Below are 46,088 nucleotides of genomic sequence, written 5' to 3' on the forward strand. Positions count from 1 at the left end.
ATTTGCTTTTTTGATAGTGTGTGCTCACTTAAAATTTAACGTTGGCGCTTTGTTTTGTTCAGTTTTCAAAGAGCAATCTCCACAATCGTTCTTTCGAACGGCTGTTTATTCATCATAACATCTTATTGATTAGTTGTCAACTTCTACGAAGTTTTTAACTTATTTTAAATCGCTGTGTTTTTCAGCGACCATTTCATCTTATCATTTTCATAGTAAGAAGTCAATAGTTATTATTTCTTTCAGCAAGCTGCCAAAAGCGATGAAGTTTTTTGCATGTCTTAGTTGGTGCTTATTTATATTAATCCCATTTCACTTTAAAGTCAATGCTTTTTCTCCATTTCTTACATTTATATATTACCGGTGATTAGCATCTTCAGTTTATCAACAATTCCAAGACAGCACTTATATAATAGAAAGACGAAAATGACCTGATAATTATCTTTATATCCTTTTGATGCTCCTTAATAATAGTGAAGTTTTGGAACATAACCAAGTTGACTTCATAATTTTCATTATGCTATTATATAACCAAGTAAAATAATCGGAATAGTTAATTTTATTAAAACCTTCTATTAACAAAACTTAGCTAAATCAAAGGAGATGGGAATATGACAGCAGCAATGGTAATACCAGGTGCGGAATCTTTTTTCTTACCCGGCAATTCTATCGGCATCCTTATTTGCCATGGTTTTAACGGAACGCCACAAAGCGTAAGGTATTTAGGTGAAAAATTTGCCGCCAAAGGCTTTACTGTCTTCGCTCCTCGACTGGCAGGCCACGGAACGGATGAATATGAAATGGAAACAAGTCATTATCAGGAATGGATACAAGATGTTGAAATGGCTTATGCAAAATTAAAGCGAACCTGCACCCATGTTTTCGCCATCGGACAATCAATGGGAGGCGCCCTTGTTCTCGATTTAGCGACAAAATTGGCTTGTGATGGAATTCTTACTATCAACGCCGCTCTCCAAGTTCCTGAATATGAAAGATATCGTAACCAATCGGTTCCACGCTTCATTCCCGAAGGCAAGCCTGACATAAAAGACGATATACCTAAAGAAATCACATATGACCAAGTTCCGTCAAAAGCGATTAATCAATTGCTTGATATAATGGAACATACCAGCCAAAAACTAATAGACGTTTCGTGCCCGATTCTTATCTTCCATTCACCAGAAGACCACGTTGTACCGGACTCGTGTTCCTATCAGATTTACGATACTGTCATGTCTGGTGATAAAGAGATGGTGCGCCTTGAAAATTCATATCATGTGGCGTCGTTGGATCATGACAAAGATCATATCATTGAACATTCCTATCAGTTCATTCAAAGGTTAAGTAAAAGGGAAATAATCGCTTCTTAAAACTCCTTTCTCCATAAATCAGGTTTACCCATACACCTCATGGGTAAATACAGTATATAAAGAAAAAGGAGGTAACATAATGAGCGGTTTATCAGACAAAGTAAAGAGTGCTGTAAATAAAGTTAAAGGTGAAACGAAAGACCAAGTCGGAAACGCGAAAAATGATCCTCACTTACAAGCAGAAGGTAAAGCCGATAAATTAAAAGGCAATCTCCAAGATGGCATTAGTAAATTGAAAAATGACCGTTAATTGCAAATAGCCGAATACAGGAATCACTCTCTTAACGAACATTCTCATTTCATATAAAAGTGCCCCCCCCCCTTTTATAGAGAAGAGGCGGCAGATGATCTGCCGCCTCTTCCTTCTTCAATTCGCTTGAATAACCACAACACACATATCATCAGGCTGATCTTGCTGCATTTCAGGTGACATCAAAAAATCGATAGGGGGAGATTCTTTACAATCAAACCATCTTGTCGAGACCGCTTCTTTTATTTGGTCGAGCCCTTCCGTCCCTTCTCGATCTATTGCTTCCATGACTCCATCCGTAAATAGCATAAGCTGAATCTTCTCTTCATAATGAATGACGGATTTCTCTATTTTCATCTCGGTGAAGAAACCAACAGGACATGTCCCTTTTGAAAGGGAGATCACTTTTCCATCGTCCATTAAAGCAAATCCAGGAGGATGTCCGGCATTTACATATTCCACTGTCTTTTGCTCTGTATCAATGATCATATAAATAGCGGTAAAATAATAATGCACTGGATTATCATCTTTATTAAGGGTACTCATCCAGCGATTCATTTCATTTATTACTGACACTGGGTCCGAATGGGTCCTGATGGCATCCCTCAATACGGAGGATATGAACATACACACAAGTGAGGCGGATATGCCATGCCCCATCATATCCAACAGGATGATCCCATACCGATTTTCATCAATGCGGTGCCAATAATACATATCCCCTGCTAATTTATTCGCAGGTAAGTATGATGCCCTTATAGTTAAGTGGTCATTTATAATGGGTTCACTTAATAAGCTGCTTTGAACCTGCATGGAAAGATCCAATTCATTGCGGATTTTTTCATCCTGCATTTTATGCCAATCTTTTTCATATTTAAGTCTTAACCCCACGCGAATCCTCGCAAGTAAATCTATTTTATTGATGGGCTTCATTATATAATCAATTCCGCCAACATCAAGTGCCTCGGCCACCTTGTTTGAATCTTCAAGGGCGGTCACAAAAATGACGGGAATATCTCTAAGGTGAGGAATACTTTGAAGTCTCCTGCACGCCTCTATCCCATCGATCTCCGGCATCATGATATCAAGCAGAATGATATCAACTGAAGTCTCTTTAGGTTGCGGACTATCCACCTGTAAATATTCAAACATCTCAACAGCTGAAGTTAATGATAGAAAATCCGTATAGCCAGCTCGTTTTAGAATTTTCTCTATAACGAAAAGGTTAACCTGGTTATCATCTACGATTAAAATCGTCATTCTTTCATTCCCCTTTTGGCTTATATCGAGCGGCAACATTTATCTTTTTTATATGGAACAGTACTTATATAAAGCTCCCTTAACAGGGATTTTTCCATTATATTATAACGAAGTTCAGTCTCTTTTAATAATAATAAACTGCAGTCGAGATTCTGCATGGAGACCAACTCATTATATATACCCCTTCTTATGATGCCTTAAACATAGTGAAGCAAAAAAAATAAAAAATAATTTAATCAAAAAAGAAAGAGTCCGCATAAATGCGGACTCTTTCTTTTTTACAGTTTCCGATAAATCCGTTCCTTTGAATCAAAGTCCTCATAATCCTCCGAAAAGGATGATGTACGAAGAGTTTCCTTGCTGCCGACTGCAAGGAAGCCATCTTTACAAAGACTGTCATAAAACAACTGATTAACATAGGTCTGTAATTCACCGGTAAAATAAATCATCACATTCCGGCACATGATGATATGGAACTCATTGAACGAACCATCAGTAACTAAATTATGCTGGAAAAACACAATGTTTTTAAGGAGACCCGAATCAAGATAAGCATTTTGATAATCGGTTGTATAATACTCCGAAAATTCCTGGTTACCTCCAGCTTGCAGATAGTTTTTCGTATAAGACTGCATTCTATTTAAAGGTAATATCCCTTTTTCCGCATGACGGAGGACTTCATCATTCATATCAGTGGCATAAATTCTCGCCTTATCATAAAGTCCCTCCTCCTTGAGGATGATCGCCATGGAAAAGGCTTCTTCACCGGTTGAACATCCCGCATGCCAAATTCTGATTTCAGGAAGTTTTTTCAGGAGCGGTACAATATTTAAACGAAAGGCTTTAAAGAAATCCGGATCGCGAAACATTTCAGTGACATTTATTGAAAAATCTCTCAATAGCTTCTCGACATACCCTTTTTCATATAAAACCATTTCAATCATTCCGCTGATCCTGCGAACATGGTCCAGCCTCATTCTATTTTCAACTCTTCTTTTTATTGAAGAACGCATATATTTACGAAAGTCATAGCCAGAAACGGAATAAATGGCCTCTAGCAATAATTCGATTTCTAAATCTTCTCTTTCTTCAATCGTTAAAGTATCCTTCATGAAAATCCTTCCTCACCCATACTATCAATCAATTAGTCAGCCATACTCTTAGGACTGATAGCAGCTGATCCAATTTTAATGGTTTGCTGACATAATCGGAAGCGCCAGCCTTCAGGCATTTTTCCCTATCGCCTTTCATCGCTTTTGCAGTTAACGCGATGATTGGAAGATCCTCGAATTTACTTTGCTCGCGAATTCTGGTCATCGTTTCGTAACCGTCCATACCCGGCATCATGATATCCATCAATATAACATCTATATTGTTACCTTTTTCAAGGAGTTCCAAACATTCAAAGCCGTTTTCAGCTGTAAGGATTTCCATCCCCTCATGCTTCAGCGCATTTTTCAGGGCAAATATATTGCGGTGATCATCATCGACGACCAGTACTGTTTTATTGCAGAAAGGTTTGACCTTATCCCGATCTTCTTCATCCATCATACCTGCATCCGGTTCTCCCTGCTCGCCAAAAGGCGCGGCAGAATCATCGTGGTTAGCTGCTGCCACTTCCGGAGAAGCAGCTATTGCTTCGTCGACATTTTTGAAGCCCTCTGGCATGCTTGGAATAAAGAAAGTAAAGGTACTGCCTTGCCCTTCTTCACTATCTACAATGACCCAGCCTCCCAGAAGTTTGGCAAACTCCCGGCAAATCGATAGCCCAAGTCCTGTACCGCCATATTTTCTCATTGTAGCTCCGTCACCTTGCTGGAATGCTTCAAAGATAAGCTTTTGCTTCTCTTTTGATATTCCGATGCCAGTATCCGTCACCTTAATTTCAACCCAATTGCTCGCTCCTTTTGTCTGTATCCATTGTGCTACATTTTCTTCATCAGCTTTTTTGATTTGGACAGACACAGAACCTTTTTCCGTGAATTTAAATGCATTGGATAGCAGGTTTTTCAAAATTTGCTGGAAGCGCTGTTCATCCGTAAAGAAAATATCCGGAACGTTTTTACTTTTTTCGATTATAAAGTCAATGTTCTTTTTCTTCGCTACATGATCGAAGTTACGGTGCAATAACTCAGGAAGCTCACTCAGATTCATTTCATCAAAGACCACTTCAAGCTTTCCGACTTCAACTTTTGATAAATCCAAAATGTCATTGATCAACGTTAATAAGTCTTGACCTGATGAATTAATGACACGAGCGAACTCCTGTTGCTCTTCATTTAATTTACTATCATTAGGATCTGAAAGCATTTCCGATAAAATCAGGATACTATTGAGCGGTGTCCGCAATTCATGGGACATATTTGCCATGAATTCCGATTTATATTTTGAACTTAACTTCAATTCTTCCGCTTGTTTTTCAAGATTCAGTTTAGCGACTTGAAGCTCTTTAGATTTTTCTTCCGTTTCACGATTTCTCTCTTCCAATTGTTCATTGATCATTCGCAACTCTTCAGCCTGTGTTTGCAGTTCCTCTGATTGGGCTTGCATCTCCTCTGACTGTGATTGCAATTCTTCCGATTGAGCCTGTAACTCTTCAGTCTGTGCCTGTGATTCTTTCAATAAACGCTCTATTTCCATCCGGCCCTCAACATTATTGATCGTGATGCCCAGAGTATCAAGAACCTGGTTCAGGAACGTTTTTTGCAGCTTCGTAAAGGCCTCCAGACTCGCCAGTTCAACCATTGCCACCACTTCATCCTCAAAAATGACTGGCGCAATGACAATGCTTTTCGGGTTGACTTCCCCCAATCCTGTCGTAACCAATTGGAAATCCTCAGGGATATCTTCGATGACTTTGGATTTCTTTTCAAGGGCGCATTGACCGATCAAACCTTCGCCAAGACGGAATTCCCGCCTGCCCGAATCTTCGCCATCTCCAGCAAAGCTGGCAAGCTTCACAAAGCGCATATCCACACCCTCACCCCGTTTGACGTAAAAAGCTCCAATTGAAGCTCCCATCATCGGTGCAAGTCTTGTAATGAACCGGTCAGCTAGGACTTCCACATCAACAATGCGCTGATACATGGTAGCTATATCTGCAACACGGGTCTGAATCCAGTTCTGTTCACTGATCTTTTCAGTGAAATCTTTTTCTTTTTGGTTATAGATTTCAAGCGATTCCGCCATATCATTGAACGATTTCGCTATATCCCCAATTTCATCAGTGGTCCGAACCGGAATTCTTGGTATGACCGACAAATTTTTAAAATCGATATTTTTGATGACCTTCGTAATCGATTGCAGATCTTTCGATGTGCTCCGAATCATCCAAACAACCGTTACGGAAATGACCAAAATGCTGAGAATAACCGCAAAAATTACAAAACCGATCATATCTTCATAGGTTTGTTTCGAATTACTTAAGGTATCTTTCATGACACCTTCTTGGTAATCCTTAAATTCATCCATCGTACTGATGACTTTCGTTCGTTTTTCCCTTTGGTCATCCATCAGGCTTGAAAGATTATCAGAAGAGTTTCCCGATTTTATCTTTTGGATGATCTCAGCCTCCGTTATGGAGTAAGAAGCATATTGGGTCTCGAACTCCTTCAATAGCTGCTTCGCTTTCGCCTTATTTAACGAACCTGATAACCCGGCAATTTTTGATTCAATCAAACTATGATTTTCATGGATGATTTCGAGGCTCTCTGCTCTTTCTTCTTTATTTGCATCATTAGCTGCAAACAAAATCTCACGGTCCGATCTAGAAAAAAGCTGACGGATTTCCATCGAAGCTTGAACCTTATCATAGCGATTCTCAACTATTTCAGTCATGCTGCTCTTTAAATTGTTTAGCGTAAACATCATGAATGAAAGTAAAATAGCCAAGAAAAGCAAGATCAAACCAAATCCCAACATTTGCTTTTTCTTAAAACCCATTTTCCCGCCCACCTTCAATACTTATTTATACCAGCCCGAAATAGCGGCATTGCAAAATACTAGAACTCACCTTATATTCTTTGAAATGATATATAGATTGTTTCATTGCTCAAAATCAATTTTAACATTTTCCAAGCTAGAATGGTTACCTACACTATCATTTTACATGAATTCCTTTTCCAATTAAGTAACAGTCTGCCTTACCATTGTCATATATGGTTCGTACATAATAAAAGCCGAAAGTTTTCACTTTCGGCTTTTGGTGTGATCCTGTTTATTTAATCTTCTTCACTTCAACATATAAAACATGGTGGCCGTCCATTTCCTTTACAGTAAATTCATATCCGGCGTATTCAATTCTATCTCCGACAGCAATTTCAAATCTGCCTGTCAGGAACCATCCACCCAATGTATCAATATCTTCCTCCGGCAAATCGATCGCAAGGGTATCATTGACATCTTCAACCAATGTTTTAGCATCGAATACATAATGCCCTTCATCAATTTTTTGAATGAGCGGACGTTCATCCTGATCAAATTCATCACGGATTTCCCCGACGATTTCTTCAAGGATGTCTTCAACCGTTACAAGACCAGCCGTTCCGCCATATTCATCGGTCAAAACTGCCATATGGATCCTTTCCTTCTGCATTTTTAGCAGCAGATCATGAATGGCGATCGTTTCAAGAACACGGATGATGGGTGTTACAAAGGAATCCACCGTTAAAGCCGTTACATTATCTTCTGTAATCGTCGCTGTATAAAGGCGTTTGATATTGACCATTCCCACGACATTATCTTTATCTCCGTCTATGACCGGATACCTTGTGTACTGTTCTTCCTGAATCAGTTCAACAACTTCCAATAACGGCATGCCTTTTTCGATAACGGTCATTTCCGTACGGGGAACCATGATTTCATTGGCAATGCGCTCATCAAATTCAAATATCTGATTGACATATTTGTATTCCGATTGGTTGATCTCACCGCTTTTATAGCTTTCCGATAAAATGATGCGCAGCTCTTCTTCGGAATGGGCCATTTCGGACTCGGAAGCAGGCTTTAATCCGAACATGCCCGTCAGGAGACGTGCAGAACCATTCAGTACCCAAATGAATGGGTACAAAATGCGGTAAAAGAGAATTAATGGCTTTGCAAATAGCAAGGTCACCTCTTCTGCCTTTTGAATCGCAACTGTTTTCGGTGCGAGTTCGCCGACTACAACATGAAGGAATGTCACGGAACCGAACGCGATCAGGAACGAGATGATGTGACTTACAGATTCCTCTAATCCCCATTTAGTGAACAATGGTTTTAAGATTGCCTCGACCGTCGGTTCACCCAACACCCCTAAACCTAAGGCTGTTACTGTAATCCCCAATTGACAGGCAGATAAGTACTCATCGATATGCGATGTCACTTTCTTGGCTGCGAGGGCATTTCTATGCCCTTCTTCAATTAATTGATTGATCCGGGAACTTCTGACTTTCACGATTGCAAATTCCGATGCAACGAAAAATGCGGTTAATGCTATTAATGCAGCTACTGCCAATAATTTTATAAAAATCTCCAATATGTGCGGGTTCTCCATATAGTTCCAATCCTACTGTTCTTCGGATTAGACATATATGGCTTAATCCCAAGCACCTCCTGTATAAATGGTTATTTTCGTTTAATAAGCATTTTTGCCTTATAAGATGAACCAAAACCATTTAGCCTATATCGTTACTATGCACCTTTGTGCATAAAACTATAGAGATAAATTTTAATCATACGAGCAACACTAGTAATGATTGGATCAAGGCCATGCTTTCACGGGATATCTGTTTTTTTAGAAGAAGCTCACTTTTTCCGTCCTTTTCAATCAAGCTGATGAATTCCTGAAGTTCTTCGTTCAGGCCATCCATTTTATTCTTGAGCTGAAGACCTTTTGCCTCAATTGCTGATGCGGCTTCCTTATCCTTTTTAAGTATTTCTTTAATATCTTCCAATGAAAGGTTTTCTCTTTTGTATCCTTCGATACGGCGGAGCCTTTCAAGTTCACCGACTGAATAATAACGGTAATTAGAGGCGGAACGTTCTGCTTTAAGCAAGCCAAGATTCGTATAATAATCTACGGTTCGTTTCGTAACATTCGCCATTTCCGCCAACTCGCCAATTTTTAAAGTCTCGTTCCCAACATAGCCCCTCCTAACCGTCACGTTATGGTTTAGACAAATCTTCATGACATTTTATTCTATTCTATAATCGTACATTATTTTAATTGAAATGAAAAATATTTATTATGCTCTTTACCCCTTATTGGAAAAATAAAAACCGATTAATTGAATAATCGGTTCATTTTTTGAGAGTGTATAAAATATGAACGCTGATTGGAACGTAAGGCACTCGTTTTCCGCGGTCGGTCCGGGAGCCTCGAACAACCGCTTCAATCAACTTTGTTTAAAAATTAAGATGGAACCCTTTTTATCTACAAACTCAAACCGATTAATGGTTTAGTTTATGATCTATTCCAGTGGTGTTTATTTTTTTGTTTTATCTGAGAGTTGATTGCTCAGTATCTTAGGACCGCACTGGCATAGGGAAGAATGCTTTAGCTTTTTTATTGGTGTTCCACATGTTTCACAAACTTTTGCTACCATTTATACTGTCCTCCTAACTTTTGTTTCATGATAAATATATTATACTACTTTTATAATGATAATCAATACTAAATTAAAATAATTATAAATAAGATTACCTTTTGTTTTATTAACCTTTCTCTTCACAAGTGATTAAAATAAGGATAAAATATAATAAAACGCATAAGGAAGGTTGGTATTATATGACGAGTGAAATTCGTTCCATTCCCCGTCCCTTAGTCCGTACGAATCAATGGGTCATTTTGTTAAGCGTAGCTACCGCCTTATTGACGGGACAAATATGGATATTAGCCATTCCTTTAACAGCGGGGCTTTTGGGTCTTCTCTTTAATTTCAATCCAGTGATACGTCTGGCAAAGCTCTTTCTTAAAAAGAAACCGTCCGATTATATTCCTGAAGATCATTCACAGCAACAATTCAACCAGGCAATAGCAGTCGTTTGCTTAGGACTTGGATTCACTTCTTTTTTGCTTGGTTGGAATGTTACCGGTTATATATTTACCTTGATGGTCGGAGTGGCTTCACTCATAGCCATTCTTGGATTCTGCATCGGCTGCTTCATCCTTTATCAATGGAAGCAATATTCCTATCGCCGATCACTACGCTAATAGCACACATAAATGGGACTGACATTCGTCAGTCCCATTTTATTATTCGGTTGCACGTAAGGAATTACTCTTTTTGACCCAAATGGCGGCCAATGCAATCAGCAATAATAATACAGCTTGCGGCACCAGCGTTTCCATTGTTGGATAAAGACCTATCGTTTCTGCAAAAGGGAAGGAGCTGATCGTATTTGTCTGTATCACTTGAGAAACCTGAAGTGAGTGGATGGAGACTCCAAGAATCTTGAAAGCCAAGGCATATATGAGTATCGTTGCCACTTTAAAGAATAGGGTCATCGGTAATTTCACACTGTACCGCAGCATGATGAAACCAATTACCACTAAAATGAGGAAGGCAAGGAAAATCCCGCTCAGCAGCTGCTTTAATTCCATATAAGGAGCCATTCCAGCATAAAAGATAATCGTCTCGGCACCTTCACGGAAGATGGATAGAAAACTGATTAAAGCGAAAGAGATGATGCTCCCCGTCGCAATGGCTTGGTTCATTTGCTTGCTGATATATCGGTTCCATGCATGGACGTTCGATTTACTATGAAGCCAAAGACCAATTGTCAACATCATCAATACGGCTATTATCCCAGTGATTCCCTCAATATATTCCCGGCTTGAAGCAGCCGTGATCTGAGAGAAAACGATATTGATTATGACCGCCAATATGGAACTGGCAACTAACCCCGCACCAACTCCTGTCCAAATCCATTTTTGTTTGTCCGCTTGCCCGATTTTCTTTAGGAAAGACAGCAATGTAGCTACAATCAAGAGTGCTTCCAATCCTTCCCGTAAAAGGATCAGAGCTGCATCCCATGTTGTATAACCCGTATCCTCAATTAAAGGGAGTAACCTTGTGTTTAAATCGGTTACGATTCCCTTTGCTTCATCCGCCTTTACGTTTTTCGATTGCAATAGGCTGATTGCGGTCGGGACCTTCGTTTCCATATCGCTGTAAAGTTTGCTGTCCCTTGTGGAAACCTCCCCTTCTACATTAGGCCAAATTGTTAAGATTTCATTTAGCTTATCAACGGCAGAATCGATTTCATCCTTTTCAATATCCGTTGCACTTCCTTGTAAAAGTTGTGTTACATCCCCAAGTGAATAGGTGTTTTTCTGGCTTCCTACTTCAACTTTACCAGCAAGGAAATCCTCGATTAAACCCTTCAATTCAGTTAGATTTTTTTGGGCTTTTTCCGGATCAGGTGGATCTTGGGTAATCGCTATCCGCACAAAGGCCATTTTCGTTTCGAACTCACCATATGTAGCAACACTTTTCTCCCTGACAATGACCTCTGCATCGGTCCATTGATTCAAGAGATTGGTATATTGAACTTTAGCTTGATCAAAGTCGCCTTCAGTTATCAAAGCCTCCAACTTATCTATTAATGGAAGTATCGCTTGTAACCGTTCTTTATAGTCAGTCTTGTCAACAGGGTTTTCGTTTGTATCATAAATAACAAGCGTACTTGATAATGCCGATAATCGCTTTTTGATTTCATCTGTGGAGGCTCGGTCGCTCACAGCACGTTTTACTGCGGATAGCTTCTCGTCGACTTTCCTCGCACTTTCGCTGTCCGTTTTTATCGTTTTCCAATCTTGCTCGAATCGCTCGATATTTTTCGATACTTCCTCAAGGTCGCCTGATTTCACCTTCATTAAACTATCGCCAATATAAACAAAGAGCTGATCATGATTTTCACCCGCCGAAACCATCTTAATATCAGTCGAAAGAAATAAAAGACTGACGACTAAAACAAATATTCCACTCTTCCATCTAGAAACGGTCATAGTGGTCCCTCCTTATTCATGAACTAAAATCGCCAACTGGATAATATCCATGCTGGCGATTTTCACAGCCTCATTTGAAATGATATTTATCCAAAAAGGGAATCCCCGATATAGCCACCCTTTTTCACACCTGGTAAACAAGCGAACATGGCACTGCCCCTGTGAACGATATATTCGTTGAGCTTATCATTCTTTGCCAGTCGCTCTTGTATCGGTATGAATTGTTTACTTGGGTTTCGCTGAAAACAAATGAATAGCAAGCCTGCATTGAAGCTCCCTGTTTTGGGATCCATTCCATCTGCATATGAATATGGACGCCGCAATATCTTTGCTTTTCCGTCCCCTCTGGAGAGACTTACATGTGAATCTTCTGGAATGATCCGGTTTCCATTTGGGTCTTTAGCTTCGAGATCCACGGTATCGAACTCATTTTTCATTCCTAGTGGAGCTCCACTGTCGCGATGACGGCCAAACGTATTTTCTTGTTCTTTCAAAATAGTCCGGTCCCAAACTTCAATGTACATCTGGATTCGCCGCACCACCATATAACTGCCTCCAACAAGCCAGTCAGGACCGTCCTCGCCCTTCACCCAAACATGCTCATTCATTTCATTATTATCATTCGTATCCGGATTGACGGTCCCATCCTTAAACCCGAAAAGGTTACGCGGTGTCGTTTTTTGTGAATCGGCTTGCTTAGTCCGTTGAAAACCTGTTTGTGCCCAATGAATGATCGCTTTCCCTCTGCCGATCCTCACTAAGTTCCGGACGGCATGGAAAGCCACTTGAAGATCATCTGCACATGCTTGAATACAAATATCCCCACCGCTCCATTCTTCTTCTAAAGCATCTAAAGGGAATTGAGGCAGGTCCTTTAATTCAGCAGGTCTTTTTGATTTCAAACCAAATCGATCTTTGCCATCCTTCGAAAACAGGGTCGGACCCACTCCAAAAGTGATCGTTAAATTGGAAGGTGATAATTCTTTCGCTTCCCCCGTATCCTTTGGGGGCATATTCGTATTAAGTGATGTATCACCAATCAAATTCCCCGCTGTCATCTGAGCCGCAGCCTCTGTCCAATCCTTGAATAACTGGATTAAGTCCGATCTTTTATCCGTGGTTACTTCCAATGACGCGAAGTAAAGGTTATCTTGCGCTTCAGTGGTGATACCAGCTTGATGTGCTCCATAAAAAGGTACAATATCCTTAGTTTGTCCCTTCGCCTTTTGTTCAGAAAGTGTCAGCAGCCCGCCAAATCCGGATGCTCCTATCACTACTCCAATTCCACCCACTCCTGCCGTTTTCAGCATGTTACGACGACTCACCTTTTTTGTAAAAAGTCCGGTTTCATCTTTCGGCGTATGTTCTTTCAATTAAGATTCCTCCGTTACAATCCCTATTTGCGAAAGTGGCTCAGCCAATGCATCAATTGCTTGACTTAACTCTTTGACTTCAGATTCCTTTAAATCCGTATATGAGATGTATCCATCCCCTTCTTTATGCTTTTCAAGCAAGTCGTATACATCGTCAAAACGTTGTTGGATTTCCGCAGCAAGCTTCGCATCCTTTTCTTTCAGCGCTGGAGTAAGCAGTTCATAGATCTTCTCTGCACCTTCAACATTAGCCACGAAATCATATAAATCAGTATGGGAGTATCGATCCTCTTCTCCTGTCACTTTACTTGTTGAAACTTCATTCAATAAATCCACCGCACCCGTGATCAACAAATCGGGTGTAACCTCAACCGTTTCAACTTTGGCCCGAAGCAAATTGACATCACTCATTAATTGATCTGCAAACTTTTCGTATCCTTTCGTTGTATTTTCTTGCCATAACCCCATTTCAATCCTATGGTAACCGCCCCATTCTTCATCTTTGACATCCCCTTTGCGCGCATCTATTTTGGGATCAAGATCGCCAAAAACTTCAGCGATGGGTTCCGCTCTTTCATAATGCATCCGTGCTGATGCGTATAATTCCTTCGCCTTTTCAATATCACCGGCAGTTACGGCCGTGGTGAATTCTTCCGTTGCGTTTACGAACTCTTCTATTTCACCGATGGCATATTCCCGGTACTCGCTAGATACACCATCAAGCTTACTCGCACTCACTTCTTTGGCATTATCATCTGCCGGCTTGGCTTCTTCCTTTTCCTGCGCACAGCCAAATAATAGACTGGTTGATAATAAGACTGCTAATGACGCCTTTGCTTTCTTCATATTGTATTCTCCCTTTGAAATGATTTGTAGATTCATATTAGCAGATAATGAAATTCATTATCAATATATATTTTTATGGAAACAGACATTGTTCATTCTCTTCCAAAATATTCAACTCTATCCCTTTTCCTTACGCAGGATAAGTAGCTCCCAGCTGGCAAAAATAAAAAAGGCAGCCTGCATATCAGCTACCTTTCACGCTCACTCATTAACCTGTCATTTTCTTTATCCACGATTTTTGTGATTTCCTCAACAAATTGATTGATCAATATCAGCTCTTGCTCATTATAAGCTGAGCATAATTCTTTTGTGGCCATAGAGAGCTTTTGATAGTGCGATTTGATCTGTTCCTGCCTTTCCGGAATCGGCACAATCATTACCTTTCTTCCGTCCAATTGATTTTGCTCCCTTCTAACATAGCCCGATTTCTCAAGGCGATTGATCAGTGCCGTAACCGAACCCGTGCTCAATCCTGTAATTTTGGATAATTCACCAGCGGTAATCGGTCCTGTTTCATTCAATATTTCAGCACTCTTTAAGTCTGTATGGGACACCCCTATTTTCTGGGCCATATTTTGTTGAAATAAAACGGATCTCATTCCATACCGCTGCAATCTGTGTGTTAAACTCTCTAACAGAGCTGAATTCAACCTATTATCGCTTGACATAAAATGCCACCCCTTTTACACTTGAATTTATCTTGATTATCAAGATAAATATTTTGTTTCATCTTAACGTTTACCCTTCAACCATGTAAAGGAAAATTCATGAGCTGGTTGATATGAAGGAGGAAAATAAATGAACGTTCAAAAAAAACAAAAATTCATTGTTGCCGGTTTACTACTGGGTATCCTGATGTCAGCAATGGATAATACGATTGTTGCGACTGCAATGGGGACGATCGTTTCTGATTTAGGCGGATTTGATAAGTTTGTATGGGTGACATCTGCCTATATGGTCGCCACGATGGCAAGTATGCCGATATTCGGTAAGCTTTCGGACATGTATGGAAGAAAGCGGTTTTTTATTTTTGGACTTATAGTCTTTTTGATTGGTTCCGCATTATGCGGCATGGCTCAGAGCATAGTGCAGTTAAGTATCTTCCGTGCAATCCAAGGGATCGGCGGAGGCGCCTTGATGCCTATAGCCTTTACGATTATTTTTGATATTTTCCCACCTGAAAAACGGGGAAAATTAACTGGCCTTTTCGGTGCTGTATTTGGGGCATCAAGCGTATTGGGACCACTTTTAGGTGCTTATATTACTGAATACTCCAGCTGGCACTGGATTTTCTACGTCAATGTTCCGATTGGAATCATTTCTTTATTTTTCATCTGGAATTATTACAAGGAGTCACCCAACACCCAGGAGCAAAAAATTGATTGGGGTGGCGCAGCAACTCTCGTCATAGCCGTTATTAGCTTAATGTTCGCTCTTGAACTAGGCGGGGAGTATGGTTGGAGTTCCTCTCCCATCATAGGCCTTTTTGCCAGTTTTGTGGTTTTCTTCGTTTCATTTTTCTTTTTCGAAAAAAGAGCAAAAGATCCCATCATTTCATTATGGCTGTTTAAAAGGCGATTATTTGCCACTTCTCAGATTTTAGCCATTCTTTATGGCGGCACATTCATTATTTTAACCGTCTATATCCCGATTTTCGTGCAGGCAGTTTACGGTGGTTCCGCAACAAATGCCGGACTGATCCTAACTCCCATGATGCTTGGTTCTGTATTCGGCAGTGCAATTGGCGGGATATTCAATACAAAGACAAGCTTTCGCAACTTAATGACGATTTCTGTCATCTGTTATTTTGCAGGTATGCTTCTATTAGGGACCATCACCCCTGATACCAGCAGGACTTTATTAACTTTGTACATGATTCTGACTGGATTTGGCATGGGCTTTTCTTTCTCCCTTTTGCCTATTGCGTCCATTCACAACTTGGAACCTAGATTCAGGGGGTCGGCCAATTCAACAAACTCCTTCCTCCGGTCATTTGGGATGACACTCGGTGTAACGATTTATGGAGCGATTCAGACCAATGTATTCCAAAGTAAAATGACGGATGCATTTAAAGGAATGCAAGGAAGTCCGGATACAGCCGGATTGATGGAGGACCCACGTCAGCTCTTCCAATCGGAAGCACGTGCGGAGATTCCGGATTTTATCCTGGATAAAATCGTTCATGCGATGTCCGATTCGATTTCATTCATCTTCACCTTGGCACTCATTCCGATCGGTCTTGCAGCCATCACTGTGTTCTTCATGGGAAAAACAAGGGTGGAAACACCTTCAAAAAAGGAATCCTTACAATAAACAAAAAGCGCTGCACTCCCAGCGCTTTTTGTATTTTCATCTCCCTTCTATAAAGGAGGTGAAGATTGCCGAAATATCATTCCACTACTAAAATATAAGTAACACATTCACATACCGAGGTGAGAAGTTTGAAGATCGTATGTTTTGGAGACAGTTTAACCAGAGGCATTTCTTATGTTAGGGGGCGCCTTCGCATCATTAAAGAAAATTATCCAAACTCTTTAGCTAAGCTAACAGAATCTTTGCCATTCGTCGAAGTTTTGAATAAAGGGGTTTTCAATGATAACTCCGACCTGTTGGTTAGCCGGATCGAGAAAGACGTCATGTCGGAAAATCCCGATATCGTATTAATAGAGGTAGGTGGAAATGACTGTAACTTCCATTGGGACGAAGTAGCCAAGAATCCAGAAGGTGACCATGAGCCCATCGTTCCAATCGAACGCTACCTGGAAAATGTCACACAACTTGTCAAGCAGGTTCAGGACAAGCATATAACCCCTTTCCTTTTAACTCTTCCGCCACTGGATCCTGCCAGATATTACAGATCCATCGCCGATAAGTTCGGTCATTCAATCGGCCATTTCGTTTCCCATGTCGGCGGTATTGAACATTGGCATGGGATGTATAATCGCCAATTGAAAAGCCTTGCAGAGGAACTAAAGGTGCCTTTGATAGACGTCCGTTCCCATATTAAATCCTCCGGTGACTTGGGTCCCTTGATTAGCGATGATGGCATCCACCTCACTTCAGAAGGATACCAGCAAATGAGCCTGGCCATTTTCAGTGATTTGCTGAAGCATATGGAAGAAGATATGTTTCCTAAAGCCATAAAACGGTAAAAAGGCAAAGCATGGCGCTTTGCCTTTTTGGGTTTTACAGACTTTTCACTTCCACGTTTTCCGGAAGCTTGAAAGGGTTTTCGGTATTGATCCGGTCATAAAACATCATCCCGTTCAAATGATCTAGCTCATGTTGAAACACGATTGCAGCAAAGCCCTTCAGCCGCATCTCTATTTCCTCACCATTACCGTCAAAAGCTTTGATTTTAACCCGTTCATAACGAGGTACATATCCTTTAATATCACGGTCGACAGAAAGGCAGCCTTCACTTTGCGGTAAATAGATCATTGTGGCCGAGTGGCTGATGATTTTCGGATTCACAAGGGCATATTCAAACAGCTTCCCCTTTTCGTCTGGGAAATACATGACGAACATGCGTTTATTCAAGCCTATCTGATTGGCAGACAACCCAACTCCTTCACGCAAGTTGAACTTCTTTTGGAGTTTTGGATCCTGACTGTTTTTCAGGTATTGCATCATGCATTCCAGCGTTTCACGATCTTCATCCGAAATCGGCAGGCTAACTTCATCCGTTACCTGACGCAGAATGGGATCCCCTTCTCTAACGATATCCTTCATCGTAATCATATAGTCTTTTATAAATTTACTCATAGAACTTCACACTCTTCTACCATTTTATTTTTTCATGACTTAGACCATTTCACTTTAGCATTTCGCATTTAAAAAGTCTAATATCCCGGATAGATTAAATATTTCTAAATTCCGGACTCTTTAAACTCTCATACATAAGTGTTACTTCTTTCCTTTAACATTATTTACCTTTAATTTAAGGTACAAAGACCTATAGATTACATGTTTAAAAATTTTATACTGAATATATATACTTAAAGGAGATGAAAAATTGAACTCGAACTCTAAATTAGTTTCGAAATTGCTGCCGTTCCTTACGGCTCTCATTGTGATAATTGCTGGAATCAGTTGGTATGCTGTTACTCAGTCAAAGGATATGGTCATTCCTTTTTCATCGGTGGAAAAAACGATTAAAGCCCAAAATGGAGCTCCTGTCACCATTGAAGAAAAAAGAAATGGCACTCTTCACATTTCCACACCAGATGGAGAATACGTTTCAAGTATTCCTCCCAACAGTCAAATGATCAATAAACTTGTCGAAACTTATAACGTTCAATATTCTTTTTCATCAACTAATAAATCAGCATTATGGATTTTAGGCGGGTTAATGGCGGCCCTCGTCACAACCGGTGTCATTATACAGAAAAAATCAAAGGGCGGATTGCGGATCGGCAGCAAAAAACAAAGCCTTTCCACCCCAAAACCCCTGCCAGAGATAACTTTGGATGATGTAGGCGGTTTGCAATCCGAAATCAAACAGGAGATCCTTCAGACACTTACTACACTAAAGGAACCTGAACGTTCAGCTAAAATTGGAATTAAGCCGCCTCAAGGCATTTTATTATACGGCCCTCCTGGAACGGGGAAAACGCTGCTTGCACAGGCAATTGCAAAAGAGCTTGGTGCAAACTTCTTCTCAACGAGCGGTTCAGCCTTCAACGAAATGTTTGTTGGAGTCGGTGCAGCCCGTGTCCGCAGCCTTTTCCAAAATGCACGTAAACAATCGCCAGCTGTCATTTTCATCGATGAAGTGGATGCATTGGCTGGTAAAAGGAAACCCCACGGCGGGGAAGAAGGCGAAAAAACGTTAACCGAACTGCTTGTCCAATTGGATGGGGGCCATCCAAATGAAGGCATTTTATTCATTGCAGCGACCAACCGGAAAGATATGCTCGATGAGGCATTTCTACGTCCGGGCAGGATCGATTTCTCTTTCCAAGTCCCACTTCCGGATACACAAGGAAGAAAGGAAATCATCGATATCCATACGAAGGGAAAGCGTCTAGCGACAGATGTCCTGGCTTCCCTGGATGAGTTGGCTGAAAGTACATCCGGTTTCTCCGGCGCTGACTTAAGCTCCCTGTTCGATACTGCCTCACGTCATGCCCTGAGGAATGAACAGGATATGATTCGTAAACAGGATCTTGATTACGCGATTGACCGTACGATACTTGGAGCGACATCACGTACTTTGAATGATGCGGATACGAAGCGGCGTGTGGCCATTCATGAAAGTGGACATGCCCTGATTGCTGCTTTGACAAAGCCTGGCTCCGTTAGAAAGGCGACCATCATTCCGCGTGGGGAAGCCCTTGGATATGTAGCGCCGATACCAAAAGAGCTCCATCTGGCAACAGCCAGTGAATTGCTCGATCAAGTCAAAATGATTTTGGCAGGCGGCGTGGCGGAAAGAATGTATCTAGGGGAACATAGCATAGGTGTAGGCGGAGATGTACAGCAGGCGAAACATCTGCTGGAACAAATGGTCGATACCGGAATGCTTCAAGATGGATTCACCCTCACCTTCAATAAAGGTGAGAAGGAGCAAAAGATGCAGGAATTATTCACGAAAGCGATTCAGGAAACGGAAATGTTGATTGACTCGAATCGCCTACAGTATGAAGAACTCGTTGAAGAGTTATTGAAAAAAGAGACACTTGAGGGATCTGAAGTTCAGCGTATCGTTGACGCTTCGGAAATAACCGGTATATGCTCGAATGCATAATACTCTTCTCCACTATGTCTTAAGAACTGATTTCCAGAGCCTGTTTGCAATAAAACAGGCTCTTTTTTTCAGCCGCAAAGCCAATCTTTAATTAATATTTTATGTAGGCAGTCCCTGTGCCGCTAGCAAAATGAAAAGGAGGTCACTGGCAAAATCACAGTGGCCTTCCTGTTACTTAACCGCTTCTGACCTGTTTTACACCAAGGGATTTAGCCATATGTTGTTTCGGTATCTTGGCCTTAAAATCATCCTTTTTCAAACGCATCGCAAATAATAGGGCTATGACGAGCAAAGCCACAGAACCTAGGAGAGCAAATTGATAGGATATTAAATTAACATGGTGCTCCCCATTCGTTCCTATCGAGCTAGTGCCCACTTCCCCCAGAATGCTGGCTAGGATGGCTACACCAATGGCCGAGCCAATCCGGTTTTGGACATTGAACAATGTGGCCGCCATTCCCATCGAAGCAGAGTTGATATTGGTGAAAGTGGAAAACTGTACGGCCACAACAGTATGTCCCAAACAGATACCGACGCTAAATAATAAGGCACGAAGGAACCAGGGGTTGGCTGTCGGCCCGACAATGCTGATCAATGTATAAATGATGATTGTACCAAGCAGCCCTATCCGGATCACCTGATGTATGCCCAGTTTCTTCGTAGTCCAAGGCATCATCCGGGAGGCCACCATCAAACCTATAGCTTCCGGGAAAGTGGTCAGCCCGCTTTCTAAAGCTGAAGCATGAAGCGAACTTTGATACATTAACGGGAACACGAAGAGCATCCCCAATAAGCCCGCCATTGAAAATAATGAAATGATGCCCAATGTCCGAAACAATCGATCGGATAATAAACGCAAATCAAGCATCGGTTCGTTCACACGCAGCTCCAATAGAATAAATGAGAGAACAAGAACTGCACCGATAATTCCTGTATACATGATAACGGGGGAACCCCATCCTTTAGATGGCCCTAAGCTCATTGCATACATCAGCATGGAAAAGCCTGCAGCTGACAATAAGAATCCTGGAATGTCCAATCTGCCAGCAGTTGATTCTTTATTTTCTTTTAAAAACCATACACCGAATATCAGGACCATAATTCCGAAAGGGACATTTATATAAAATGCCCAACGCCAAGACAGCTGCTCCGCAAGGAATCCGCCAACAATCGGACCAACAGCTGGTGCGAATGCTATGGGAAGCACAAGGGAACGGGACACCTTTGGGCGTTCTTCAACAGAGAACGTTCTAAATAATATGGCCATTCCAATTGGTGTAAGGATCCCGCCTCCTGCCCCCTGCAAAACCCTAAACAAATTCAAGGTTTGAAGATTATTAGCGAATCCGCATAAAAAGGAGGCTGCCGTAAAGACACCCAATGCCATCAAGAAGATTTTCTTGGTTCCAAAACGATCCCCAAGCCACCCAGCTACCGGAAGGAATACAGCCAGGCTTACTAAATATCCAACATTAATGCCACTGGCTGAAGAGGGATCAAGGTTAAATTCACTACTGATCGTTGGAAGGATCACATTGACAATCGTCCCGTCCATCGAAACCATGAACATCGCTATGACATAAACGATGCTAACTACTATTTTAGGGTCCATTTGCATCCTTACTTTCATTTTGTTCCATCAATGCTAGCAACTAGTTTTATGTATTTCCAGCAGTCCTTTCGATATATCAATGACCAGCCTTCCGGAATAACCAAAAAGGCGGGCCAAAGGGAATTTCGACCTTCTTCAATTATAAATTCATTGTAGATCCCATTTTCATTCACGAAACGGTTGGTCATCAGTCATTGTCCTCCTTCATAATTTTTTCAAATTCTCGATAGAGAATGTTTGTTAGCTATCTCCTATCCAAACAATAATGATAATCATTATCAATCATAATCTACAGGTAATGATATATATTTATAACTTACTGGTCAAGTGCCTTCCGTGGATTTACTGAGAAAGTCCTATTTCTTACCAGTCACATTTCTCTTCAAAGCAAAACGCAAAGCCCTGTTAATCAAAGCGGCAAAACTGAAAGATGCCCTTCCCCTTCAGACTCGTTGAATTGAACATTCACTCTGCTATCCTTCAAGGATAATCGTTTTGATAATTCCAAAGCATTTTCATTCGTGCAGCTTTTATGGTTACCTTCCAGCTCCCCCACGCCAAGCAAAAAGGAAATATCACCATCCTTTCCTTGATTCAATCGGGAAAGGAACTTCTCTCCTCCTCACGGAACCACTTTTTGTTCCAATGGAGAGATGGGCATCCAGCCATTTCGAAACCGGCAAATCGCCCATCTATCCGGTGGTCAAAGACAAAAGGTTTGGCTGGCAATGGCTTTAGCACAGAAAACGGAGATTTTATTATTGGATGAGCCAACCACCTACCTTGATTTGGCTCATCAACTAGAGGTTTTGCAAATAGTTGAAAAGCTTAATAAAGAACAAAAAATAACGACTGTCATGGTATTGCATGATATTAACCATGCGTCCCGGTTTTCACATGAAATCATAACGATGAAGGAAGGGGAAATCGTTAAAATCGGTAACCCGGGGGAAATCATCACACCTGCCGTTTTAGAGGAAGTCTTTCGTATTCCTGCAAGGGTTATGATAGATCCCGGCCAATGGGGCACCCGTTTGTATTGGTTATGACAATTTATCACAGCAAGAAGTATATAAAGAAGCCGTTTTATCCAATTGAAAGGTGTGGTTCGTAAAACGTATAATTCATCAAATGATATTCCCGAATCAACTGATTCAAACCAACACCTCCAACTCCTCGGGTATGGTTTCCATCTGAATTTTATAACATAGTTGATTGGAACTCCTGCTTAGAAAAGCGCGTCTAGGGGAGACCCCGCAGGTGCAAGCCGAGGAGGCTCCCCGACCGCCCGCGGAAAGCGAGTGCCTGGATTTGGAAATCAACATCCAAATTGTACAAGTCATAAAAAAACTGCAGGGCAAACTCACTTTTCTTTGAGTTTGTCTACAGTCTAAAGGGATGTCGACAAGTCGACATCCCATTTTACAAATTTATAGTTTTTCCAACTGGATGATATCTGGTGTATTTTGTTTCTGGATCCCTGACTTTTGCAACTTCACTGCCGTTCCTTCAGGTAAGTTAGTGAATATAATAGGAGTGACCGTTGATGGTGCATTCCGTTTAATGAAATCTAAATCAATTTCCAAAAGAGGTGTTCCCTTTGTTATTCTTTGGCCTTCTTGAACAAGAGCTGTGAACCCTTCTCCATTTAATTTAACTGTATCCAAACCAACATGGATCAGAATTTCCAGACCATTATCCATTTTCAAGCCCAGTGCATGATTTGTCGGGAAGATACTTAGAACTTCCCCATCGATTGGAGATACTAGTTTTCCGTTGACTGGCTCGATAGCAAAGCCATCCCCCATCATTTTCATGGCAAACACTTGATCGGGAACTTGTTCTATCGGTAAAATGGTTCCTTCAATTGGAAGGACAAAGTCATTTGCACCCAAAGCTTGGTTTTCCTCTACTATATCCTCTGCCACTTGTGCAGATGGACTTGTTTTCACTTGGCTTGGGTCGACTCCATCCTTGACAAGCTGTTTCATTGCATTTGCAACGAATTCAACATTCGTTCCAACAATGACCTGTACACTCGATTTATTCAACTTCATGACACCGCGGGCACCATGCCGTTTTAAGGCTGCTTCATTCACATTTCCTGAATCGGCCACTTGTAAACGCAAGCGTGTTGCACAGTTATCAATTAGCTTTATATTCTCTTTACCGCCAAGATCTTGAATGAAAAGCGATCCCATATCGGTATATTTATCCCCTGTTTTCACAATAGTTTCTTCTTCCACTTCTTCCTCATCGTCTTCACGGCCAGGTGTTTTTAAATCCATGATCTTGATGACAAAATAGAAAATCACGAAGTAAACTGCCGCGTATACCAATCCAATCGGGATTAACCATAGCGGTTTTTGCGCAATACCAAAGTTCAAGAAATAATCAATGGCTCCTGCGGAGAATCCAAACCCATGATGGATATCCAATATAACAGCAAGTGCCAGAGAGACCCCGGTTAAAAGGGCATGTATTACATATAACACCGGTGCGATGAACATGAAAAGAAATTCAATCGGTTCAGTGATTCCTGTAAGGAAAGAAGTGAAAGCCAATCCAACAAGCATCCCTGTCACCAATTTACGTTTCTCTTTCTTAGCAGCTGCAATCATCGCTAATGCTGCAGCTGGAAGACCGAACATCATGATCGGGAAAAAGCCGGTCATGAAGGGCCCAGCAGACGGGTCCCCTGCGAAGAAACGATTTATATCACCCGTCGCTCCATTGTACTCACCAAAGACGAACCAAACCATACTATTCAAGACATGATGCAATCCTACTGGAAGCAATAAGCGATTCAATACGCCGAATACGCCGGCACCCAATGCCCCTGCACCTGTAATCCAGTCACCGACACTATTTATTACATCTTGAATCGGCGGCCACACAAAACCGAATATTCCCGCAAGTATGATCATCGCAAGCGAAGTGATGATCGGGACGAATCGTTTCCCTGAAAAGAATCCAAGCCATTCAGGGAGTCTTATGTCGGAGTATCTATTATATAGAAGAGCGGCAACTATCCCCGATATAATACCGCCTAAAACAGCCATGTTGATTTCTTTATCAATCGCTTGTGTACCATTCGTTAATACAAAGTATCCAACAAGGCCTGATAATGCCGCAGCGCCACTTCCATCTTTGGATAATCCAATCGCTATTCCCAAGGCAAACAATATCGCAAGGTTATCGAATATCGCCTTTCCAGCTGCGGCAATAAAGGCAATATCAAGTAAATCCGGTTGCCCTAAACGAAGCAATAACGCGGCTGCTGGTAAAACGGCAATCGGTAACATTAAAGCTTTCCCAATCTTTTGTAAAAAATTTAACATCGAACTCATCTCCCTTGTACCTAACTTCTTTGATCAACAACAAGATGTATTAAGCGTTTTCATTTTATCAATATAATAACTTTTCTTTGGGATTATACTAGCACAGAAAATATATAGATGTCTATACCAATTTACTTGTAAATATACTATATTCTTCGAAAACATAGCAAAAATATCATTTTTGTTCTTGATACTCCCTAACTGGTCTAGACAACTTTTAATAAAAACGTTAAAATGAGGGCAAATTATATGAGACCATTTCATGACTCATTCATTAAGTTTTACTTTCATAAAGGAGATTATGTATGAAAACATTCATTATTAATAATCTGATGGTTCACAGCGAAAAGGAAACATACAAAAATGGGTACATTAAAGTCGTGGATGGAAAAATTGCCGAAGTTGGTCCAGGCAGCCAATACAAACAGGACGATGATGCCAAGGTGATTACTCTTTCACCGGATTATCAGGTAATTCCCGGTGCCATCGACATTCATATTCACGGAGCATCCAATTCCGATGCAATGGATGCCACACATGACGCATTATCCACAATGGCAAAGACCCTTCCTAAAGAAGGAACCACCAGCTTTCTGGCCACTACAATGACCCAAGCCACCCAAGCCATTGAATCAGCACTTCTTAATGCTGGTAAATATATCGAAAATCAAACTCAGGAAAATGCTGAAATAGTTGGAGTACATTTAGAAGGTCCTTTCATTTCACCGGCCCGTAAAGGAGCACAGCCTGAGGATTATATCGTTGATCCTGATGTCACTCTATTTAAAAGATGGCAGGAAATGGCCGAAAATCAAATCAAGCTTGTAACGCTTGCTCCTGAACAACCGAACGGATTAGATCTTGCCGCCCACTTAAGGGGAACTGGCGTCGTCGCCTCCATCGGCCATTCAGATGCAACATATGACCAAATAGATGAAGCAATCCAGGCAGGGACTACCCACGTTACACATCTTTATAACGGAATGCGTGGACTCCATCACCGCGAACCTGGCGTTTTGGGAGCTGCTTATCTTCGAGATGAGCTATATGTTGAACTTATTGCTGACGGCATTCACTGCAGGCCGGAAATGATCAAGCTCGCATATGACCAAATTACCAGCGAACGAATGATACTGATAACGGACTCACTTCGTGCCAAATGGCTTGAAAAGGGAACCTATGATTTAGGTGGTCAGCCTGTTAATGTTGACGAAACGAAAGCAACGCTTTCAGACGGCACACTAGCCGGCAGTATATTGAAAATGAATGATGCCATCAAGAACACAATGGAATATACCGGTTGTTCCATGACTGACATTATAAAAATGACGGCGGAAAACCCTGCCAAACAACTTCGGATTTTTGACAGAAAAGGAAGCATCCAAGTCGGCAAAGACGCAGATCTTGTAATATTGAATGACCGCTTGGACGTTGAAATGACTTTCTGCAGAGGAAATTTAGCTTTTAAAAAGGAGAATGTATAATGAATATCATACAAGTGCAGGACTACACGGAAATGAGCCGGACAGCCGCAGAAATAGTGATCGGAAAAGTCAAAGGAAATCCGAATATCAAATTGGGCCTTGCAACAGGCGGCACCCCTAAAGGAATGTACGATAATTTGATTGAAGATCACGTACGTAATCATACTTCATATGAACATGTAACGTCTTTTAACCTTGACGAGTATATCGGCTTAAAACCAAATGATCCAAACAGTTACCATTTTTATATGGATCATTCCTTATTCACTCACATCAATATAAATAAAGAGCGTACTCACCTGCCTAATGGCACAGCCGATGACACGAATGGAGAATGTCAACGGTATGACGAAATGATTGATTCCGTGGGCGGGATCGATCTTCAGATACTTGGCATTGGCCAAAATGGCCATATTGGTTTTAATGAACCTGGAACTTCCTTCACATCCGGTACACATGTCGTGACACTTGAAGATTCGACGCGCCAAGCGAATGCACGTTATTTCGACTCCATAGACGAAGTTCCGACACATGCCGTTACGATGGGCATTTCAACAATCATGAAAAGCAAAGAAATTCTGCTGCTGATTTCTGGTGAAGAAAAAGCCGAAACACTGAAGAAATTGATACACGGTGACATTTCAGAGGAATTTCCTGCATCTATCCTAAAAAAACATAATAGTGTTACAATTATCGCAGACCAAAAAGCGTTATCCGGAGTGATAATACCCTAAAGGAGCGAAAGTCGATGATTGATAAAAACTCACCTCTTCCGATTTATTTTCAAATCGAAGAACAAATAAAAAGAAAAATAGAAAACGGTGAGTTCCAAGCGCACGATGCCCTTCCATCTGAACGTGAATATGCCGAGCAATTCGAAATTAGCCGGATGACCGTCCGCCAAGCCATAAATAATTTGGTGAATGACGGATACTTATACCGTCAGAAAGGAAGGGGAACCTTTGTCGCCGATAAGAAATTGGAGCAGCAGCTCAATGGGCTGACCAGTTTTACCGAGGACATGAAGGCCAGGGGATTAAACCCAAGCAGCAAGCTGCTGAGCTTTGAAATCATTCCGGCTGATAAGAAGATTGCCAGTGAATTGCACATTTCCCTTTATGCTCCCGTTTATGAAATAAAACGCATTCGGTTGGCTGATGATGTTCCAATGGCGCTCGAGACCGTGTACATGTCTGCCAATTTAATTAAAGGATTAACGGAAGAAATCATTAACCTTTCCCTTTACCAATATGTGGAGAACTACGTCAAACTAAAGATAGACTATGCTTCACAAACGTTGGAATCATCGATTGCTTCTGAATTGGAAGTGACCCATTTAGCAATTCCAAAGCACTCACCCATATTATTCATTCAAAGGAATACGTTCTTAATAGACGGAACTCCCCTTGAATATGTTAAATCGGCTTATCGTGCGGATAGGTATAAGTTCACTATCAACATAAGCAGATAAAATGGAATATTTTCATCACTATAGTCTTTTAATTGCCAAAGGTAATCGGAGGGTGTCACATATATGAACTCATACTTTGAAGAAGTGCAGGCTTTACTCACAATTGTGGGAGAACAGGAAAAGCAATCAATTAAGGAATCTGTGAAACGTATCTCAAAAGCAGTCATGTCGGATGGGATCATCCATTTATTCGGAAGCGGACACTCCCACATTTTGACCGAAGAGGTATTCTACCGGGCTGGTGGGTTAGCCGCAATTCGTCCAATTTTCGTTGAAGATCTCATGCTTTTTAAAGGAGCTTCAAGATCATCCCAACTTGAACGCCAAAATGACCTATCAGAGAAATTCATGAATGATGAAGATATCCGTCCTGGTGATGTTTGTATTGTCATTTCGTCATCGGGCGTAAATCCCGTTCCGATAGATGTAGCCACTATCGCAAAAGAAAAAGGGGCATTCGTTATTGGACTAACATCACCGGAGTATGCAAAAAGTTGTTCTTCACGGCATAAACAGAAGCATTATCTCCACGATGTCGTTGATTTGGTCATAGACAATCATATTGCCAAAGGTGACACATTACTGAAATCAAATAATATACCTTTTGGTTCCGGATCGACCGTGGTCGGGGCCGTTCTCCTCAATATGGTTTTCACGCAAGTCATCCAAACGATTATTGAATCAGGGGAAACCCCTCCCGTATTCCTTAGCAGTAATATCGAAGGGGCAGATGAACACAATCAAAAGATCATCGCGAAATATAAAACAAGAATCCCCCAATTATGAAATGGAATACATATTTTTTTGTTTCAGTTGTTTATTTCTTACTGTAGGCAAACTCCATCGAGTTGGTCTACAGTTTTTTTGAGAGTTTGGAAGTTGAGCGTTGAATTCCACTGCAGGCGGTCCGGGGTCCGCGGAGAGCCTCCTCGGCGTTTGCGCCTGCCTGCGGTGTCTCCCCTGCACTCGTATTCCCGCAGGAGTCTCGCACCTTCCGTTCCAGTCAACAGAGTTTTAGTAATTAGACAGAACTCCATGGGCCAACAGTCTTTCTGCAACTTTTATTCAAACGCTTTTCCATCCCCTCTTAACTAAATGTTTCATTTAACGAATGAGTGCAGGGCATGTATTTGTTGATCCCATACATTCGTTTCATGCACCAGCAGACCATAACAAATTTGTGTTGTGGACGAGAGTAACACCGATTGAGAAAGTTGGAAAACCGGAAGCTGTTGAAGATGCAGCTTACAAAACCAGTACGCCTGATTATGTGTATGATGGAACTTATGATTGTCATTCTTCCTCCACCGGGCGAGCTTTTAAATCCATTTCCCATTTTATAATCATTCAAAAAGGGTTTCGGAATTGGAGCATTCCGAAACCCTTTTGTCTACAGTCTGGAGGCATCCGAATGGAGGCCTTCTTTATTTTATATTCCCTTTTATTCCTTATTTTTTAAAAACGGCCACCAATTCGCGTTTCCAAACGTTGCAACCATCACCGGAATAAACAATGGCAAGATGACAAACGCATATAAAGCAAGCCCCACCAATATTAATGTGGCTATCTCCAAGAGCGATAAAACGCCTGCTGGCATCATGGCAGCAAAGGTTCCGCCCAGAATGACAGCCGCCGAGATGATCACCGTTCCCATTTTTCTCATGGACAGCAACATCGCTTCCTTGACCGGCTTATCTTTCCACTCGTTGAAGCGATCCATCAAGAAAATGCTATAGTCAATGCCAAGAGCAATCAAGATGACGAAGGCAAAGAAAGGAACTGCCCAGCCAATGCCGGCATAACCGAGAATATTAACAAAAATCAACTCTGTAATGGCTGCCGCTGTATAATAAGTCAAAACGAGCGACACTATCAAATAGACAGGCATGATCAAGGATCGCAGCATGAAAAAGAGAATGATTGCAATACCCGACAGCATCAAAACGACCGTCCTTGAGAAATCCTCCCCAGACATCATGCCCAAGTCATGATATGTACTTGTGATTCCCCCTATCGCCACCTGCGCGTTTTCAAGCTTTGTATCTTTCGTTACTCTTTCAACGGTTGCCTCAATCGAATCAATTTGCTCGATTGCATCATTGGAATAAGGATTCGCCTTGAATACCACATCCATGGTCATGGTTTTACCATCTTCAGATAAATACGCGTTCAATGCTTCCCCGAATTCTTCGCTTTCCACTACTTCTTTGGGAATGTACATGCCTGTTACCGTTTTATCCGTTTTTGCCAGCCCTGATAAATAACCCTGTGCGGACGATAGTCCATCATGGACTTCATTCAGACCATCCGCACTTTCATTTAAGCCATCAGTCAAATCAGTAAGCTGCCCGCCCAGGCTTGAAAAACCATTTAGGAGTTCTTGCTGCCCATTACTTAAGCTAGTAAGGCCTCCTTTAAATCCTGACAGATTATTTATGACTTCCCCCTGACCATTAGCCATGGTGCTTAGACCCTTTTGTAAATTGTCAACGCCTGAAATCAATTGGTTCAGGCCCTCCCCAAGAGAATTTTGACCCTTTACGATTTCTTCCATATTTTCATTCGCCGTATTCAAACCGCCGGACACTGAACCAAGATTCCTATTGAGCTCTGAAAGGCCTGCTGCCATGGGCTCCAAGCCACCCTGTGCCCCTTGCACTGTTTGCTTGATTGTTTGATAGGACTGATCAGCCTGTAATTCTGGATGAGTGGCTTCCATTTGCTCAAAAGAAGGATTTAAACCGGCAAGGCTTTGTGATACACCCGTAAGGTTAGTTTGAATTTCTTTATATTGACCTGTGAGCTCACTTAACCCATTAGCTGATTGTTTATAGCCTTCGAGAAGCTGTCCGCTTCCGGTGGCGAGCTTATCCAAGTTAGCCTTGACCTCAATCAATCCGTTTTTTATGTCCCCGGTTCCTGAAGACCCATCACGAATGCCTGCTTCAATGCTTGTTAACGCCTTCTCCACCTGACCTACGCCGCTCTTTAATTCATTGGTCCCGGATATGAGTCCCCCTATTCCGTCCGTCGCTTGCTTCAATCGCGGTCCTGAATCGGAAAGCTCACTCCCTGCCGTTTTCAATCCATCGCTGATTTGTTTAATGCCTTCATTTCCTTCCCCGATTCCCTTTTCCAAGGTTTCGGCCTGGTTCGCTACAAATAAATCCTTAATCGGTTCACCTGTCGGGCGGGTCATGGATCGAACTACATCGACTTCATCCACCTTGACTACTTCCTGGCTGATTTTTTCTGCAAGTGCGACGTACTCTTCCGAATCCATGCGTTCGTCATTCTTTATGACAATCTGTGTTGGCATCGATTGTCCCGGTCCGAATTCATCGGAAATGATATTAAATGCCATGATGGAAGGAACATCATCACCCGCTTCTTCAAGGGAGTTATATGAAATCTTCCCATCATACATAAACAAAAAGGGAACACAAAAGATTGCGACGATCATAAGCGCCAATAATGGGCGGTTCAAGGAGAAGTTACCGAGAACTCCCCATAGTTTACTTTCACTATGCGCAAGTTTCCCTTTCGCCGGCCAGAATAGCTTTTTGCCAAGAACCGCCATGAAAAATGGAACGATCGTATAAAGGGCGATCATTAAAATGAAGACCCCTATGGCAACGGCCGCCGCAGATTGATAGAGCTTAAAAGTAGAAAAACCAATTGCCGCAAAGCCAATCATTACGGTCAGCCCGCTGAAGAAGACAGTCTTACCGGCGGTTCGGTATGTCTCAACGATCGCTTCAGGCAAGGACTCCTGGGACGATAGCTCTTCCTTGAAACGACTAAGCAGCAGGATGCAATAGTCAGTTCCGATTCCAAATAAAATACCAACCAGGAATATTTGGGTGTAAGACGAAATCGGAAAGTCCCATTTATCCACCAGGAATGAGACGATGGATTGTGAGCATAAATAAGTGAAACCTACCGTTACCAACGGAATGACCGGTGCCACCACTGAACGGAAGACTATCAGCAATACAGCCAGAATGAAAACAACCGTGATGCCTTCAGTTTTCTTCAGCCCTTCTTGGGAATTGGCATTAAGATCTTCATCGATCATCCAGCTGCTTGTGTAATAATGCTCGACATCCACTTGCTCCAGCTCTTTATAAAGGGCATCGATCACTTCCTTAGCTTCTCGGTCCCCTTTGACCATCGTGATGGATGTCAAAACCGTTGTTTCGTTCTCCGAGACCAACTGACCTTTTAGCGAGGGCTCTTTAAAATGGGTCATGACCTCTTTGATGCCAAGCTCCGCTTTATTCTTTTCAAGCTTTTGGATCGCTACCTCGATCTCTTTCAATTCCGGGGAAGACAGCTTCTTATCACCATGAAATACGAGAGCCACTTGTGACTCATCCTTATCCTGGATCTCTTTCATTAGCTCATTGGCCATCCCAGAGGAATACTCTTCCGGTACATCCAGCTGGCCCTTATTCCGGACAAGCTCCGCCATATTCGGTGCCGCAAACAATAAACCTGCCGTAATGGCAACCCATACGATAATGACCAGCCATCTTCCCTTTATGATCCCCCTCATTTATATTCCTCCCATTCCTCATTCTTCATTTGAATGAAAATTTGTGAAAGCTTCTCATATGTATCAAGGAATTTAACAATCTCTTCATAATCGAATTTCGTCATGATGCTCTCTACCAATTTATGAATCTTATTTTCCGTTTCCTGTAACAACGCTTCCCCCTCTTTGGAAAGCTTCAAATGGAAGAACCTTCGGTCAACCTGGTCCTGTTCCCGTTCTATCAATCCTTTGCCTTCCAGCCTGTTGATGTTGGACGTGACGGCACTCTTATTAATATAAAAGGCATCACTGATTTCCGTCGATGTACACAACCGCTGTTGTTGAATGAACCGTAAAGTATAGTATTGTTCGTTCGTCAGCACATCACAAATCTGATCTTTTATTAAAAGCTCCCCCATCTTATTGACATAGAAAGAAACCTTCATATATCGATCAATCAATCCAGAAACTTTTTCATTCGTCATCGTTGCACCTCTCAAAAAGTAGTTCAGTCATTTAACTATATGTAGAGTACTATTGTTTTATTTATCATGTCAATCCCATGATAGTTTATTATTTCCAGTTTAACTTATGGTAAATAAGGGAAAACCCAAAATAAGCAAACAATCTACTATTCTAAAGGAGGAAATATAAATGACTCAAACAACTATCGAAACTCAAACGAATAGCAAACTTTTAAAAGGGATTCTAATCGGGGGGCTTGTCGGCGGTGCATTGACCTTGCTCGACTCCAACACGAGAAATAAAGTAAAGCGATCTGCCGTCCTTTTAAAAGACAACTCCATGAATATGATTGAACAGGTCAAGGAAAATCCCGGCGAAATGAAGGAACAGATGGTATCAGGAGTCAAAGGAGCAACGGAGACGATTAAAGAGGCAATCAATGACGTTGAAACACTATATGAAACCGTGAATGAAGACGTGGTGGGTAAAGTATCCGAAGTAAAGGATATCTCCACTGATGCCCTTGGTACAGCGAAGGACGCAACAAGTGAATTAAAAGACATCAGTTCAAAAGTGGTCGTTGCCGGTAAACAGCTGAAAGAAACGCCAGCACAATCATTGAAATCCAATAATGATAAAGGTGAAAAAGATAGTGATGAAATCGTTAAAAAATCAGGATTATCCAATCAAAAATCCATCTCATCCAACTTCTAATATATAAAAAAGCTGAGGCATTATGCCTCAGCCTTTTTTGTAGAGAAAATGTGCCCGGAAAATGTGCGTTTCATCAAATGAAGTTCCCGAACAACCAAAACAACACCTTCAACTAAATAAGGATGGTTTTATCTAAATTTAAATTATGGCTTGTACGATTTGGATGTTGATTTCCGCTTCAGGCACTCGCTTTCCGCGGGCGGTCGTGGAGCCTCCTCGGCATGCGCCTGCGGGGTCTCCCCTAGACGCGCTTTTCTAAGCAGGAGTCTCGTACCTTTCACTCCAATCAACTCTGTTTGGTTTCGGAATATCCTTCACTTGATACCTTAGTTAGAGTCCTCCAATTTATTCGTTATATCATGGTCTTTTTTTACTTCGGCTAACCAAACTGGATATTCCTCTTGTAATCTTTCAGAAAGAAGCGTTTCTTTAATTACTTCTTTACTGTCTTCTAAATTAGCTTTTTTTGCTTCCTTCTTACCGGTTACTTTTATGATATGGTACCCATATTCGGTTTTGACTGGATCACTGACTTTATTTATATCAAGATCAAAGGCAACATCTTCAAACTCTTCCACCATATCGCCTTTTCCAAAATACCCCAGACTCCCACCGTTATCCGCCGTTTCAGTATCAGTGGAATATTCAGCTGCCAACTTAGCGAAATCACCGCCTGCCGCAAGTTCTTTCGCAACCTTTTTAGCCGTTTTTTCGTCTTCGACTAAAATATGACTAGCTTCCACTTGTTCCGCTTGAGCAAATGTATCTTTATTATCTTCAAAATACGTACTGATTTCATCGTCCGTTACAGTAATTCTCGGTTCGACCAATTTTTTCGTTTGCAGGTAAACCACGATGTCCTTTTTTAGAGCATCCATTGAAGAACCGCTTGCTTCCAATTGTTCTTTTAACGACTTTTCATCACCATAGGACTCCACCATAACATCGATTTCTTTCTGGATTTCTTCATCCTTAATTTTGATTCCTGCTTTTTCCGCTTCCAATTCCACCAATTTATTCGTAATTAGCAGGTCTAAAGTATCTGCTCCGTACCCTGCAACAAGCGCGTCATACAGCTCATCCTCATTGATTTTCTCGCCATCGATACTCGCAATTGTCTTATCCATGGACGAAATCATCGCAAATGCCATGATCCCGGCAATGATTAAAATGCTCCCTGCCCAAATATATGCCTTCGTGCTTTTTAATAGTTTCATGAATAGTCTCCCTTAAGTTTTCTATTATGATAGCTTGTAAATATTAATTAATCCTTAAGACTTTAACTTAACCTTCAATATGTATGAACTCTATCATTATACTAACATACTTATATTTCTGCAGATATTTTAGAGCATTTCATTCTGTTATGGATTTACATTAAATTTTGGTTGATCATTACAAAAAACGGTATTATACCGTTATTTCAACTCTTGATATATAGGTAACAGAGTGTAATTCGGCTTTCACTCGTAAGTTTCGAGCAAACGAAAAAGCATGGTGTACGGAGGGAATTCCTACACCATGCTTTATTTATTTTGTTATTTACGATGCATCTTGAATTCAAGGAAGAGTTCATTGTAACGGGCCAAGTTTTTCTTCCCAAGGTTTTCGTACACTTCCAGTTTCTTCGTCAGTTCAGGTGACGGATAGAAACGTTCATCCTTAACCACTTCTTCAGGCATATATTTAAGTGCTTCTTTATTAGGTGTCGAGTAACTTACATATTCAGCATTTTGAGCTGCAACTTTCGGGTCCAGCATGAAGTTGATGAACTGGTGGGCCGCATCGACATTTTTCGTTGTTTTCGGGATGACCATATTATCAAACCATAAATTGGACCCCTCTTTTGGAACAACGTATTCGAGATCTTCATTTTCAGCCATGATTTCAGAAGCAACTCCCGACCAAACAAGGCCAATCGCTGCCTCCTGGGCTTCCAATAGCATGCGGCTTTCATCTCCCACTATCGCTTTAATATTCGGGGTGAGGGCATCAAGTTTGGTTTTTGCCTCTTGAAGGTGTTCTTCATCTGTATCATTCAATGAATAATTCAAAGAGTTCAGACCCATGCCCATCACTTCTCTAGCGCCATCCGTCAAAAGGATTTCATTTTTTAAATCTTTATCCCATAAATCCGACCATGCCGTTATTTCTTTGCCACCGAGCATCTTGGAGTTGTAAACAATTCCAACCGTTCCCCAGAAGTACGGGACGGAATATTTATTCTCCGGATCGAATGGCAGATCGATGAATCGCTCATCGATATTTTTCAAATTCGGAAGCTTGGAATGATCCAAGGGAACCAGTAAGTCTTCCTGCCTCATCTTATCGATCATATACTCAGACGGAATGGCAATATCATAAGTGGTACCGCCCTGTTCAATTTTAGTCATCATGGCCTCATTCGAATCGAACGTCTCATAAATGACCTTTATACCTGTTTCTTCTTCAAAACGTTCGATTAGATCCGTATCGATGTAATCGCCCCAATTATAGATGGTAAGCGTATTGCTGCTCGTAAATCCCTGCGCTGAATTCAATCTTGAAATCGCATATAGCAGCAAAGCGGATACGAGGGAAATGAGCAAAAATATTTGCAGTAGCCTTTTCATCGTTTCCCCCCCATTCCCGTTTGCCTAACACGTTGAGTTATAAAGTAATAGACGACAACCAACAGCAGTGTCACGACGAACAGCAGTGTCGATAGTGCATTGATATTCAATGAAATTCCACGGCGGGCCAATGAATAGATTTCCACGGAAAGAGTGGAGAAACCATTACCGGTCACAAAGAACGTTACCGCAAAATCATCAAGTGAATAAGTCAATGCCATAAAAAAACCAGCAAAGATACCTGGCAAGATGTATGGAAGGATGACTTTCGTCAATACATCCCACCGGCTTGCCCCTAAATCCCGGGCGGCATCAATTAAAGTAGGGCTCATTTCCTGAAGTTTCGGAAGGACCAGCAGCACAACGATTGGGATACTGAAGGCGATATGTGACAACAGTACCGAGTAGAATCCAAGCTTGATCCCGGCCATTGTGAATAAAATCAGGAAGGAAGCACCGATGATCACATCGGGACTGACAATCAATACATTATTCAATGACAATACCGTATTCTTAGCTTTACTGCTCGTAAAGGAGCGAATTCCAATTGCCCCTATCACCCCGATGATCGTTGCGATCAGTGCAGATAATAAAGCTATCACAAGTGTATTCAATACAATGATCAACAGCCTCGTATCTTGGAACAGCTCCTTGTACCACTCCATCGTGAACCCTTTAAAGTCATACATCGTTCCACCGCTGTTAAAAGAGTAAAAGACTAAAAAGAAAATCGGTGCATAGAGAATGAGAAAAATCAAAACGAGAAACGCTTTTGATATTGGTGATAATTTATTGCCCAATTTACACACCCTGCTTTCGGTTACCCGTTACAAACATAATCAGGAACATTATAATAATCAAAAATACCGCGATCGTGGAACCCATTCCCCAATCCTGTGTTACAAGAAAGTGCTGCTCGATAGCCGTACCAAGCGTAATGACTCGGTTACCGGCAATCAATCTTGTAAGCATGAACAATGAAAGTGCCGGGATGAAGACTACTTGGCATCCCGTCTTTACCCCATCTAACGTCAATGGAAAAATGACACGGCGGAATGTCATCCATCGGGACGCTCCCAAATCATTGGCCGCATCCAAAAGGGTTGGATTCATTTCATCAAGCGCATTGAATATCGGTAAAATCATAAACGGGATGAAAATATAAACCGAAACGAATATGAAGCTGAAATCCGTAAAGAGAATCTGCTGCTTTCCGATTCCTACCGCCTCCAGAAATCCATTCGCCACACCATACGTGCCAAAAATTCCAATGAAGGCATAAGCTTTCAAAAGTAAATTGATCCAGGAAGGCACGATAATCAGCAAAAGCCACAACTGCTTATGCTTGGTTTTCGTTAACAAATAGGCTGTCGGGTAAGCGACTAAAAGGGATATTCCCGTAATCAGGAATGCATACCAAAATGAGCTCAATGTCATTTTTAAATATACTGGCGTAAAGAACTTTTGATAGTTAATCAATGATAAATTGCCTTCAATGTCAAAGAAGGAATAGTAAAGGATTAACAAAATGGGTGCGATCACGAATAAAGCAATCCATAAGACATAGGGTATGAAGTAAATATTACGGGATATTTTATTCTTCATGACTTTCCCCATCATGATACGCTTCCAGACGCTTATCGAATTCTTCTTCAGTTTCACCCAATCGCATGACATGGATCGATTCCGGTTCGAAATAAAGACCTATTTCATCTCCGACTGCCACTTTTTTCGTTGATTGGACAAGCCATTCATTTCCATCATGGTCATAACAGCTGATTTCATAATGAACACCGCGAAATAGCTGGGAGTCAACCCGAACTCGCAGTTTTCCGCGATCGACGGAAGTAATCTCTAAATCTTCCGGGCGGATGACAATATCGACAGCTTCATTACTGTTCAATCCTTGGTCAACACATTCGAACTGTCTGCCGACGAACTCCACGAGGTAATCTTCAATCATTTTTCCTTTTACAATATTGGACTCACCGATGAAATCGGCAACGAATCGATTCAGCGGTTCATCATAAATATCCGTAGGGGTCCCGCTTTGCTGGATTTTCCCTTTGTTAAGGACAAAAATCTCATCTGACATCGCTAATGCTTCCTCTTGGTCATGAGTGACGAAGATAAACGTGATTCCCAGCCTCTGTTGCAGCTCCCGCAATTCATATTGCATTTCTGTACGCAATTTCAAATCGAGGGCAGATAGCGGTTCATCCAGGAGAATGACTTCAGGTTCATTAACAATAGCCCTCGCAATAGCTACCCGTTGCCGCTGGCCGCCGGACATTTCCCTGATCTCCCGTTTTTCATACCCTTCCAAATTAACAAAGCTGAGGGCTTCCTTCACCTTGATTTCCACTTCCGAATTCTTCATTTTTTTGATCCGAAGACCAAATGCTACATTTTCAAACACATTTAAATGCGGAAACAGTGCATAATCTTGAAATACCGTATTCACTTGCCTTTTATTGGCTGGCACATCATTGATCTTTTTCCCTTCAAAGTAAATATCACCTTTGGAAGCTTCCGTAAATCCGGCAATCAAACGAAGGATCGTGGTCTTCCCACACCCGGAAGGACCCAATAGCGTATAGAACTTCCCTCTCTCGATTTCAAAACTAACATTATCGAGAACCACCGTTTCATCATCAAATTGCTTCGTAACTTGATCGAAGCGTATTATATTCCCATTTGCCATAGCTTCTTCCCTCTCTCCATTCCCTTACTCATCAATCTTCAACGATTGCATTTTTTTGAATTCTATAAGTATGATTCCGTCACCACGAGTAATAACTCGGACGGACCTTCAAAATCATTGATGATTTGATGTTCATCTGAAGCATGAAAATAAATCGATTCCCCTGCCTTGACGAAATACGTATGTGTACCCAGCTTTACAATGACTCTTCCGCTTAATACATAACCGAATGTTTCCGACAAGGATGGTTCAAATTGTTTGAACTCCCCTTTTTCCTGGAGAGTCAGGCGAATAGGTTCCATTTCCTTTTCATTCGATTCAGGCACGAGCCACTGAATTTGGTATCCCCGTTCTTCATCGATGAAAAATGTTTGTGCTTCTTCTTCATACACTACTTTTTGGACTTGATCCTCATCATCGAAGAACTGTTTCGGCTTGCAGCCGAGTACTTCTAAAATATTGAAAAGAGTTTCAATCGAAGGGGAACTAAGATCCCTTTCCAACTGTGAAATATACCCTTTGCTTAAATCCGTTCTTTCGCCCAATTCTTCCTGGGTCAATCCCTTTTTCAAGCGAAGGTTCTTTATTTTTTTTCCAATTTGCATTCCATAACCCTCAATCGGTTTACTTATAGTAAACACAAAGTAGATAAAGTTTTATATAAGTAAACTTTCAGTTTAATTTTACGAATATCATTATACAGGAAATGCCGGAAACTTCAAACGGAATTTCCGGCATTCATTAAAAAAAGGACTGCCGCCTGGCAGTCCCCCTTTTACAACTTCAGACATATCTCTTCCGCTTTCTTTTCCCCATCTGCAATACAATCCGGGATTCCGACTCCATTGTATGAACAGCCCGCAAGTAAAACATTCGGATAATTCTCGGAGATTTTCGCCTCCAGTGATTGAACGATTTGAGGATGTTTAATATGGTAGTTCGGCATATTTTCATGCCATTTCGTCACTTCACTCGTAATTGGATTCCCAGAAATGCTTAGACTGTTCATAATGTCTTGTAAAGCCACAGAGATCAATTCCTGTTTTGTAAGGGACTGTAATCGTTCATATTCCGGACTAGAGCTTTTATAAAAAAGCCTTACCAAAAGCTGGCTGTTTTCAGAAGTATGCTCCCATTTCCGGCTTGTCCAGGTGCATGCATTACAGATCAAATCACTATTATCGCCTGCAATGAAACCTGTCCCGTCTTTAGGAAGCATGCTGTCCGGGATATCGAATCCAAGATAAACGCTAATCATCGAACTATTGATCAAGCCGTTGAAATCCTCATCCAACTCCCGATCCCCCAATAATTTCTGGGCAATTGTATGCGGTGTACTCAATACGATAAAGTCCGTTTCCAGCGTTTCACCGTTTGCCAATGTAATGATGTACGCCTCATCATTTCTTCCGATTTTATCTACACTGACCCCTTTTAATATCTCGACCATATCGAGGCTTTCCTCTATTCTTTCTACCAATGTTGATAAGCCATTTTTAAACGAAAGGAACTTCTTATTTCCCTTGCTTTTGTATTTCTGCTTATTTTCCGATAGACCTCGTATTATACTGCCATATTCATTTTTATAAACCAGCATCTCTGGCAGTGTTTTGGCAATGGTCAATTCATTTAATTTTCCTGAGTAAACACCTGATAGGACAGGAGATATCTGCTTTTGCACCAATTCCTTTCCTAAGAAACTTTCAAGAAATAAACCGATGGAGTCATTCTTCGTAAATGTCTCATTTTTTGTGTAGAAATCCTTTAAGGCGTCGACCTTACCTTGGGCGGAAACCAGATCACTTTTGGCCAGTGACTCCAGGCTCATTGGTATTCCGAATAGGGCATCTTCGGGGATTCCCTTCAGCATCCCATCTGTATGAATGAATGATTTTCCCGTCGCATTATAGACGACTTGGTCCTCCAGGTTCAATTCTTTAAGAAATGGCTGTATATTCTGTTTCCTGGCGACGATCGAATCGGCACCCGCTTCAATTTTAAAAGGACCATCGTGCACAGTCCTTATTTTACCGCCTAGTTCCTCATTTCCTTCTATTAATATTAATCGTACGGAGAGACTCCTCGCTTTAACTGTCTTTTGTAAATAATACATGGTTGATAAACCGGTAATGCCTCCACCTACGACTACGACTGTTTTCATTAGGACTACACCTCGATTAAGATTTTACAATAAGTAAAGTGTACCATAAGGCAGCGGCATTATTAAAAGCAGCCCTTCTAAAATCTTCGGTTACATAACGAAACCTGTAACAAATTGGACAAAAAGGACTTCCCCTTTTGGAAAAGTCCAATAGCCAATATCATTTGTTATTCCTCCCTTATTCGATATCCTTGTTCCCCATATCCAATCTATATTCCATTATCTCCATCAACCCGCTTCTGCCTTCCTTCTGAATGCCTGTATCCTGAAACCCCGATTTCGCATAAAGCGTTTTTGCGTTCACGTTCATGAAGTCCACTGCCAGAATGATCGAATCCTTGTTTGGAAAAATCCCTTTTGCGAATTCCGGAAGGATTTGCAAGGCTTTCTTTCCAATCCCTTTTCCCTGATGTTTTTGATCAACAAGGAATCCCCGGAGTAAAATCGCTTTTTTATCGCTGGTGAAAGGGTCGGTGTTTTCGCCAATGTGTAAAACGAAAAAGCCAACTGGGATACCATCGGCCAATATTACGAAAGGGTGCCTGTCGCAATCTTCCCGGCAATATTTCAGTGACTCTTCCGGCAGAGCTGAAAAAGGAGTTTGTGTATTCGGTAAGCAAAACTGGGAAAGCTGGTGAAGGTGTTCCGGTATATAAGCCATTAAAGTTATGGTCTCGATTTCCTTTTCCAATAAGCACACTCTCTTTCATCAATTATTGAATACAATAATGATTCGATGCCCTGTCCGATATTCCCTTCACAAACCGGAAGGAGCACTGTCGATATATTCGACAGTGCTCCTTCTGTATAATCAATGTGTATTTTCATTGATAGTGAGTGCTTCCCGTAAATTGATTTGCTGGCGGAGTATGTTGGCAACATCACGGGAGATTTGTCGTTTTTCAAACATATCCTGCACTTCGTCCCGTTCTGCCTGGATCGCTTTATAGAACAGCTCCCTTTCATACTCAACCATTTTACTCGGGGTACTGCCTCTGTTCTCACGTTTGCATTTTAAAATCAACACTTTATACTCGTCTATGATCATCGAGGATGTCTTATGATTATCGGCTGTAATTCCGGCCTGTATCTCTTGGATGGCGGCTTTATACATCCTGATTTTAAGATCCCTGACCTTTTCCAACCTCTTAAGATTGATTTTTCTTATTTCACTTTTATTAGGGAAAAATAATTTTAAAACCCTCAGCATACTTCTCCTGAACAGCGTTACTGACCTAAAAAAACGGAACTTCAGTCGATTTGTTACGGCACCTTCCATACGCTGGATATATTCCTTGCATATATACGCCGTCTCCCGGTCCACCTTTTCATCCTTAATGAGTTTATCAAGGAATCTTTGCTCTGCTTCAAGGGCTTTGAAGCGAAGATCCTTCTCTTCTTCCCTTAATGCGGCCGGTTCTTTCTCCTGTTCTACATAGGACAGTTCATTGATCTTGGTACAATACCTGGAAATGATCGACAAAGCCGCTTCCCGGTTTTCATCTGTCATTTGGGACTCAATCACCCGTATAGCGGCTTGATGTGAGTGGATGGCAGCAGCTTTCGTTTTGTCAGCCTGCTTATCCACCACTTCCTCTTCTTCCGACCGTGCCACGATTGGCAGAAATACACTCGCAACAATCAGTGTCAGCAATATGACACCTGCTGCAATGAAAATGATTAATGAACGCTCAGGAAAAGGACTTCCATCTGCCAACACATATGGAATCGAGAACGAACCCGCTAACGTTACAGCTCCGCGAACTCCGGAAATGGTAATGATCCCGGCCGCTTTGAAGTCCGGTTTTTGGGCTCCCGCTTTTTTCGTCATCCAGCCAATCGACCAGGCAGCCGTTAGCCAAATGAATCGTAAAGCGAAAAGGAAAAGTGTAATGATCACGATATAAAGGATCACTTGTCCATTATTGAAGGCTGGATCTTGAAAGATCGTTTTCGCAACGCTTGGGATTTGCAAGCCAAGCAAAACGAATACAAGACCATTCAATACATATAAAATGACGGACCATGTACTCTTTGAAACGACTTGAAGTTCCACTGTTGGTGAAATTTCCCGATCTCGTTCAATGGCATGGACAATTCCCCCAGCCACGACTGCCAAAATCCCAGAAAGGTGGAAATGTTCCACAGCGAGGAAAATAATAAAAGGAGTCAGGATTTGGATAAGCATATGCATCGTGACATCTTCCATCCCTAAACGGCGAAGAAATACACGAAGCCTGATAATGATGAAAGCTAGTATCGCTCCACCTACAAACCCACCAATTGCAATCCATATGAAACTGAAGGTTGCGTCGACTAAGGAGAAAACACCAGTGACCGTAGCTGCAACGGCAAACTTAAAGGCAACTAAACCTGAGGCATCATTCATCAGCCCTTCGCCTTCGAGAAGGTGCATGATGCTCTTCGGCAATTTGACACGACTCGCCAAAGCGCTTACTGCCACTACATCCGTAGGTGACAGAATGGCCGCCAAAGCGAATGCTGCAGGCAATGGTATCGAAGGGATCATCCAATTAATTAAATACCCGCCTGCCCAAACCGTTATGAATACGAGGCCCAGTGCAAGCATCAGAATGGGTGCTCTCAACTTCCATAGTGCTGTTCGGGGTACATTTTTGCCATCATTGAACAATAGGGGTGCGATGAATAATAGCAAAAATAATTCCGTCTCCATCTCAACATGCATGCCCAGGGGTAAAAGTGCCAATATGACACCGAGTGCTATTTGTATTAATGGTACAGGTATAAAGGGTATAAAATGGTTAATTACATTAGACACTCCTATCAATATAAGAAGGGCTAATATAACAAGAAAAAACTCCATACGAACATCAAACTTCCTCTCTCATCTATAATCATAAATATAAGCGTAACATATTTATACCCAGTCAATCATGCATTAACTATTCTAACCTGGAATCCTTCTGAATAATGATACCTTTTATAAAATGCGAAGGAGCTTACGTTGTGTACGATGAACACCCGCAAAGAAAAAAGCTGATTGGCTAAACCATGATCAGCTTTCCCCACATGTTGAAAGAAGTGGGAACTAAACGACTCATTTAGTTCCCGGGACGAATAGACGAAGATGTTTATGCAGTACATTTGCCTGGAAAGGAAGAAGAATGCCTTCATCGCCATCGATATTGACTGCAAGTTCCTCTGACGTGGTTAAATGGAGCTTGGATGTTTTAATATATTCGACTTCGTCATTCCCCATGATCTCCCCCCTGATCAAACTGGGAATGATCTTGACGATGAGAGGAAGAGATAAATCCTTAATGATGAATGTGTGCAGCTTTCCATCATTCACTTCCGCCTCTGGTGCAAGTTGTTCAAAACCGCCGACAGAGTTAGTCATGGTTGCAATTAGTAAATGAGCCTCCCCCATCCACTTCCCGTGATCATGTTCAACCGTTAAAGGAAACGGAGTCTTTTTAATGATCGCTTTTGCTCCTTCAATGAAATAGGCAAAAGACCCAAGACGGGTTTTTTGTTCAACGGAAACATTATAGGTGGCCTCCGCGATTGCCCCTACCGCCAACACATTCATGAAGTAACGGTCATTGATCTTCCCTATGTCCGATTCCTTAATATGCATATCCTTCAATATCTCGATGGCTGCATTGGGATTCAGTGGTATTCCCAAAGACCTGGCGAAATCATTGATGGTTCCTAGTGGAATGATCCCGAAGATAGGCCGATGCTGCTGCTCGCCCAAGCCATTCACTATCTCGTTCACCGTTCCATCACCACCCATGGAAATGACAGCATCGAATCTTTCTGCACAGGCCTCCTTTGCAAAACCCGTCGCATCCCCCTCTCCTTCCGTTTTACGAACGCATACCTCATCAAAAAGTTCCCCTAGTGCCTTTTCCGCTTTCGGCAAAGTCTTCCCTGCCTTTTCCTTGCCTGAAGATGGATTGACGATAATCATCGCTTTCGACATATGCTACCTCCCATTATTGTACTTCTACTAGCAAGTTACCTCTTTACTGAAGTATTAAAACCATCCAGACAGGAACTTACATATAAATCGCTGCCGTTTGGATATTGCTGACATTTTGGAACAAGTTCTTTTATGTTACATCGACTGTGAAATAGGCATTCAATGATCACCCAACCTCCTGTTTCCCATCTGTTATATTAATGCCCCACTCAACACATTGAAAATTGTTTGTCCGTTTCACTCCCTGATTGTTTTTTCGTTTTATAAAAAGCATTATTTCTTTCATTTCCTACTTGACGTGGAGAAAAATAAAAAAATATACAGATGATAAATCCCTTTCCAATAGGGTTTTCACACTATGGGTGAAAAAAATTTCAAATTTTCTGTAAAATACCTATACATTTTCCAAATTCGGGTATATACTGTATTATAACAACAAGCAAACAACAAAAACTGTACTATAAAGAGGGGGAGCGAGACATGCAAGCAAATCAATCAGATTTAGTCATAATCGATTCATTTAAACATTGCCCGGAATGTGGTGAAACACATGTGGACCATTCAAATTCCTATCTGATGGAATGCGATCGCTGCCTTTCCAAACGTGAAGAATAAAGCGACCGGAAAATATATCTAACATTAAAAGGAGGAAATCATCATGCAAATGAAAAAATCCATTGAGTTTTTTAACAATATCCCTGCTAAACATTGCCCTGAGTGCGGTGACCATATTATCGAGCATGCTGAATCCTACTTAATGGAATGTGACCGCTGCCTTTCCAGACGCGAAGACTGATTAAACCAAAATCAAAAAGGAGGAATCAACATGCAAACTATAAATCCACTGGAATTCTTCAGGACACTGCCGCCTAAACAATGTACGGAGTGCGGAACTCATATCACTGAACAGGCTGAATCTTACTTGATGGAATGTGACCACTGCCTTTCCAAACGCGAAGACTGATTAAACCGAATCATAAGGAGGAATCATCATGCAAACCAAAAATCCATTGGAATTCTTCAGGACACTGCCGCCTAAACAATGTACGGAATGCGGGAGCCATATCATTGAACAAGCTGAATCTTACTTGATGGAATGTGACCGCTGCCTTTCCAAACGCGAAGACTGATTAAACCGAATCATAAGGAGGAATCATCATGCAAACCAAAAATCCATTGGAAT

At 41.5% G+C, this 46,088-nt stretch carries 41 protein-coding genes and 1 pseudogene; 16 read left to right on the forward strand and 26 right to left on the reverse strand.

Annotated features, from left to right (window positions below; genetic code table 11):
* Positions 1–608 precede the first annotated feature (608 nt).
* Together AC3WLU_RS22325 and AC3WLU_RS22330 are read left to right on the forward strand one after the other, a co-directional pair.
* The gene (locus AC3WLU_RS22325; RefSeq protein ID WP_057276318.1) at positions 609–1,367 is read left to right on the forward strand and encodes an alpha/beta hydrolase; all 759 of its coding nucleotides are present in this window, start codon (positions 609–611) and stop codon (positions 1,365–1,367) included.
* 79 nt (positions 1,368–1,446) lie between these two features.
* Complete coding sequence (locus tag AC3WLU_RS22330; protein ID WP_065310846.1) at positions 1,447–1,617, forward strand: CsbD family protein; 171 nt, start codon at positions 1,447–1,449, stop codon at positions 1,615–1,617.
* A gap of 117 nt (positions 1,618–1,734) precedes the next feature.
* Here the strand turns inward: AC3WLU_RS22330 and AC3WLU_RS22335 are convergent, their stop codons facing one another.
* The 5 genes from AC3WLU_RS22335 to AC3WLU_RS22355 form a co-directional block, all read right to left on the reverse strand.
* Complete coding sequence (locus AC3WLU_RS22335; RefSeq protein WP_214806837.1) at positions 1,735–2,877, reverse strand: PP2C family protein-serine/threonine phosphatase; 1,143 nt, start codon at positions 2,875–2,877, stop codon at positions 1,735–1,737.
* Between the two features lie 278 nt (positions 2,878–3,155).
* Positions 3,156–3,989: a CheR family methyltransferase gene (locus AC3WLU_RS22340; protein WP_413003561.1), complete on the reverse strand. Its 834-nt coding sequence runs from the start codon at positions 3,987–3,989 to the stop codon at positions 3,156–3,158.
* A gap of 28 nt (positions 3,990–4,017) precedes the next feature.
* On the reverse strand, positions 4,018–6,819 hold the full coding sequence (locus AC3WLU_RS22345) for a response regulator (protein ID WP_492597961.1): 2,802 nt from the start codon (positions 6,817–6,819) through the stop codon (positions 4,018–4,020).
* Positions 6,820–7,093: 274 nt separating this feature from the next.
* Entirely contained in the window at positions 7,094–8,392 is a 1,299-nt protein-coding gene (locus AC3WLU_RS22350) for a hemolysin family protein (RefSeq protein ID WP_095679787.1), read from the reverse strand.
* A 196-nt stretch (positions 8,393–8,588) separates the two neighbouring features.
* Complete coding sequence (locus AC3WLU_RS22355) at positions 8,589–9,044, reverse strand: MerR family transcriptional regulator (protein ID WP_223256011.1); 456 nt, start codon at positions 9,042–9,044, stop codon at positions 8,589–8,591.
* A 599-nt stretch (positions 9,045–9,643) separates the two neighbouring features.
* Here AC3WLU_RS22355 and AC3WLU_RS22360 point away from each other — a divergent pair.
* Positions 9,644–10,069 (forward strand): DUF4395 domain-containing protein, encoded by a 426-nt coding sequence (locus tag AC3WLU_RS22360; protein ID WP_492597962.1) that lies wholly within the window; start codon positions 9,644–9,646, stop codon positions 10,067–10,069.
* Between the two features lie 42 nt (positions 10,070–10,111).
* On the opposite strand, the gene AC3WLU_RS22365 is transcribed toward AC3WLU_RS22360, so the two are convergent.
* The 4 genes from AC3WLU_RS22365 to AC3WLU_RS22380 all read right to left on the reverse strand — a co-directional run bounded on the left by AC3WLU_RS22365 (position 10,112) and on the right by AC3WLU_RS22380 (position 14,753).
* Positions 10,112–11,866 (reverse strand): FTR1 family protein, encoded by a 1,755-nt coding sequence (locus AC3WLU_RS22365; RefSeq protein WP_063574502.1) that lies wholly within the window; start codon positions 11,864–11,866, stop codon positions 10,112–10,114.
* Between the two features lie 86 nt (positions 11,867–11,952).
* Positions 11,953–13,239, reverse strand: coding sequence for an iron uptake transporter deferrochelatase/peroxidase subunit (gene efeB, locus AC3WLU_RS22370; RefSeq protein WP_063574503.1), 1,287 nt, complete (start codon positions 13,237–13,239; stop codon positions 11,953–11,955).
* Complete coding sequence (efeO, locus tag AC3WLU_RS22375) at positions 13,240–14,085, reverse strand: iron uptake system protein EfeO (RefSeq protein WP_492597963.1); 846 nt, start codon at positions 14,083–14,085, stop codon at positions 13,240–13,242.
* 188 nt (positions 14,086–14,273) lie between these two features.
* On the reverse strand, positions 14,274–14,753 hold the full coding sequence (locus tag AC3WLU_RS22380; protein ID WP_057276326.1) for a MarR family transcriptional regulator: 480 nt from the start codon (positions 14,751–14,753) through the stop codon (positions 14,274–14,276).
* Positions 14,754–14,883: 130 nt separating this feature from the next.
* Between AC3WLU_RS22380 and AC3WLU_RS22385 the strand changes: the two genes are divergently transcribed.
* Entirely contained in the window at positions 14,884–16,398 is a 1,515-nt protein-coding gene (locus AC3WLU_RS22385) for an MDR family MFS transporter (protein ID WP_063574505.1), read from the forward strand.
* A gap of 128 nt (positions 16,399–16,526) precedes the next feature.
* Positions 16,527–17,237 (forward strand): SGNH/GDSL hydrolase family protein, encoded by a 711-nt coding sequence (locus tag AC3WLU_RS22390; RefSeq protein WP_052137159.1) that lies wholly within the window; start codon positions 16,527–16,529, stop codon positions 17,235–17,237.
* Positions 17,238–17,271: 34 nt separating this feature from the next.
* Here the strand turns inward: AC3WLU_RS22390 and def are convergent, their stop codons facing one another.
* Positions 17,272–17,850 carry a peptide deformylase gene (gene def / locus AC3WLU_RS22395; RefSeq protein ID WP_034304843.1) on the reverse strand — a complete coding sequence of 193 codons (579 nt, stop codon included), beginning with the start codon at positions 17,848–17,850 and terminating at the stop codon, positions 17,272–17,274.
* A gap of 250 nt (positions 17,851–18,100) precedes the next feature.
* Between def and AC3WLU_RS22400 the strand changes: the two genes are divergently transcribed.
* Complete coding sequence (locus tag AC3WLU_RS22400; protein ID WP_187050347.1) at positions 18,101–19,834, forward strand: AAA family ATPase; 1,734 nt, start codon at positions 18,101–18,103, stop codon at positions 19,832–19,834.
* Positions 19,835–20,009: 175 nt separating this feature from the next.
* On the opposite strand, the gene AC3WLU_RS22405 is transcribed toward AC3WLU_RS22400, so the two are convergent.
* The 3 genes from AC3WLU_RS22405 to AC3WLU_RS22415 all read right to left on the reverse strand — a co-directional run bounded on the left by AC3WLU_RS22405 (position 20,010) and on the right by AC3WLU_RS22415 (position 22,044).
* Complete coding sequence (locus AC3WLU_RS22405; protein ID WP_106028592.1) at positions 20,010–21,464, reverse strand: DHA2 family efflux MFS transporter permease subunit; 1,455 nt, start codon at positions 21,462–21,464, stop codon at positions 20,010–20,012.
* On the reverse strand, positions 21,461–21,634 hold the full coding sequence (locus AC3WLU_RS22410) for an MbtH family NRPS accessory protein (RefSeq protein ID WP_330501966.1): 174 nt from the start codon (positions 21,632–21,634) through the stop codon (positions 21,461–21,463). Before AC3WLU_RS22410 ends, AC3WLU_RS22405 begins: the two co-directional genes overlap by 4 nt.
* Positions 21,635–21,855: 221 nt before the next feature.
* A complete protein-coding gene (locus AC3WLU_RS22415; protein ID WP_413003572.1) occupies positions 21,856–22,044 on the reverse strand; it encodes a hypothetical protein in 189 nt (62 codons plus the stop codon).
* 70 nt (positions 22,045–22,114) lie between these two features.
* Here AC3WLU_RS22415 and AC3WLU_RS22420 point away from each other — a divergent pair.
* A pseudogene (locus tag AC3WLU_RS22420) lies at positions 22,115–22,544 on the forward strand (ABC transporter ATP-binding protein); the annotation flags it as partial.
* Between the two features lie 332 nt (positions 22,545–22,876).
* Here the strand turns inward: AC3WLU_RS22420 and nagE are convergent.
* A complete protein-coding gene (gene nagE, locus AC3WLU_RS22425; RefSeq protein ID WP_098866091.1) occupies positions 22,877–24,787 on the reverse strand; it encodes an N-acetylglucosamine-specific PTS transporter subunit IIBC in 1,911 nt (636 codons plus the stop codon).
* Between the two features lie 305 nt (positions 24,788–25,092).
* Between nagE and nagA the strand changes: the two genes are divergently transcribed.
* The 4 genes from nagA (at position 25,093) to AC3WLU_RS22445 (ending at position 28,528) form a co-directional block, all read left to right on the forward strand.
* Positions 25,093–26,271 (forward strand): N-acetylglucosamine-6-phosphate deacetylase, encoded by a 1,179-nt coding sequence (nagA, locus tag AC3WLU_RS22430; protein WP_492597964.1) that lies wholly within the window; start codon positions 25,093–25,095, stop codon positions 26,269–26,271.
* On the forward strand, positions 26,271–27,005 hold the full coding sequence (gene nagB, locus AC3WLU_RS22435) for a glucosamine-6-phosphate deaminase (protein ID WP_063574512.1): 735 nt from the start codon (positions 26,271–26,273) through the stop codon (positions 27,003–27,005). Before nagA ends, nagB begins: the two co-directional genes overlap by 1 nt.
* A gap of 14 nt (positions 27,006–27,019) precedes the next feature.
* On the forward strand, positions 27,020–27,742 hold the full coding sequence (locus AC3WLU_RS22440) for a GntR family transcriptional regulator (RefSeq protein WP_034304859.1): 723 nt from the start codon (positions 27,020–27,022) through the stop codon (positions 27,740–27,742).
* A 63-nt stretch (positions 27,743–27,805) separates the two neighbouring features.
* Positions 27,806–28,528, forward strand: a complete 723-nt coding sequence (locus tag AC3WLU_RS22445; protein ID WP_063574513.1) for an SIS domain-containing protein — start codon at positions 27,806–27,808, stop codon at positions 28,526–28,528.
* 655 nt (positions 28,529–29,183) lie between these two features.
* Here AC3WLU_RS22445 and AC3WLU_RS22450 read toward each other — a convergent pair.
* Both AC3WLU_RS22450 and AC3WLU_RS22455 read right to left on the reverse strand, forming a co-directional pair.
* Entirely contained in the window at positions 29,184–32,300 is a 3,117-nt protein-coding gene (locus AC3WLU_RS22450; protein ID WP_492597965.1) for an MMPL family transporter, read from the reverse strand.
* Positions 32,297–32,764, reverse strand: a complete 468-nt coding sequence (locus tag AC3WLU_RS22455; RefSeq protein WP_413003580.1) for a MarR family winged helix-turn-helix transcriptional regulator — start codon at positions 32,762–32,764, stop codon at positions 32,297–32,299. Before AC3WLU_RS22455 ends, AC3WLU_RS22450 begins: the two co-directional genes overlap by 4 nt.
* A 169-nt stretch (positions 32,765–32,933) precedes the next feature.
* On the opposite strand from AC3WLU_RS22455, the gene AC3WLU_RS22460 reads away from it, so the two are divergent.
* Positions 32,934–33,458: a YtxH domain-containing protein gene (locus AC3WLU_RS22460; RefSeq protein ID WP_413003582.1), complete on the forward strand. Its 525-nt coding sequence runs from the start codon at positions 32,934–32,936 to the stop codon at positions 33,456–33,458.
* A 326-nt stretch (positions 33,459–33,784) separates the two neighbouring features.
* On the opposite strand, the gene AC3WLU_RS22465 is transcribed toward AC3WLU_RS22460, so the two are convergent.
* The 10 genes from AC3WLU_RS22465 to AC3WLU_RS22510 form a co-directional block, all read right to left on the reverse strand.
* Positions 33,785–34,675: a peptidylprolyl isomerase gene (locus tag AC3WLU_RS22465; RefSeq protein WP_053537081.1), complete on the reverse strand. Its 891-nt coding sequence runs from the start codon at positions 34,673–34,675 to the stop codon at positions 33,785–33,787.
* A 321-nt stretch (positions 34,676–34,996) separates the two neighbouring features.
* Complete coding sequence (locus tag AC3WLU_RS22470) at positions 34,997–36,070, reverse strand: ABC transporter substrate-binding protein (protein WP_492597966.1); 1,074 nt, start codon at positions 36,068–36,070, stop codon at positions 34,997–34,999.
* On the reverse strand, positions 36,067–36,870 hold the full coding sequence (locus AC3WLU_RS22475; protein WP_034304873.1) for an ABC transporter permease: 804 nt from the start codon (positions 36,868–36,870) through the stop codon (positions 36,067–36,069). The genes AC3WLU_RS22470 and AC3WLU_RS22475 overlap by 4 nt, the downstream gene beginning before the upstream one ends.
* 1 nt (position 36,871) lies before the next feature.
* Positions 36,872–37,675, reverse strand: coding sequence for an ABC transporter permease (locus AC3WLU_RS22480; RefSeq protein WP_034305104.1), 804 nt, complete (start codon positions 37,673–37,675; stop codon positions 36,872–36,874).
* A complete protein-coding gene (locus AC3WLU_RS22485; RefSeq protein ID WP_063574518.1) occupies positions 37,665–38,774 on the reverse strand; it encodes an ABC transporter ATP-binding protein in 1,110 nt (369 codons plus the stop codon). Before AC3WLU_RS22485 ends, AC3WLU_RS22480 begins: the two co-directional genes overlap by 11 nt.
* A 62-nt stretch (positions 38,775–38,836) precedes the next feature.
* Complete coding sequence (locus AC3WLU_RS22490; RefSeq protein ID WP_034304877.1) at positions 38,837–39,379, reverse strand: helix-turn-helix domain-containing protein; 543 nt, start codon at positions 39,377–39,379, stop codon at positions 38,837–38,839.
* 170 nt (positions 39,380–39,549) lie between these two features.
* The gene (locus AC3WLU_RS22495) at positions 39,550–40,935 is read right to left on the reverse strand and encodes a protoporphyrinogen oxidase (RefSeq protein ID WP_492597967.1); all 1,386 of its coding nucleotides are present in this window, start codon (positions 40,933–40,935) and stop codon (positions 39,550–39,552) included.
* Between the two features lie 178 nt (positions 40,936–41,113).
* Entirely contained in the window at positions 41,114–41,626 is a 513-nt protein-coding gene (locus AC3WLU_RS22500; RefSeq protein ID WP_492597968.1) for a GNAT family N-acetyltransferase, read from the reverse strand.
* A gap of 120 nt (positions 41,627–41,746) precedes the next feature.
* Entirely contained in the window at positions 41,747–43,780 is a 2,034-nt protein-coding gene (locus tag AC3WLU_RS22505; RefSeq protein ID WP_063574522.1) for a Na+/H+ antiporter, read from the reverse strand.
* A gap of 234 nt (positions 43,781–44,014) precedes the next feature.
* A complete protein-coding gene (locus AC3WLU_RS22510; protein WP_098866079.1) occupies positions 44,015–44,905 on the reverse strand; it encodes a diacylglycerol/lipid kinase family protein in 891 nt (296 codons plus the stop codon).
* Between the two features lie 480 nt (positions 44,906–45,385).
* Here AC3WLU_RS22510 and yhfH (AC3WLU_RS22515) point away from each other — a divergent pair, with 480 nt between their 5' ends.
* The 4 genes from yhfH (AC3WLU_RS22515) to yhfH (AC3WLU_RS22530) are packed head-to-tail and all read left to right on the forward strand — an operon-like array spanning position 45,386 to position 46,035.
* Entirely contained in the window at positions 45,386–45,520 is a 135-nt protein-coding gene (gene yhfH / locus AC3WLU_RS22515) for a protein YhfH (protein WP_255294699.1), read from the forward strand.
* A 43-nt stretch (positions 45,521–45,563) separates the two neighbouring features.
* Positions 45,564–45,701, forward strand: coding sequence for a protein YhfH (gene yhfH, locus AC3WLU_RS22520; RefSeq protein ID WP_082162914.1), 138 nt, complete (start codon positions 45,564–45,566; stop codon positions 45,699–45,701).
* A 30-nt stretch (positions 45,702–45,731) separates the two neighbouring features.
* The gene (gene yhfH / locus AC3WLU_RS22525) at positions 45,732–45,869 is read left to right on the forward strand and encodes a protein YhfH (RefSeq protein WP_082196596.1); all 138 of its coding nucleotides are present in this window, start codon (positions 45,732–45,734) and stop codon (positions 45,867–45,869) included.
* Positions 45,870–45,897: 28 nt separating this feature from the next.
* Positions 45,898–46,035 (forward strand): protein YhfH, encoded by a 138-nt coding sequence (gene yhfH, locus AC3WLU_RS22530; RefSeq protein ID WP_492597969.1) that lies wholly within the window; start codon positions 45,898–45,900, stop codon positions 46,033–46,035.
* Positions 46,036–46,088: the final 53 nt, after the last annotated feature.

Source organism: Peribacillus sp. FW305-BF15, assembly GCF_058783805.1.

Bases quoted from the DNA above. Each gene is read 5' to 3' on its own strand.
- yhfH (WP_492597969.1), top strand. From the start codon at position 45,898: ATGCAAACCAAAAATCCATTGGAATTCTTCAGGACACTGCCGCCTAAA.
- yhfH (WP_082162914.1), top strand. From the start codon at position 45,564: ATGCAAATGAAAAAATCCATTGAGTTTTTTAACAATATCCCTGCTAAA.
- AC3WLU_RS22460 (WP_413003582.1), top strand. From the start codon at position 32,934: ATGACTCAAACAACTATCGAAACTCAAACGAATAGCAAACTTTTAAAA.
- AC3WLU_RS22385 (WP_063574505.1), top strand. From the start codon at position 14,884: ATGAACGTTCAAAAAAAACAAAAATTCATTGTTGCCGGTTTACTACTG.
- nagB (WP_063574512.1), top strand. From the start codon at position 26,271: ATGAATATCATACAAGTGCAGGACTACACGGAAATGAGCCGGACAGCC.
- AC3WLU_RS22490 (WP_034304877.1), bottom strand. From the start codon at position 39,379: ATGCAAATTGGAAAAAAAATAAAGAACCTTCGCTTGAAAAAGGGATTG.
- AC3WLU_RS22480 (WP_034305104.1), bottom strand. From the start codon at position 37,675: ATGAAGAATAAAATATCCCGTAATATTTACTTCATACCCTATGTCTTA.
- AC3WLU_RS22410 (WP_330501966.1), bottom strand. From the start codon at position 21,634: ATGACCAACCGTTTCGTGAATGAAAATGGGATCTACAATGAATTTATA.
- AC3WLU_RS22335 (WP_214806837.1), bottom strand. From the start codon at position 2,877: ATGACGATTTTAATCGTAGATGATAACCAGGTTAACCTTTTCGTTATA.
- AC3WLU_RS22355 (WP_223256011.1), bottom strand. From the start codon at position 9,044: ATGAAGATTTGTCTAAACCATAACGTGACGGTTAGGAGGGGCTATGTT.
- AC3WLU_RS22445 (WP_063574513.1), top strand. From the start codon at position 27,806: ATGAACTCATACTTTGAAGAAGTGCAGGCTTTACTCACAATTGTGGGA.
- AC3WLU_RS22455 (WP_413003580.1), bottom strand. From the start codon at position 32,764: ATGACGAATGAAAAAGTTTCTGGATTGATTGATCGATATATGAAGGTT.
- AC3WLU_RS22470 (WP_492597966.1), bottom strand. From the start codon at position 36,070: ATGAAAAGGCTACTGCAAATATTTTTGCTCATTTCCCTCGTATCCGCT.
- AC3WLU_RS22510 (WP_098866079.1), bottom strand. From the start codon at position 44,905: ATGTCGAAAGCGATGATTATCGTCAATCCATCTTCAGGCAAGGAAAAG.
- yhfH (WP_255294699.1), top strand. From the start codon at position 45,386: ATGCAAGCAAATCAATCAGATTTAGTCATAATCGATTCATTTAAACAT.
- AC3WLU_RS22505 (WP_063574522.1), bottom strand. From the start codon at position 43,780: ATGGAGTTTTTTCTTGTTATATTAGCCCTTCTTATATTGATAGGAGTG.
- def (WP_034304843.1), bottom strand. From the start codon at position 17,850: ATGAGTAAATTTATAAAAGACTATATGATTACGATGAAGGATATCGTT.
- AC3WLU_RS22340 (WP_413003561.1), bottom strand. From the start codon at position 3,989: ATGAAGGATACTTTAACGATTGAAGAAAGAGAAGATTTAGAAATCGAA.
- AC3WLU_RS22330 (WP_065310846.1), top strand. From the start codon at position 1,447: ATGAGCGGTTTATCAGACAAAGTAAAGAGTGCTGTAAATAAAGTTAAA.
- nagE (WP_098866091.1), bottom strand. From the start codon at position 24,787: ATGTTAAATTTTTTACAAAAGATTGGGAAAGCTTTAATGTTACCGATT.
- AC3WLU_RS22440 (WP_034304859.1), top strand. From the start codon at position 27,020: ATGATTGATAAAAACTCACCTCTTCCGATTTATTTTCAAATCGAAGAA.
- AC3WLU_RS22405 (WP_106028592.1), bottom strand. From the start codon at position 21,464: ATGAAAGTAAGGATGCAAATGGACCCTAAAATAGTAGTTAGCATCGTT.
- AC3WLU_RS22360 (WP_492597962.1), top strand. From the start codon at position 9,644: ATGACGAGTGAAATTCGTTCCATTCCCCGTCCCTTAGTCCGTACGAAT.
- efeO (WP_492597963.1), bottom strand. From the start codon at position 14,085: ATGAAGAAAGCAAAGGCGTCATTAGCAGTCTTATTATCAACCAGTCTA.
- AC3WLU_RS22325 (WP_057276318.1), top strand. From the start codon at position 609: ATGACAGCAGCAATGGTAATACCAGGTGCGGAATCTTTTTTCTTACCC.
- yhfH (WP_082196596.1), top strand. From the start codon at position 45,732: ATGCAAACTATAAATCCACTGGAATTCTTCAGGACACTGCCGCCTAAA.
- AC3WLU_RS22345 (WP_492597961.1), bottom strand. From the start codon at position 6,819: ATGGGTTTTAAGAAAAAGCAAATGTTGGGATTTGGTTTGATCTTGCTT.
- AC3WLU_RS22495 (WP_492597967.1), bottom strand. From the start codon at position 40,935: ATGAAAACAGTCGTAGTCGTAGGTGGAGGCATTACCGGTTTATCAACC.
- AC3WLU_RS22465 (WP_053537081.1), bottom strand. From the start codon at position 34,675: ATGAAACTATTAAAAAGCACGAAGGCATATATTTGGGCAGGGAGCATT.
- nagA (WP_492597964.1), top strand. From the start codon at position 25,093: ATGAAAACATTCATTATTAATAATCTGATGGTTCACAGCGAAAAGGAA.
- AC3WLU_RS22380 (WP_057276326.1), bottom strand. From the start codon at position 14,753: ATGTCAAGCGATAATAGGTTGAATTCAGCTCTGTTAGAGAGTTTAACA.
- AC3WLU_RS22485 (WP_063574518.1), bottom strand. From the start codon at position 38,774: ATGGCAAATGGGAATATAATACGCTTCGATCAAGTTACGAAGCAATTT.
- AC3WLU_RS22365 (WP_063574502.1), bottom strand. From the start codon at position 11,866: ATGACCGTTTCTAGATGGAAGAGTGGAATATTTGTTTTAGTCGTCAGT.
- AC3WLU_RS22450 (WP_492597965.1), bottom strand. From the start codon at position 32,300: ATGAGGGGGATCATAAAGGGAAGATGGCTGGTCATTATCGTATGGGTT.